At 64.9% G+C, this 46926-nt stretch carries 34 protein-coding genes and 1 tRNA gene (1 of these 35 cut by a window edge); 17 read left to right on the top strand and 18 right to left on the bottom strand.

Annotation, left to right across the window (positions count from 1 at the left end):
* Positions 1-27: 27 nt before the first annotated feature.
* The 6 genes from E8F12_RS17695 to thiI form a co-directional block, all read right to left on the bottom strand.
* Entirely contained in the window at positions 28-720 is a 693-nt protein-coding gene (locus E8F12_RS17695) for a transposase (RefSeq protein WP_280326512.1), read from the bottom strand.
* A gap of 467 nt (positions 721-1187) precedes the next feature.
* Positions 1188-1628 (bottom strand): hypothetical protein, encoded by a 441-nt coding sequence (locus tag E8F12_RS17690; protein ID WP_280326511.1) that lies wholly within the window; start codon positions 1626-1628, stop codon positions 1188-1190.
* A 4-nt stretch (positions 1629-1632) separates the two neighbouring features.
* Entirely contained in the window at positions 1633-13779 is a 12147-nt protein-coding gene (locus tag E8F12_RS17685) for a filamentous hemagglutinin N-terminal domain-containing protein (protein ID WP_280326510.1), read from the bottom strand.
* Positions 13780-13805: 26 nt separating this feature from the next.
* On the bottom strand, positions 13806-15467 hold the full coding sequence (locus E8F12_RS17680; protein ID WP_280326509.1) for a ShlB/FhaC/HecB family hemolysin secretion/activation protein: 1662 nt from the start codon (positions 15465-15467) through the stop codon (positions 13806-13808).
* 378 nt (positions 15468-15845) lie between these two features.
* A complete protein-coding gene (typA, locus tag E8F12_RS17675) occupies positions 15846-17663 on the bottom strand; it encodes a translational GTPase TypA (RefSeq protein ID WP_280326508.1) in 1818 nt (605 codons plus the stop codon).
* A 129-nt stretch (positions 17664-17792) separates the two neighbouring features.
* The gene (thiI, locus tag E8F12_RS17670) at positions 17793-19247 is read right to left on the bottom strand and encodes a tRNA uracil 4-sulfurtransferase ThiI (protein WP_280326507.1); all 1455 of its coding nucleotides are present in this window, start codon (positions 19245-19247) and stop codon (positions 17793-17795) included.
* Between the two features lie 331 nt (positions 19248-19578).
* Here thiI and glnA point away from each other — a divergent pair, with 331 nt between their 5' ends.
* Positions 19579-20982, top strand: coding sequence for a glutamate--ammonia ligase (gene glnA, locus E8F12_RS17665; RefSeq protein WP_280326506.1), 1404 nt, complete (start codon positions 19579-19581; stop codon positions 20980-20982).
* A 202-nt stretch (positions 20983-21184) separates the two neighbouring features.
* On the opposite strand, the gene E8F12_RS17660 is transcribed toward glnA, so the two are convergent.
* Positions 21185-23380, bottom strand: coding sequence for a mechanosensitive ion channel family protein (locus E8F12_RS17660; RefSeq protein WP_280326525.1), 2196 nt, complete (start codon positions 23378-23380; stop codon positions 21185-21187).
* Positions 23381-23633: 253 nt separating this feature from the next.
* Here E8F12_RS17660 and E8F12_RS17655 point away from each other — a divergent pair, with 253 nt between their 5' ends.
* From E8F12_RS17655 to ntrC, 4 genes are all read left to right on the top strand, one after another.
* Positions 23634-24188 (top strand): DUF4124 domain-containing protein, encoded by a 555-nt coding sequence (locus tag E8F12_RS17655; RefSeq protein WP_280326505.1) that lies wholly within the window; start codon positions 23634-23636, stop codon positions 24186-24188.
* A gap of 3 nt (positions 24189-24191) precedes the next feature.
* Entirely contained in the window at positions 24192-24812 is a 621-nt protein-coding gene (locus tag E8F12_RS17650; protein ID WP_280326504.1) for a DUF4124 domain-containing protein, read from the top strand.
* A gap of 273 nt (positions 24813-25085) precedes the next feature.
* A complete protein-coding gene (glnL, locus tag E8F12_RS17645; protein ID WP_280287228.1) occupies positions 25086-26171 on the top strand; it encodes a nitrogen regulation protein NR(II) in 1086 nt (361 codons plus the stop codon).
* Entirely contained in the window at positions 26168-27604 is a 1437-nt protein-coding gene (ntrC, locus tag E8F12_RS17640) for a nitrogen regulation protein NR(I) (protein WP_280326503.1), read from the top strand. Before glnL ends, ntrC begins: the two co-directional genes overlap by 4 nt.
* Before the next feature lie 707 nt (positions 27605-28311).
* Here the strand turns inward: ntrC and E8F12_RS17635 are convergent.
* Positions 28312-28752 (bottom strand): hypothetical protein, encoded by a 441-nt coding sequence (locus E8F12_RS17635; RefSeq protein WP_280326502.1) that lies wholly within the window; start codon positions 28750-28752, stop codon positions 28312-28314.
* Here E8F12_RS17635 and trmL point away from each other — a divergent pair.
* Positions 28751-29212 carry a tRNA (uridine(34)/cytosine(34)/5-carboxymethylaminomethyluridine(34)-2'-O)-methyltransferase TrmL gene (trmL, locus tag E8F12_RS17630; RefSeq protein ID WP_280326501.1) on the top strand — a complete coding sequence of 154 codons (462 nt, stop codon included), beginning with the start codon at positions 28751-28753 and terminating at the stop codon, positions 29210-29212. The genes E8F12_RS17635 and trmL overlap by 2 nt on opposite strands.
* A 182-nt stretch (positions 29213-29394) precedes the next feature.
* Here the strand turns inward: trmL and secB are convergent, their stop codons facing one another.
* From secB to E8F12_RS17615, 3 genes are read right to left on the bottom strand one after another with little or no spacing between them, the layout of a single operon-like run.
* Positions 29395-29865 (bottom strand): protein-export chaperone SecB, encoded by a 471-nt coding sequence (gene secB, locus E8F12_RS17625; protein ID WP_280287223.1) that lies wholly within the window; start codon positions 29863-29865, stop codon positions 29395-29397.
* 14 nt (positions 29866-29879) lie between these two features.
* Complete coding sequence (gene grxC / locus E8F12_RS17620) at positions 29880-30155, bottom strand: glutaredoxin 3 (RefSeq protein WP_280326500.1); 276 nt, start codon at positions 30153-30155, stop codon at positions 29880-29882.
* A gap of 1 nt (position 30156) precedes the next feature.
* The gene (locus E8F12_RS17615; RefSeq protein WP_280326499.1) at positions 30157-30570 is read right to left on the bottom strand and encodes a rhodanese-like domain-containing protein; all 414 of its coding nucleotides are present in this window, start codon (positions 30568-30570) and stop codon (positions 30157-30159) included.
* Between the two features lie 167 nt (positions 30571-30737).
* On the opposite strand from E8F12_RS17615, the gene gpmI reads away from it, so the two are divergent.
* From gpmI to E8F12_RS17595, 4 genes are all read left to right on the top strand, one after another.
* On the top strand, positions 30738-32273 hold the full coding sequence (gene gpmI / locus E8F12_RS17610) for a 2,3-bisphosphoglycerate-independent phosphoglycerate mutase (RefSeq protein WP_280326498.1): 1536 nt from the start codon (positions 30738-30740) through the stop codon (positions 32271-32273).
* Positions 32274-32423: 150 nt separating this feature from the next.
* Positions 32424-33689 carry a murein hydrolase activator EnvC gene (locus E8F12_RS17605; RefSeq protein ID WP_280326497.1) on the top strand — a complete coding sequence of 422 codons (1266 nt, stop codon included), beginning with the start codon at positions 32424-32426 and terminating at the stop codon, positions 33687-33689.
* A gap of 31 nt (positions 33690-33720) precedes the next feature.
* Entirely contained in the window at positions 33721-35037 is a 1317-nt protein-coding gene (locus tag E8F12_RS17600) for a S41 family peptidase (protein ID WP_280326496.1), read from the top strand.
* A 2-nt stretch (positions 35038-35039) separates the two neighbouring features.
* On the top strand, positions 35040-35804 hold the full coding sequence (locus E8F12_RS17595; protein WP_280326495.1) for a divergent polysaccharide deacetylase family protein: 765 nt from the start codon (positions 35040-35042) through the stop codon (positions 35802-35804).
* Positions 35805-35984: 180 nt separating this feature from the next.
* Here E8F12_RS17595 and E8F12_RS17590 read toward each other — a convergent pair whose 3' ends face one another.
* The 7 genes from E8F12_RS17590 to hisB form a co-directional block, all read right to left on the bottom strand.
* Positions 35985-36740: an ABC transporter substrate-binding protein gene (locus E8F12_RS17590; RefSeq protein ID WP_280326494.1), complete on the bottom strand. Its 756-nt coding sequence runs from the start codon at positions 36738-36740 to the stop codon at positions 35985-35987.
* 133 nt (positions 36741-36873) lie between these two features.
* Positions 36874-37629, bottom strand: coding sequence for an ABC transporter substrate-binding protein (locus E8F12_RS17585; protein ID WP_280326493.1), 756 nt, complete (start codon positions 37627-37629; stop codon positions 36874-36876).
* Positions 37630-37761: 132 nt separating this feature from the next.
* Positions 37762-38532: an imidazole glycerol phosphate synthase subunit HisF gene (gene hisF, locus E8F12_RS17580; RefSeq protein ID WP_280287214.1), complete on the bottom strand. Its 771-nt coding sequence runs from the start codon at positions 38530-38532 to the stop codon at positions 37762-37764.
* A 45-nt stretch (positions 38533-38577) separates the two neighbouring features.
* Positions 38578-39315, bottom strand: coding sequence for a 1-(5-phosphoribosyl)-5-[(5-phosphoribosylamino)methylideneamino]imidazole-4-carboxamide isomerase (gene hisA, locus E8F12_RS17575; protein ID WP_280326492.1), 738 nt, complete (start codon positions 39313-39315; stop codon positions 38578-38580).
* A gap of 40 nt (positions 39316-39355) precedes the next feature.
* A complete protein-coding gene (locus E8F12_RS17570; RefSeq protein WP_280326491.1) occupies positions 39356-39613 on the bottom strand; it encodes a DUF2164 domain-containing protein in 258 nt (85 codons plus the stop codon).
* Positions 39614-39617: 4 nt separating this feature from the next.
* The gene (gene hisH, locus E8F12_RS17565; protein ID WP_280326490.1) at positions 39618-40256 is read right to left on the bottom strand and encodes an imidazole glycerol phosphate synthase subunit HisH; all 639 of its coding nucleotides are present in this window, start codon (positions 40254-40256) and stop codon (positions 39618-39620) included.
* Entirely contained in the window at positions 40256-40849 is a 594-nt protein-coding gene (gene hisB, locus E8F12_RS17560; protein ID WP_280326489.1) for an imidazoleglycerol-phosphate dehydratase HisB, read from the bottom strand. The genes hisH and hisB overlap by 1 nt, the downstream gene beginning before the upstream one ends.
* Before the next feature lie 130 nt (positions 40850-40979).
* On the opposite strand from hisB, the gene panM reads away from it, so the two are divergent.
* From panM to E8F12_RS17525, 7 genes are all read left to right on the top strand, one after another.
* Entirely contained in the window at positions 40980-41378 is a 399-nt protein-coding gene (gene panM / locus E8F12_RS17555) for an aspartate 1-decarboxylase autocleavage activator PanM (RefSeq protein WP_280326488.1), read from the top strand.
* 206 nt (positions 41379-41584) lie between these two features.
* Positions 41585-43816: an AsmA family protein gene (locus E8F12_RS17550; protein ID WP_280326487.1), complete on the top strand. Its 2232-nt coding sequence runs from the start codon at positions 41585-41587 to the stop codon at positions 43814-43816.
* A complete protein-coding gene (gene mutY, locus E8F12_RS17545; protein WP_280326486.1) occupies positions 43813-44880 on the top strand; it encodes an A/G-specific adenine glycosylase in 1068 nt (355 codons plus the stop codon). The genes E8F12_RS17550 and mutY overlap by 4 nt, the downstream gene beginning before the upstream one ends.
* The gene (locus tag E8F12_RS17540) at positions 44877-45149 is read left to right on the top strand and encodes an oxidative damage protection protein (protein WP_280326485.1); all 273 of its coding nucleotides are present in this window, start codon (positions 44877-44879) and stop codon (positions 45147-45149) included. The genes mutY and E8F12_RS17540 overlap by 4 nt, the downstream gene beginning before the upstream one ends.
* A gap of 76 nt (positions 45150-45225) precedes the next feature.
* Positions 45226-45301, top strand: a tRNA-Phe gene (locus tag E8F12_RS17535).
* A gap of 203 nt (positions 45302-45504) precedes the next feature.
* Positions 45505-46056, top strand: a complete 552-nt coding sequence (locus E8F12_RS17530) for a heme NO-binding domain-containing protein (RefSeq protein WP_280326484.1) — start codon at positions 45505-45507, stop codon at positions 46054-46056.
* Between the two features lie 6 nt (positions 46057-46062).
* Positions 46063-46926, top strand: partial view of an EAL domain-containing protein gene (locus E8F12_RS17525; protein WP_280326483.1) — the 5' end (the start) only. It continues 1140 nt past the right edge of the window; the window shows 864 of its 2004 coding nt (coding positions 1-864); it begins with the start codon at positions 46063-46065; its stop codon lies beyond the right edge, outside the window.

The following is a 46926-nucleotide window of genomic DNA, read 5'->3' as shown; positions in this document are numbered from 1 at the left end:
CAATAAAAGGGGACAGATTTATTTTCCTTACTCTAATTTCGGTCGCCCCTGCTTGCGCCGTTCAATCCGTACGCCCGCAATACGCTCAACCTCATCCACGAAGCGATTGCTCCCCGTCAGTTGGCCGCGTTGAATGGCTTCCCGAATCAGGCTCAGTTCCTCGGCGGGCACTGCTTGCCTGACGAACTCGGCATACCGGCGGCGCCGTTCTTCATCCCTAACGCCGAGCGCTTTGAAACACGGGTCGTCGTCCAACCAGCTCTGCTCAGGTGCGGCCCCCATACGCAGGGCGTAGCTCGACCAGGGATAATCCCCTACCTCAGCCACCATGCACGCCCGCACCGGGTTCAGTTCGATGTAACGACTACAGGCCAACAAGTAGGCATCGGACTGCACGATGCTCGACTTGAAGCGGCTTTCCCACAGAGTGCCGGAGCGCCCTTCCAAGCGATTGCGGTAGCGCGTCGCGCGGGCCGCCAAGGTCTTCATCAACTGGCTGAGCCCTGCCAGCGAATCATCCGGGGCCAACAGCAGGTGCACATGGTTGGTCATCAGGCAGTACGCATAGACCTTGACCCCGAAGGCATCCTTCAACTCGCGCAAGTCGGCCAGGTAGCGCTCGAAATCAGCTTCCTCGGCAAACACGACCTGCCGGTTATGGCCACGTTGGACGATGTGATGTGGATAGTTCGGTAACAGGACTCGCCCCACCCTGGGCATGGTTTCTCCCTCCGTGGATAACTAGAGCCTGCTCTCTCCCCAAGGAATTAGAGTAGGAAAAATAAATCTGTCCCCTTTTCCGTCCGAAGGAATATCCTCTAACAAGCGCACGACTTCGTTAATTTCTAGATGCATAGAAGTCACTTCACAAAAATTGTTGTCAACTCTGGAGTATTTGAGCCTGGCTTATAAATCCACCCGCTTCTAACGACTCCGCTTCCATTTGGCCCTGTAACAGGAATGTCGACAGTAAAGCGAAAATAAAAGGGGACAGATCTATTTTCTATACTCTAATCTTGTAAATCTACCCGTTCCCCCTGGATTCGCCCGCGGAAAAATTAGAGTAGGAAAAATATATCTGTCCCCTTTTCCGCTTGAAGAAATGTCCGCAACCAGTGTCCGAAGCTGACGTGGAGTGATGGTCACCCGAAAATTAGAGTAAGAAAGATAAATCCTCCCCCTTTTGTTCAGTTGGAATCTACAACCATAACTGCATCTTCATACAGTTCCAAATCACTCGAAACCCAATCCTCGCCTTCTCGGACAAAATGGAATTTTATTACCGCCCCCAGTTCATCACCACAGATAATGACCCTAATATCGCCGTCTATCCCACTCACCTTCCAAATATCTATTAGCGCCCTAGAAAACGAAATAGCACGATGCAAAAATTCAGATTCAACGTAATCATCAATATGAATAGAGTTGACAAAGCTTTCGTAGCCAGTTTTATCAGGAAAGTCAGCTAGAGACACAGAGCCGCACATCTTCGCCAAAGCAGCCAAGACGACGCACTCGCCCTTAATAATAAAACCTTCTTTCAGAATCTCTACCAAAGCAGTAGGAATCGACATCTCCTCAAATCCAATGTCAGCCATCACCTCTGCCATTCTTTCATTGATCTTCATAAAGTCACTCACCAAGATACTTCTTAATACCCTTCTCAATTGCCATACTAAATTTTTTGTCATTCAGCAGCAAATTGACTGATTTAGGCGCATTGAGAAACGTTTTAGAGGCAGGATCATATAGATACTTATTACCTATATTATCTTGATAATGAATCTGACCAGGACGCTGTCCAGGATTGGGATTCTCAACATCAAGACGCTCTTTCCCTTGTCCTCTCCATATCGTTTTGCTGGCGGTCTGAACACCATGCTGTCCAAGCATTCCACCCTTCGCACTGGCTTTACCAGCAACGATTGACGCAAGCGTCTTAGCCGTCGCAATACCAGCGGCACTTTCCGGATTGAGCCCCAACGCCTCCACAAAGGCACTTGCCGATGGCGCCGCGATACCCGCTGTTGCTGTTGGGCTGGCGGCTAGATTGAGCTGATGGAACGCTTGCAGAATCTTGGCAGGCTGTCCTTCAAGACCCGCGTAGTAGCCCAATTGCTGCCACTTCAGTATTGCGTTGTAGATCTCCGCCGCTTTGGCCTGACAGGCTGTGGTGCTATTTCCGTCGCAGACACCCTGCAATGCTGCTTCGTTTGTCTCGTGCTTGTCGAAATAGCTTTGCGCGATTTGATCACAAGTCCCCGCAGCCTCACAGTTGCGCAGCTCGCGAGCCAAAGCCTGCATTTCGTGATCAGTCAGGTAGTTGTACTGCGTCGCGTTCTGCGCCACCCAGGCGCCCTTTTCCACGTCCCCATCCACCGCCGCTGCCGCGACCAGGCCCACCAACTGCGACGACATGGTCAGCAGGTTCGGATCACCCTTCACCAGCGCATCGAGTTGGGTGACCAGTGCCTCGTTGGCGCCGGCCGCGATGGCGCCGGTCTTGAAGTCGCCGCCGGTGGCTTCGCTGAGCAGGCCACCGACGATGGCGTGGATGGCGACCTTTTGCGGGGGGCCATCGACCCACTTGTTTTCGGTGAAGTCCCCCACGGCGTTGAAGGCCGCTGCGGCCAGGGTGTTGTAGAGCGCGGACTGCAGCGCGTCCTTGAAGGACGGGTCGCGCCCCATGAGTTTGTTGAGCGCGGCGGCGGTGCCGCTCTGGGCGAGTTGGTTGCCCGCGAAGCTGCCAACACCTTCCAGGGTGCTCAGGTCGACGTTGCTGACCTTGTCGGTGAGGGTGTTGGTCTGGGTCCCGAACAGTTTGTCGAAGAGGTCAGCGGTCAGACCTGCCGTGGCGCCGGCCACGACGTAATCCTTCAGGCTCTCCTTGGAGGTGACGTCCTTGAGCACGGCGCCCAGATCACCCTGATTGTTGACGAGGCTGACGCTGCCTTTGGTCGCGGCAGTGGCCGCGACCGCTCCGGCTATCGCACCGCTGGTGCCTCCTCCTACGGCCGCGCCGGCAGCCGGCCCCACGACCGCCGCCATGACGATGGCAATCGCCAGCTGCGCCCCGGCGCCGAGCCCGGAATGGCTGTACTTGAAGGAGTCATGCACCTCCTTCACCCGCCGCCAGTCCACATCGCCGCGCTGCTCCAGCGCCTTGATCCAGGCCAGGTTCGGATCGGCCTGCACCATGGCGTCGATGGTCTGACTGACGGTCTGCTGGTCGATGTGCTTGAGGTCGACCTTCAGGCCGTCCACGGCGTGGATGGCGAGTTCGCCCTGGGCGACGAGTTCGCTCTGGCGCACCGTCTCGTCGGTGGTGCCCTTGCCCTTGGCGCTGGTCCAGGCGAGGTCGCTTTTGCTCTTCTCGTGGCTCTCCTGGTGCAGGTCCTTGACCGCTTCGAAGGCGATCGCCCCGCCGCTGTCGAGGGTCAGGTCCTTGCCGCTTTGCAGCTTGGCGCCCTGGTAGCGCTGGTCGCCCTCGCTGACCAGGCTGAGGTCGCCGCCGGTGGTGATGCTGCTGCCGACTGTACGAATGTCGGTGACTTCATCGCGCTGGGTCTGCTTGCTGCCGAAGCTGCCCTTTTTCTTCTTGTCGTACAGCGAGTAATCGCTGTCCTCGGCCGCCAGCAGGCTGAGGTCGTTGCCGGCATACAGGTAGGCTTCGTCGCCCGCCTTCACCTGGCTGGCGGTCAGGGTGAGGTCGCGACCGCTGACGGCGGTGAAGTCGCCGCCGGCATCGATCAGGCTGCCTTGCTGGCGTACGCGGTCGCGCTCGATGTCGAGCTGCTTGCCCTTGCGTTTGGAATGGGAAGCGAAGTGGCTTTCGTTGGCGGCGGAGGCGATGTCGAGGTCGCGCCCGGCGGCCAGGTCGATATCGCGCCCGGCACTCACCTGACTGGCAATTACCGCCAGGTCCCGTCCCGCCTCGACCTTGAGGTCGCCGCCGACTTTTACCTCGCTGCCGTGCTGGGTGACGGTGGTTTCACTGACCTGCCAGCGTTTGCCTTGCCCTTCGCGGTGGTCCACTTCGGTGGCGGCGCCGAGGGTGAGGTCGCGGCCGGCGCTGAGGCTGGCATTGCCGCCGGCGCTGAGCACGCCGCCGAGGTTGCTGAGATCGCGTCCCGCCGAGAGGCTGAGGTCGTTGGCAGCTTCGATGCGCGCGGCATTGTCGGCGACGCTGGTCTGCCAGCTGAAGCCTCCGCCGCTACCGCGCTGCTCAGTGACGGTCCGCTCGTTGACGATGTCGCCAGTGAGGGCGATGGCGCTGACGTCGCGGCCGGCGATGAGGCCGCCCTGGGCGTTGCGGATGCTGTCGGTGGCCAGCAGCGAGACGCGGTCACCGGCTTCAATGAGGCCGGCGTTGTTGAGGTTCTGGCCGCTGGCGCTGAGGTTGTTGCTGGCGCGCAGGGTGCCCTGGTTGCTCAGCTCGCCGCCGGCGATCAGGGTCACGTCCTGACCCTGGATCAGTGCACCGTTGGGCGCGAGACGGTTGTTGGCATGGGCCAGGTAGAGCACCGGCACCAGGACCTTTTCGCCGTTCACCACGTGCTCTTCCATCCAGACGATGTCGTGGGTCAGCGCCGCTACCTGGGCGGCGGAGAGGCTGACACCGACACTGAGGCCGAGCTGCTGCTTACTGGCGATGGCGTTGTCCATCAGGTGACGGAACATCGCTTCGTCGCTGTTGAGGCCGGAAAGGAAGCGCTGGCCGGTGCGGTTGGCAATGGCTTCACGCACCAGGCGCTGCTCGTAGAGGCCGTCGCCGAGGCGCTTCTGCGCCCGATCGGGGTCGTAGCCAAGCTGGCCGAGCAGGTAGTCGGAGCTGAGGAACTGCTTGAGGCTGGTCAGCTCCGGGTTGGTTTCGACCAGGTACTTGTGCGGCTTGGGCGGCACCTGGTTACCGGGCAAGCCCTGGACGCGGTCGACCGTCAGATGGCCCGCCGATGTTGGTTTGTCGCCCGGTTGCGGGGCAACGCCGGGGCCCTGGCTCATGCTGCCCTCAACCTGGGTGCGGCCTGGCAGGTTGCCCATCTCCGCTGGCCCGCCGACCTGCACCTGAACCTGGCTGGCGCTGGCTCCGGTGACGAGTTGCCGGTCACCCAGGCCAAGCTGACCGGTGCTGGTTTGACCGGAGCCATTGACCTGCACTTCGCGGGCCTGCGTGTTGGGGAGCTGCTGCTCGCGCTGGGCAAGACCGATGCTGGCGCCGCCCATGGTCCACTGCTGCGGACCACCATCAGTGGTGTTGGCCTCAGCGGCGCTGCCGCCCTGGCCGCTCAGGCGGAACAGGCCGTTCTCGCCACTGGGCAGCTTGAAGCCCGGCAGCGCGAGAGGGTTGACCTGTTGCTGGGCGAGGTCGGGGGGCAGCTGGGAGTTGATCTGCACGGTTCCGCCGGTGTTGGCGTCTACGGCAGTGTTCGACACCCTGTTGGTGCCGCCGGCATACGCGACATTGCTGTGGCTGACGCCGTTGCCCAGGCTGCTGGAAGCCTGGATGGAGACGTTGCCGCCGGCCTGGATGATGGCGTTGGCCGCTACGCCGCTATTGGTGCTGGTCTCCGATGAGTTGACCAAGGTGTAGCCGAGGATTCGGTCAGGTACGCCGTAATGGGCAGTGGGATTGAAATCCGGGTTGGCCTGATCGGTAATCTGCTTGTCAGGTCCGTAGTAGGAGTAGATCTGGCCGTTATTCTCGGTAGGTCGCTGCTTAAACCCATATTGATGCACATATAGGGAGTTGTATTTGTTGTAGGTGGCCAACCCTCCGTGGACGAGTTCGGAGAAGACTTCGGGGCCCTCTCTTGGGCTAAGGAAGGTTCGTGAGCGCACGACGCTTTCGGTGGAAGCTCCCTCGTTAAGGAAGGAGGAGCTGTCGATCTTGATATCGCCTGCCGCTGAAACCAGGCTGTGCTGATTGTGGAAGCTCTCGCTGATAACGCCGAGGTTGCCGCCACTGGTGATGACAGAGGCGGCGGAGTCGGCGGTGACCGTGCGTTCTATCCGTTCATCGACGTAGTAGTACGCCGACGAGTATTTGTTGTTGTAGCAGCCGATGCACTGGAACTTGATGGTGCCCGACTGCAGTTGTTCCGAGACGCTGAAGAAATCCTTGCGGTTGACAATTGACGCCGCCGCCAGGTGCATGTCCCCAGCACTTTCCAGCGTGGCGGAAATGTTTTCCAGCGCCGCACTGCGCGTCCCCGCATCGTTGGCGGCGAGATCCAGCGCACCCAGGCTGTACACATCCGCATAGCGGTTGGTGAAGCTGCCCACGCGTAGGGCCATGTCCGCACCGCTGAAGATCAGGCCGTTCTCGTTGAGCAGGGTCGGCGTCACCAGGCGGAGCTGGCTGGCGCTGCCGAGGGTGCCGAAGTTGCTCAAGGCTCCGGAATTGACTGTGAGGTCGCTGGCGGAGGTGATGCGGCCATGGTTGGTGAGTGGCCCGTCGATGTTGAGCGTGGTGGTTCCGCCTCCAGTAATGCGGCCGGCCGTAGGCAGGAGCAGCTGGTTGGCGGTGAGGCCCAGGTCGCCAAGGCTGCTGAGGCGGCCGTTGCCGCTGTAAGTGCCGCTGAGGTTGAGGCTGAAGACGCCATCACTGGCGATCAGGCCGTCGTTGGCCCAGTTACCGCCGCGACCGGTGAAGGCGTTGCTGGCCAGGAGCTGGCCGCTGGCGGTCTGGGTGAACTGGCCGACGTTGACGGTGAGCGAGCCGGCCTGCAGCACGCTGCTGTTGGTCCAACTGTCAGCGGTGAGAGTCAGGGCGCCACGGGTGACCAGGCTGCCGCCGGCATTGGTGACGTGAGCCATGGCCACATCGAAGGCGCCGCTGCCGACGTGGAGCACTTTGCCGCTGGTATTGAGGAAGCTCGCCGCGACCAGGCCGAATTCAGTGTTGGCGCTTTCCAGCACGCCGCCGCGGTTGTCGAACAGGCCTTGCACGTTCAACTCGGTACGCCCGCTGGTGCCGAGGGCGCGCAGTTGGCCGCTGCGGTTATCCAGCGTGGCGGCGGCAAGCGCCAGGGTGCTTGCGCTTTCGATCAGGCCGTTCTGGTTGTCCAGTGCGCCGGCTAGGCTGAAGTCAACGCGCCCACCCGCGATCTGCCCGCCATTGGCGAGGCTGGTGCCGGTGACCTTGAGCGCCTGTTTGGCAAACAGCCCGCCCTGACCGTTGTCGACGTGCCCGACATTGAGCAGAGCGGCGCCGGAGAGGGCCGAGACATGCCCGCCACGGTTGTCGAGGCTGGCGGCGGCGAGGTCCAGCGATTGCGCTTGGAGGATGCCGCCCTTGCCTGAGAGCGTGCCGTTGTTGAGCCAGCCGTCAAGGCGTGCCTTGACCCAGCCTTGCAGGCTGGCGAGGGTGCCGCCGCGGTTGTCGAGGGTGTTGCCGCTGAGGTCGACATTGCCCGCCCGGCTGATGAGCTGGCCCCCGAGGTTGCTGACGGCGCCAGTGGCAGTGAGCTTGAGGTCGCCCTGGCTTTGCAGGGTGCCGCCGTCGTTATCGAGGCTCGCGGCGCTTAGGGTGACAGCGGCGTCGCGGCTGTAGATGAGGCCATCGCCGCTGTTCTGCACGGCGCCACTGGCGCTCAGCAGCAGGGCGCCGTTGGCGGCCAGGGTGCCGCCGTTACGGTTGTCCAGGCCGCCCGTCAGCAGGGTCAGCAGGCCCTGGCTGGCGATCTGGCCACCCTGGTTGTTCACCTGGGCGGCGCGTTGCAGCGTCAGCGGCCCCCGGCTGGCCAGGGTACCGCCGGTGTTGGTCAGGACGCCGAGCAGGCTGAGCGTGGCGCTGCCGTTGGTGGCGATGCTGCCGGCGCTGTTGTCGAGGTCGGTGGCGGTGGCGGTGAGGTTGAGGTTGCCTTCGGCGGCGAGACGGCCGCCGGCGTTGGCAAGGGTCGCGGCGCTCAGGTCGAGGTCGCTTGCACTGTCGACCAGCCCGCCATTGCGGTTGTCCAGCAGGCCGGTGACCGCCAGTTTCTGCGCCCCGCCGCTGGAGAGAATGCCCTTGTCGTGGTTGTCCAGGCTGGCCGCCTGCACATCGAGCTTGCCCTGGCTGACCAGGGCGCCTTCGCCGCTGTTCTGCAGCGCGCCTTGCAGCTTGACGGTGACATCGCCGCTGCGGCTGGAGAGGGTGCCGCGCGCGCTGTTGTCCAGGCTCTGGCCGGTCAACTGCAGCCCCTGCCAGCCGGAGAGCAGGCCGCCCTGGTTGTTAGCCGTGGCGACTGTGAGACCGAGCTGGTCGTTGCTGATCAGCTTGCCGCCACGATTGTCGAGGTGGCGCAGGTTGAGGGCGAAGCCCTGGACGCTGCTGATTTCGCCGCCCTGGTTGGTCAGATCGCGCAGGTGCTCGAGGCGCAGCGGCCCCCGGGCGAGGATCAGGCCGCCCTGGTTGTCCAGGTCGCCGCCCTTGAGGTCAAGGGTCAGGCCCGATTCGCCGATGAGGCGGCCCTGGCGCTGGGTGAACTGGCCGGTGCTGAGGGCGAGCTCTCCCTTGGCGGAGATTTCGCCTCCGTTGTTGGTGAGCTGTTGGGTGCTGGCCAGCGTCAGGCGGCCCTGGCTGTTGATCAGGCCCTGGTCGCTGTTGTCGAGGCTGTCAGCGGTGACGTCGAGCGATGTGCCCGCCAGCACGCTGCCGCCCCGGTTGTCGAGGTTGCTGGCGGTCAGGCGTAGCGCCTGGGCGGCGTTGATCAGGCCTTGCTGGCCGTTGAGCAGCGCCTGCGCCCGGAGGTCGAGGTCACCTCGGCTGCTGAGAGTGCCGCCGCCGTTATCCAGGCGAGTGGCGCGGGCGTCGAGGCTGGCGCCGGCAATCAGGCCCTTGAGGTTGCTCAGCGCCTGCTCGATGCGCAGAGTCAGCGCCTGGGCGCTAAGCAGTTTGCCGCGGCTGTTGTCCAGGCTGCGGGCCGCCAGGGTGAACGCCTGCTGGCTGGAGATTTCCCCGCCCTGGTTGGCGACGTGGCCGAGGTTGTTCAGCAGCAACTGGCCGGGCGCGTTGATCAGCCCGCCGTTGCCGTTGTCGAGGTCGCCGCCTTGCAGGTCAAGGCTGAGGTCGGCTTGGCTGAACAACTGGCCGCCGTCGTGCTGGTCGAGGCCGGTCACGCGGGCGTCGAGGGCCTTGGCGCTGCCGATCCGGCCCTGGGCGCTGTTGTCCACCTCGCCCGCAATCAGGCTGAAGGTGTCTCCACCGATCAGTCGGCCGCCCTGGCGGTTGTCCAAGGTGCCGGTCTGTACCTCCATGGTGCCCTGGGCTGAGAACAGGCCCTGGCGGTTGTCGAGGCTGGCGCTGCGCAGGTCGAGACTACCGTCGGTCACCACCTGGCCGCCCTGGTTCGTCAAGGCGCCGAGGCTTTCCAGGCTCAGCGGGCCGGCGCTGGAGAGCACGCCGTGGCTGTTGTCGAGGGTGCCGGCCTGGATGCCCAGGGCACCTTCGCTGTTCACCAGGCCCCACTGGTTGGAGAAGCGCTCGCTCAGGTTCAGCGTGACGCCTTGCAGGCTGCTCAAGGTGCCGCCGTCGTTGGTCAACTGGGCACCGGTCAGGCTAAGGCCGGCCTTACCGGAGACCAGGCCTTTGGCCTGGTTGATCACCTGATCGATGGCCAAGGCCAGGCTGCCGTCGGCCAGTAGCTTGCCGCCGCTGTTGTCGAGGCGCTGGCCGCTGAGGGTCGCGCCGGCCCGGCTGGAAATCTCGCCGTCTCGGTTGTCGAGGTCGTCCACGGCGAGGCTGAGGCCTTTCACCGCACCCACCAGGCCGTTCTGACGGTTGTCCAGGCTGGCGGCTTCGAGGTCGAGGCGCTCCAGGGCGACCAGCTCGCCGTCCTGGTTGTTCAACAGGCCGGCGACCTTCAGGTCGAAGTTGCCGGTGCTGCTGACCCGACCGCCACTGTTGTCCAGGTGGCCGGCGTCGAGTTGGAGCCGGGCGGCGGAGATGCTGCCCTTGACGTTGTCCAGGGCTTGGGCGATGCGCAGGACCAGCGGCTGGTTGCTGAGCAGCTTGCCGCCGTTGTTGTCGAGTTGATGCGCCACCAGGGTGAAGCCCTGCTGGCTGGAGATTTCACCGCCCTGGTTGAAGACCATGCCGAGGTTTTTCAGCAGCAGTTGGCCCGGAGCGTTGATCAGGCCGCCGTTGCTGTTGTCCAGCAGACCCTGCTGCAGGTCGAGGCTGAGGCTTGCCTTGCTGAACAGCTCACCGCCGTCCTGCTGGTTCAGGCTAGCGACTACGGCATTGAGGTCGCCACCGCTGGCAATGCGGCCCTTGCCGCTGTTGCTCACTCGCTCGGCCTTGAGTTCGAGGTCGCCCGCGCTGGTCAGGCTGCCGCCCTGGCTGTTGTCCAGGACACTCGTACTGACCTGGGCATTGCCCTTGGCGCTTAGCCGGCCTTGCAGGCTGTTGTCGAGGCGGTTGCTGGTGAGGACGAGGGCCGCATCGGTGACGATGGCGCCGGCCCGGTTATCCAGCAGGCCGGTGCTGCTGACCTTGAGGTCGCCGGCACTGGAGAGTGTGCCGGCCTGGTTGCCGAGCTGGCTCACGTCGACGGTCAGCGTGCCTTCACTGCTGATCAGCCCTTGCTGGTTGGTCAGCGCACCGTCCAGGCGCGGGTCATGGGCCGAGCGATCGCTGAGGGCAATGGCCAGCGCTTGCTGGCTGGCGAGAGTGCCGCCGCTGTTGTCCAGGTGGTTGGCGTCGATGCGGCTTCCACCGTGGCCGAAGATCAGGCCCTTGGCGTGGTTGAGGATGCGCTCGACGGTGAGCCGGAAGGCCTCGCCGGCGAGGATCTTGCCACCGTCGCTGTTGTCCAGGCCCTGGCCGGCGAGGGTGATGCCAGCCTGGCTGGAGATTTCCCCGCCGCGGTTGTCCAGCTCACCCACCTTGAGATCCAGTGCGTCGGTAGCGCCCACCAGGCCGCCCCGGCGGTTGTCCAGGGTGTCCGCCGTGACGCCGAGCTTGCCCAGGGCCACCAGTTCACCGCCTTGCTGGTTGAGGTTGCCGACCTTGGCACTGAGGTTGTTTTGGCTGGCGATACGGCCTTGGGCGTTCTGTACGCCGCGGGCCTTGAGCGCCAGCGGGCCGGCAGCGCTGATCAGGCCGGCCTGGTTGTCCAACTGGTCGAGGTCGAGGTCCATGCCGCCCTTGCTGCTGACCAGGCCTTGCCGGCTGTTGTCGAGCGCTTGGGTATCCAGGCTCAGGCCGGCTGCGGACTGGATGGCGCCTGCGCGGTTATCGATCTGCTGGCCGCTCACGGCCACCGAGCGCTGGCCGGAGACTCGGCCACCCCGGTTGTCCAGGCTGCCGACCCGGACGTCGATATCACCCTTGGCGGCGATGGTGCCTTGGGCCTGGTTGTCCAGCCGGTCGCTGACGCGAAGGGTGAGGCTGCCATCACTGACCAGGCTGCCTTGCTGGCTGTTGTCCAGGCTGCCGGCACTGAGTTCGAGCGCCCCGCCCGTGCCGAGGGTGCCGCCCTGGTTGGCCACGGCGCCTGCGACGTCCACGGCCAGCCCGGTATCACCGAGGATGTCACCGGCCCGGTTGTCCAGGCTGGCGGCATCGATGCGCGTCGCGCCGCTGCTGGAGAGTTCGCCGCCCAGGTTGATGAGCGCTCCGGCGACGCCCAGTTGCAGGTCGCCGCTACTGGTCAGCAGGCCCTGGCCGTTGTTCAGGGCGCCGGCGCGTGCATCCACACCGGCGGCGGAGATCAGGCCCTTGAGGTTGTCGAGGGCGCGATCGATGCGCAGTGTCAGGGCTTGGTTGCTGAGGAGCTTGCCGCCTGTATTATCGAGGCTCTCCGCTGCCAGTATGAAGCCCTTTTGGCTGGAGATTTCACCGCCCCGGTTGGCGACACCGGCAAGGTTTCTCAGCAGCAACTGGCCGGGGGCGTTGATCAGGCCGCCGCTGTTATCCAACTGGCCATGGTTGAGGTCGAGACTGAGGTCGCTGCCACTGTACAGCTGGCCACCGTCGCGCTGGTCCAGGCCGGTGACGTTGGCGTTCAGTGCGCCATTGCTGGCGATGCGGCCGCCCGTGCGGTTTTCCACCTGACCGGCGTCGAGCTGCAGCTTCTGGTTGCTGGTCAGCTGACCGCTCTGGCTGTTATCCAGGGCGCCGGTGCTGACTGAGGCATTGCCGCGTGCACCGATCTGGCCACCGGCCTGGTTGTGCAGGGTGCCTGCCACCTTCAAGTCCAGGCCGCCCTGGCTGCTGATGCGGCCCTGCTGGCTGTTATCCAGCGTGCCGGCCTTGATCTTCACCTGCTGGTTAGCACCGAGCGTGCCGCCCTGGTTATTCACGGAGCCGCTGGCCGCTAGGTCGAGCGCCTGTTCGCCGATGATACGGCCTCCCCGGTTGTCGAGGCTGTCCACCGTGAGGGTGGCGATCTGCTGACTGGACACTTCGCCGCCGCGGTTATCCAGGTGTCCCACGCGGGCATCGAGGTTGCTGTTGCTGGTCACCACACCGCCCTGGCCGTTCTGCAACTGGCCGGCAGCCAAGTCCACGCTGCCCTTGGCGAGCACGCGGCCCTTCTGACTGTTGTCCAGCTTGTCAGCGCTGACCTTGGCCTGACCCTGGGCGCTGAGGGTGCCGCCGCGGTTGTCGAGAGTGCCGCTGGCAGTGGCCTGCAGGTTGCGGCTGGCGACCAGACTGCCGCTGTTGCGCAGGTCGCGGGCGGTGACTTGAATATCGCCGTGGGGGTTGCGGCTGTGGTCCGGGTTGACGCCGGCTTCGACGATGCCGGCGTTGGTCAGTTGACCGCCGCTGGAGAGTTGCAGGGCACCGCCCGTGGCGAGGCTCTGATGGTTGGTCAGGGCGCCACGGGTTTGCACGCTGGCGTTGCCGCCGGCGTAGGCCTTGCCGGTCAGCTCGGCACTTTGCGCGTTGACCCGCAGGTCGCCGCTGGCAGCGGTCTGGGCCAGGGTGAGCTGGCCGTTGGCATCGATCTGGATATCGCCGGCGCTGGCGGCCATGTTGCCGGCCAGCTTCACGCCGACTCCGGCCTCGGTACCCACCAGGCGGATGGCGCCGGCGTACATGCCACCCAGGACGGAGCTGTCGATGGCCAGTTGAGGCTTATCGGCCTCGCCACCCGCGCGCGGCGTGGCGGCCAGGCTGTCGGCCTGCACATCATTGCGCCCGGCGATGACGTTCAATTGCTGGGCGTGCAGCTCGGCGTTGAGCTTGGCGCTGCGGGTGATCAGGTCGAACTGCTCGACGTTGCCGGCATTGAGGCCGGCACCCTCGATGGCGATGTCACCACCGTCGACCTGGAAGCGCTCAAGGCGGCCGGACTCGATGATCGGTTTGCCGGTGGTCATGGAGGCGCGCGGGATGTTGATGAAGCCGCAGCCGTTGCAGGTGAGGCCGTGCGGGTTGGCGACGATGACCCGCGCCGACTGACCCGCCACTTCGGTGTAGCCACCGAGGTGACTGCGGTTGCCGCCAGTGACTTCGTTGAGGATGGTGCTGGCGGCCTGCCCCTTGAGGTTGGGGTTGCCGATGATGAGGCCACCAAGCTGGGTGGCCTGGGTCTTGGACGTGGCGTTGTTGAGGATCAGGCCCTGCTGGCCGACGTTGTACTCGCTGAACTTGTTGTGCGACAGGCCGCTGCCGTTGGGGGTGGCGATGTTGACCACCGGCACGCCGTTGCCCGCCTGGCCCAGTTGGGTATTGCCGCCAGCCGCCTGATCCACCGCCAGCTGCGCGGCGGTGGCGACGATCGGGTCGAGGAAGAGGATGCCGATCAGGACCAGGGCGATGTTCTGGAAGAAGGGGCTGCGGGTATCCATGCTCTGGGACTCCTGTTCTGGCCGACTCAGAAGAAGAGGTCGAAGCGGAAGTAAACGGGGCGCTCCCGGCGCTCGATGGCGTCCGGCCGCTCCAGCGAATGGGCGAAGGTGAGTGCGGCGGCTAAGTGCTGGCCACCGGCGCTGAGTTCCAGCGCGTGGCTGCTCAGGCGGCCACTCTGGCCAGGGTTATGGGCATTGCCGTGGATCACACCGAGGTCGTAGGCCAGCGCCGCGCCGTACTCCTGCAGCCAGGGCCGCAGCGGCTCCCAGGTGACCGCACGGCGCCAGCGCAGCTGGTTGCGCCAGTAACCGCCGGTGTCGCCGGATAGGGTCTGGTCCTTGAAGCCGCGCACCGAGCTGAGGCCGCCCAGGCTGATGCGCTGTGGACTGAACAGCACGTCCTCGCTGCGCTGGCCGTAGGCGAGGCTGTCGAAGCTGAAGCTTTCTTCCCAGAGCTGGAACGGCTGCAGGTAGCTGAGGGTGAGGCTGTACTTGTTGTAGCGGGTCACCGGCTCGCTGCCATGGGGGTGCCCGGCGCCCTGCGCATCCAGGGCGCCAATGCCGCGCTGCCAGCCGAGGTCCAGGTTGGCAAACGCCGAACCGATGCGCCGGCCGTGGTTGAAGCCGAACTGGGCTTCGCTCAGGCGGGTGCTGGAGACGTCCACCAGGTTGTTGTCGATGTAGTTGCGGGTTCGCAGGTGGGCCAGGCCGAAGCTGGCGGCGGTCTTGCCGGTGCTGTCGCGGTGCAGCACGCGCTCGGCGCGCAGCTGGTGGTTTTTACTCTCGCCATCAAGGGCGAAGGCGAAGCCGGAGCTGTCATTGCGGGTGCGGTAGTAGCTCTGGCTGTAGCTGTAGCCGAGGCTCCACCAGCCGTAGGGAAGGCTGTAGGAGAAGCCCTGGTTGGCCGAATGGCGCCAGCGGTCGCTGACAGCATCGCCCCCGCCACGGATGTTGAGCTGGTCGGCGAGCCCCAGGGGGCTATCCCAGTCGAAGCTGAGACCCCATTGCTGCTCGCCGGTGCTGCGCTGGCCGTCGTTGTCGCGGCTGAGGCCGACGCGCCAGGGCTTGGCGGCCTCGCCCTGGAGGCGCACGCGGCTGCCGCCGACCTGTTCGCCGGGCACCAGCTCCAGTTGGACCGGGCGCGATGGCAGGCGGCCGAGTTGGTCGACCAGTTGTTCCAGTTCCCGCAGGTCGAGCAGGTCGCCAACGCGGCCGGGGAAGGTCATGGCCAGTTCGCGGTCACTGGCCACGGATGAGCTGTCGAGCCCTTCGAGGCGCCCCTCGATCACTATCACCTCGAGTTCGCCGTCGGCCAGGTCCTGTTGCGGCAGGTAGGCGCGCGAGGTGACGTACCCCTTGTCGATATAGAACCCGGTGATGGCCTTTAGCAGTTCGTTCAGGCCGGCGCTGCCCAGGCAACGCCCCTCGAAGGGGGCCAGCAGCTCACGCTGGCGCGGGGCGGGAATGTGGTCGGCACCTTGCAGGTGGATGCTGCGGATGTGGAAGCACTGGGCTCCGTCGGCGGGCGCCAGAGGCTCGGTCGGCGTGGTTTTCCCGGGCAGTTGCTGCAGTTCATCGAGACGCCGGCGTTGTTCGTCGAGGATGCGTTCCTGGCGTTCGCGGATCAGCTCGCGGTCACCCGGCGAGACGTCGGCGCCAGCCCATTGCGCGATACCAAGGGTAAGCATGAGTAGTGGGAGGAGATGGCGTTTCAATGAACGCGAACTGGGCAGTTCCATTGCGTTGGGCCTGGTGCGAAAGCGGGCGCCAATGAAAGCAACTGAGCGCAAGGAGGTATGCCGGTGCGCTCTGAAAAGTCAGATAGAAATTTCCTGATCGGGTGTATGAAGGGCTTCTGGTGGGCTGAAGCCACCCTACGCAGCAGACGCCTGACGCCGAGTGAGCCGCAAGCAAGGCCTGGTGCGCACAGCGCACCGTACGGACGGCGGACCTGTGTGGCCCGGTGTTGGCCGGAAGCCGCTCGCCCCCGCCGCGGAGGGAGAGCGGACCAAAGAAAAAGCCCCGCCGGATCGCTCCGGCGGGGCCTTTTTCACTGCGGTGCCGAGTTACACCTTGGTGCGCTCGTAGCGCTTGCGGTCGTTCTCGTTCAGCATCTTCTTGCGCAGGCGGATGGACTTCGGCGTCACTTCCACCAGTTCGTCGTCGGCGATGAATTCCAGCGCCTGCTCCAGGGTGAAGCGGATCGGCGGAACCAGGGCGATGACTTCATCCTTGCCGGAGGCGCGCATGTTGTCGAGCTTCTTGCCCTTGGTGGGGTTGATCACCAGGTCGTTGTCACGGCTGTTGATGCCGGCCAGTTGGCCTTCGTAGATCTCGTCGCCTGGGCCGAGGAACAGCTTGCCACGGCTCTGGAGGGTTTCCAGCGAGTAGGTCAGCGCGGTGCCGGTGGCCATGGAGACCAGTACGCCGTTCTGACGGTTGCTGACTTCGCCGGCCTTGATCGGGCCATAGTGGCTGAAGGTCGAGGTCAGGATGCCGGTACCCGAGGTCAGGGTCAGGAAGTTGTTACGGAAGCCGATCAGGCCACGCGCCGGGATGGTGTATTCCAGGCGCACGCGGCCCTTGCCGTCGGGGATCATGTTGGTCAGATCGCCCTTGCGCAGGCCCATCTGCTCCATCACCGAGCCCTGGTGCTGCTCTTCGATGTCGATGGTGACGTTCTCGTAGGGCTCCTGCTTCTCGCCATCCTTCTCGATGATCACCACTTCCGGACGGCCGACGGCCATCTCGAAGCCTTCGCGGCGCATGGTTTCGATCAGTACGGAGAGGTGCAGCTCGCCACGGCCGGAGACCTTGAACTTCTCGGCGGACTCGCCCGCTTCGACGCGCAGGGCAACGTTGTGCAGCAGTTCCTTGTCCAGACGGTCCTTGATGTTGCGGCTGGTGACGAACTTGCCTTCCTTGCCGGCGAAGGGCGAGTCGTTGACCTGGAAGGTCATGCTCACGGTCGGCTGGTCAACGGTCAGCGGCGGGCGCGCCTCGACGTTCTGCGGGTCGCACAGGGTGTCGGAGATGAACAGCTCTTCCATGCCGCTGACGCAGACGATGTCGCCGGCTTCGGCTTCAGCCACTTCCACGCGCTGCAGACCGGAGTGACCCATGATCTTGAGGATACGGCCGTTGCGGCGGGAGCCGTCGTCGCTCACGGCAACGACCTGGGTGTTGGACTTGACGCGGCCACGGGCGATGCGGCCGATGCCGATCACGCCGAGGAAGCTGTTGTAGTCCAGCTGGGAGATCTGCATCTGGAACGGACCGTCGACGTCTACGTCCGGCACCGGCACGTGGTCGATGATGGCCTGGAACAGGGCGTCCATGTTGTCGTCCATCTTCTCGTGGTCCAGACCGGCGATGCCGTTCAGGGCACTGGCGTAGACGATCGGGAAGTCCAACTGCTCGTCGGTGGCGCCGAGGTTGTCGAACAGGTCGAAGATCTGGTCGATGACCCAGTCAGGGCGCGCGCCCGGACGGTCGATCTTGTTCACCACGACGATCGGACGCAGGCCGGCCTTGAAGGCCTTCTGGGTCACGAAGCGGGTCTGCGGCATGGGGCCGTCCTGGGCGTCCACTACCAGCAGAACGGAGTCCACCATCGACATTACGCGCTCAACTTCGCCACCGAAGTCGGCGTGGCCGGGGGTGTCGACGATGTTGATGTTGTAGCCGTTCCACTTGATGGCGGTGTTCTTCGCCAGGATGGTGATGCCGCGCTCTTTTTCCTGCTCGTTGGAGTCCATCACGCGCTCGCTTTCCGCTTCTTTGCGGTCGAGGGTGCCGGAGAGCTTCAGGAGCTTGTCCACCAGGGTGGTCTTGCCATGGTCGACGTGGGCGATGATGGCGATGTTGCGGAGTTTTTCGATCACGTTTGTATCTCGATCAGAGGATTCGGTGTGCCGCGCAGTCTAGGCCGCGCATATGAATGAAGTACGTATCAAGCGGCCCGATGGTCGGGAGGGCGATGGCGGATGCTGCCGCCGAACAGCCCGGGCTGCTTAGGCCGGACGATAAACGCGCACATTGGCATGTCCCTCGCTGAGCAGGTGATGGGCATGCAGGCGGCTCATCACGCCCTTGTCGCAATACAGGAGGTACTGGCGGTTGGCGTCCAGTTCCTTGAAGCGGTTGTTGACCGCATAGAAAGGCAGAGCCTGGACTTCGATACCCGGCAGCTCCAGGGGTTCATCTTCCTGGGCGTCGGGGTGGCGGATGTCGAGGACGATCTGCCCCGGCAGGGCTTCACGCACTTCTTCCACGGCCACGTCCTGGCCCAGCTCGTCGATCACCCGGTCGATGGGCACCAGGCGCGCGCGTTCCAGGGCGCGCTCGAGGATGGCCATATCGAACTGCTCTTCCTCATGCTCGATGCGACCGATCTTGGCGCGGGTGGTCGGGTTCACCGAGATCACGCCGCAGTACTCGGGCATGTGCTTGGCGAACTCTGCGGTGCCGATGCGGTTGGCGGTGTCGATGATGTCCTGCTTGTGGCTGGCGATCAGCGGGCGCAGCACCAGCATGTCGGTGGCCGAATCGATCACCGAGAGGTTGGGCAGGGTCTGGCTGGAGACCTGGGAAATGGCTTCGCCGGTGACCAGCGCATCGATGTTCAGCTGCCGTGCCATGCGGGTGGAGGCGCGCAGCATCATGCGCTTGAGCACCACGCCCATCTGACTGTTGTCGACTTTGCTGAGAATCTCGCCGACCACCTCCTCGAAGGGCACGCTGATGAACAGCACGCGCTGGGAACGGCCGAATTTCTCCCACAGGTAGTGGGCGACTTCCATCACGCCCAATTCGTGTGCACGGCCGCCGAGGTTGAAGAAGCAAAAGTGGGTCATCAGGCCGCGGCGCATCATCTGGTAGGCGGCGACGGTGGAGTCGAAGCCACCGGACATGAGCACCAGGGTCTGCTCCAGGGAGCCCAGCGGGTAGCCGCCGATGCCGTCGTGCTGGTGGTGGATGACGAACAGGCGCTGGTCGCGCACTTCCATCCGCACTTCCACTTCCGGGTTCTTCAGCGAGATGCCGGCGGCATTGCACTCCTGGCGCAGGCGGCTGCCGACATGGCGCTCCAGCTCCATGGAAGTGAACTCATGCTTGCCGGCACGCTTGCAGCGCACGGCGAAGATCTTCCCGGGGATCTGGTCGGCGTAGTGCAGCTTGCACTTTTCCAGCACATCGTCGAAATCGCCCAGGGGGTACTCGTGCACCTCGAGGAAATGGGCGATGCCGGGGGTGCAGGTCAGCCGCTCGATCATCTCGCGCAGCAGCTTCGGCTCGGTCTGCCGGGTCTCGACTTCGAGGTTGTCCCATACGCCCGTCACCTCGAGCCCCGGGTCCAGGTCTTTGAGGACCGCGCGGATGTTCTTCGAGAGCTGGCGGATGAAATGCTTGCGCACCGGCCGGCTCTTGATGGTGATTTCCGGGAAGACTTTGACGATGAGTTTCATGAAAACAGCGCTTGCGACAGCGGCCGAAAAAGAGGGGCGCGGATTATAGCGGAAATTGTTCAAGCTTTGACCAAAATCATTCAGGGCAGCTTGCGACGCACCAAAATGGATCACGTGCACCACGACAGGCACGAAAACGGTGCGCAAAACTGCGCACAATCAGCGCGAAGCCCCCGCCAGGCGCGAGTTTTGGGGCCCTCGTCCATTCCGGGGCACTGGCACGCAATTTGCTCCCTTGTGAGGCAGGTCGCCCTGGCGGACTATCCCGCTCCGGCTTCAGCCCGAATTTCTGGGAGGCAAGGTTTCTGCCCCCAACCACCTGGAGGACAACATGTCGAAGTCGCTTCAACTGATTAAAGAACACGACGTGAAGTGGATTGATCTGCGCTTCACCGACACCAAAGGCAAGCAGCAGCACGTGACCATGCCGGCCCGTGACGCCGATGACGAATTCTTCGAACACGGCAAGATGTTCGACGGTTCCTCCATCGAAGGCTGGAAAGGCATCGAAGCCTCCGACATGATCCTGCTGCCGGACGACAGCACTGCCGTGCTCGACCCGTTCACCGAAGAGCCGACCCTGATCCTGGTCTGCGACATCATCGAGCCGAGCACCATGCAAGGCTACGACCGCGACCCGCGCGCCATCGCCCGTCGCGCCGAGGAATTCCTCAAGACCACCGGCATCGGTGACACCGTATTCGTAGGCCCGGAGCCGGAGTTCTTCATCTTCGACGAAGTGAAGTTCAAGTCCGACATCTCCGGCTCCATGTTCAAGATCTTCTCCGAGCAGGCTTCCTGGAACACCGACGCTGACATCGAAGGCGGCAACAAGGGCCACCGTCCGGGCGTGAAGGGCGGCTACTTCCCGGTACCGCCGGTCGACCACGACCACGAAATCCGTACCGCCATGTGCAACGCCCTGGAAGAAATGGGCCTGGTCGTGGAAGTTCACCACCACGAAGTGGCGACTGCCGGCCAGAACGAGATCGGTGTGAAGTTCAACACCCTGGTCGCCAAGGCTGACGAAGTCCAGACCCTGAAGTACTGCGTGCACAACGTGGCTGACGCCTACGGCAAGACCGTGACCTTCATGCCCAAGCCCCTGTATGGCGACAACGGCTCGGGCATGCACGTGCACATGTCCATCTCCAAGGATGGCAAGAACACCTTCGCTGGCGAAGGCTATGCCGGCCTGTCCGATACCGCCCTGTACTTCATCGGCGGCATCATCAAGCACGGTAAGGCCCTGAACGGCTTCACCAACCCGTCGACCAACTCCTACAAGCGTCTGGTCCCGGGCTTCGAAGCCCCGGTAATGCTGGCCTACTCCGCCCGCAACCGTTCCGCCTCGATCCGTATCCCGTACGTGAACAGCCCGAAAGCCCGCCGTATCGAAGCGCGCTTCCCGGACCCGGCTGCCAACCCCTACCTGTGCTTCGCAGCTCTGCTGATGGCCGGTCTGGACGGCATCCAGAACAAGATCCACCCCGGCGATGCCGCCGACAAGAACCTGTACGACCTGCCGCCGGAAGAGGCGAAAGAGATCCCGCAGGTTTGCGGCAGCCTGAAAGAGGCGCTGGAAGAACTGGACAAGGGCCGCGCGTTCCTGACCAAGGGCGGCGTGTTCAGCGACGACTTCATCGATGCCTACATCGAGCTGAAGAGCGAAGAAGAAATCAAGGTGCGCACCTTCGTGCACCCGCTGGAATACGACCTGTACTACAGCGTCTGATCCACGAATACCTATAAACAGCGTCAACATTAAGGCCTCCTTCGGGAGGCCTTTTTTATGGCCCGTCAGATTTGGGCAGGGCATCTATCTGTAGGGGCGATTTCAATCGCCAAGCAGACCGCAGGTCTGCCCCCCGATATTGCGGGGCTGCTGCGCAGCCCATAGCGAATGAATTCGCCGCTACAATGATCGGCCCGAGCCGTCAGATCCCCCCATCTGCCGGCACGCCCTGCACTTCCGGCGGTTCGGCCCGTGGCTGGCGCATCCGGCTGAGTTGGACGTTCAGGCGCGGCATCGCCAGCTCCAGCCCGGTCTGGTCGAGACGCCGGCGCAGGCGCAGGTTGAACGCCCGCTGCACTTCCCATTGCTTGATCGGCGCGGTCTTGAAGCGGAAGCGCAGGATCGCCTGGCCGCTGTCGAAGCTCTCCACCCCCTGCATTTCCAGCGGCGACCACAGGTTGCGGTAGATGGAGGGATCGCTGCGCAGCTCCTTCGCCACCTCCTGGACCAGCGCCAGGGCGTCGTCGATCGGCATGCTCGCCGGCACCGGCCAACGGAACATGGCGTAGCCGAACTGCCGCGAGTAGTTCTTGATGCTCTTGATCTCGCTGAAGGGAATGGTGTGCACCACGCCGTCCAGGTCGCGCAGGCGCACGGTGCGGATGGTCAGTCCCTCCACCGTGCCCAGGTGGCCGCCGACGTCCACGTAGTCGTCGATCGACAGCGAGTCCTCGATGATGATGAACAGGCCGGTGATCAGGTCTGCCACCAGCGACTGGGCGCCGAAGCCGATGGCCAGGCCGATGACGCCGGCGCCGGCGAGCAGTGGCGTGACATTCATGCCCATATTGGCCAGGGCGACGATCAAGGCGATCACCGCGATGGTCACGAACAGCACGTTGCGGATCAGCGGCAGCATGGTGAGGGCGCGGGTGTTGGCACGGTTCCGGCCACTGACGCCCAAGCTGTGCTGCACCGCCGTGTCGCTGAGGATCCAGACCAGCCAGGCCACCAGCAGGGTGGTGCCGAAGCTCACCACTTTCATGCTGATCTGCTCGCCATCCCCCTCGGCATAGCGGATCAGCGACATGCCCCAGACCCGCAGCCCCACTTCGACAAAGAACAGCACCACGAACAAGTGCACCAGGGTGAGGCCGAAGCTGTGCAATTGTTCGACATAGGGTGCGCTACGCCTTGCCCCCTCGCCGATCCGGCCGGAGCGGCGGCGGATCAGGCCGATCACGGTCATCGCCACCACCGCCAGCACCGCCGAAAGCAGGGCGCGGCGCAGAGCCGAGTTGCTGTCGCCGGCGGAGACGAAGGTGGCGAACAGGGAGGTGCCCACCAGCAGCAGTACCGGCACGTACCATAGGGAACCGACCAGTTGCACCAGGTCATGCAGGCTGCGCCGCTTGAGGCGCCGGTCCAGCGGCTGGTTGCGGATCAGGTGGGCGATGGGGCGGCGGAAACGCAGCACGAACAGTGCCGTGAACAGGGCCGCGCTGGCATTGGCCAGGGTGCTCAGGCAGATCGCGGTGTGCTCGCCCAAGCCGGCGATCAGGCGCGGGTCATGGGCCGACTCCCCCAGGGCGGCCAGGCTGCCGATCAGCCAGAGCGGGCGGAACGCCTCGCGCCGCAGGATATCCAGCGCCCGCTGACGGTGCGGCCCGCCCAGGAGCGACAGGCAGATCACGCAGAGCGCGGAGAACAGCGTGCCGGATACCAGCACGTAGGCCATCACCATCGCCAGGGTCTTGCTCAGGGAGCTGGGCAGCACCAGCGAAAGGTAGAGGGTGATGAGGAAAGCGATCAGCCAGGGCCCCAGCTTGCGCAGGGCAAACAGCACCAGGTCGCGGGTCTTGGGGTCATGCGGCAGTTCCGCCGACAGGCCGAAACGCTCGCGCATGCGTCGCCCCAGCCAGAGCAGCAGCGACGCGAGGCAGGCCCAGAGCAGGATGACGACGGAAAAATCGAAGACGATCGCCGGCAGCTCGCGCCAGGCCGGCATACGTTCCTCCAGCTCGGCATGGGCCAGCTGGAGCTGCTTGCCCCACAGCCGCAGCGGGCTGTTGTCGCCCTGGAAACGCTTTTCCAGGTCGCCCAGGGTATCGCCGATCAGCGCCAGCACGCCGCTGTCCTCCTCCTTGCCCTTCCCGGTCACGTCGCGCAACTGCTTCAGTTTCTTCAGCAGGTCGGCGCGCTGCTTGTCGTTCTCCAGGGTCTGAATCACCTGGTCGAGCGACTGTTCGAGCTGGGCAGTGCTGATCTGCTCCCCGGACGAGGAGCTCCCCGCCAGCGGATTGGGCAGCGCGGCCTGGCCCTGCGGGGCGCAAAACAGGCCGAGGAGCAGGCAGAGCAGCAGCGGGACAATGAAACGAAGGGTAGGCAAGGGCAGCATCGGCACGAGAGGGACATTCCCTGAAAACAAGACGGACCGCAGCATCATACAAAAGCCGGCGGCCCGAGCCGCCACTCGGGGCAATCGCCCGCAGAGGTTGCGGCATGATCGGAAGGATTTGTTCATGTCGGTTCGATCTTTCCTGTAGGAGCGGCACCATTGTTGCTCAGCCGCACAACCAGGCCATGCCACTCTTGCCAGCCAACCCCACTGGTGCAAGGCTTAGCGACACTGCATGAACGGAGATCGCGCCATGCGTCCCCTGCTCGCCGGCCTGCTGCTGGCACTGGCCCTGCCAGCCACCGCACAGATCTACAAATACACCGATGCCAACGGCAACACGGTGTTCACCAACCAGCCACCGGACGGTGCCGCCAGCGAGAAGGTGGAGCTGCCCCCGACCAATGCGATCCAGGCGCAGCCGCCCAGCGCCCCGGCCAGCGATCCGGCCAGCACCGAACTCGAGGCCATCTACCAGGTGCTGGAACTGATCGATATCCCCGACGCGGAAGCCCTGCGCGCCAACAATGGCACTTTCAGCGTCAGCGTGCGCCTGGAGCCGCGCCTGCAGCCCAGCCACAGCCTGCGCCTGCGCCTGGACGGCCAACCCTATGGTCAGGCCGTCAACGTGCCACGCCTGCAAGTGGTGAATGTCGACCGCGGCGAGCACAGCCTGGCGGTGGACGTGCTCGCAGGCACCAAAGTGGTGCAGCGCAGTGCCCCCGTCAGCTTCACCGTCCAGCGGGTCAACACCAGCAGCCCTGCGCTGCGCCCGCCGCCCGCCCCAACACCCCGCCCCAGCAACTGACCGATGACCCGATTCCTGCTCCTCGCCCTGCTCTTCCTGGGCCAGCCCGTGCTGGCCGAGGTCTATACCTACATCGACGACGAGGGCAACCGCGTCTTCACCGACCGCCCCAAGCCCGGGAATGCCAAGCGCCTGGAGCTGGTGCCCTCCAACGCCATGGCCAGGCCGGCGCCGATCCAGCCACCGCCCCTCTACCAGGCGCCCATCCCCCGCGAACAGGGCTACCAGGTGCTGCGTATCCTGGTGCCCGAGCCCGATGCCACCGTCCGCGACGGCGAAGGCAACCTGATCGTCAGCGCCATGAGCGAGCCGGGCCTGCGCGCCAACCACAGCTATCGCCTGCTGCTGGACGGCCAGCCCGTGGCCGAGCCGGGCCGCAGCCCGGTGTTCCCGCTGCAGAACCTGGACCGTGGCACCCACCAGTTGGCGGTGGAAGTCATCGACGAGCAGGGCCGCGTGGTGGAGCGTACCCCCAGCCAGCCCGTGCATATCATGCGCGTATCCCTTTCGCAGAAGCGCCTGGCCCGTCCCTGCAAGAAGGACGACTATGGCGTGCGCCCGGAATGCCCGTTGAAGGACAAGCCCAAGGAAGAGAAAGACATCCCTTACGTGCCGTTCATGTGAACGGCGGGATGGCAAGACCCGGCGATGTCCGCATGGACATCGCTGCGCTCGCGCAACGCCACCCGCCCCATCCTGCGAAGTCGCCTTTCTGCGCACCACTTCGGTGCATATGCCTGCACCGCTTTCTATACTCTCCCCATTTTGGTTCGTCCGCGACCGGACGATCTGCTCTGAAAAGCGGCCCGAGCCGGCAGAAACCCTGTTTTCCCGCGTCTTTTCAGGGCTTTGGTTTGCTTCTTGCATTTTCCAGTCATCGCCCCGAGCGCCGAAGCCATGACCATAAACGACGCGATCCACCGACTGCTGCTGGATAACCTGACCACTGCGGTGATCCTGCTCAACGCCGACCTGCGCCTCGAGTACATGAACCCGGCGGCGGAGATGCTCCTCGCCGTCAGCGGCCAGCGCAGCCACGGCCAGTTCATCAGCGAGCTGTTCACCGAATCGCCCGAAGCGCTGGCCTCCCTGCGCCAGGCGGTGGAACAGGCGCATCCTTTCACCAAGCGCGAAGCCATGGTCACCTCGCTGTCCGGCCAGACCCTGACCGTCGACTACGCCGTGACCCCCGTGCTGCACCGCGGCGAAACCCTGCTCCTGCTGGAAGTGCACCCGCGTGACCGGCTGCTGCGGATCACCAAGGAAGAGGCCCAACTTTCCAAGCAGGAAACCACCAAATTGCTGGTGCGCGGCCTGGCCCACGAGATCAAGAATCCCCTCGGCGGCATCCGCGGCGCCGCCCAGCTGCTCTCCCGCGAGCTGCCGGAAGAGCACCTGAAGGACTACACCAACGTCATCATCGAAGAGGCCGACCGCCTTCGGAACCTGGTGGATCGCATGCTCGGCTCGAACAAGCTGCCGTCGCTCGCCATGACCAACATCCACGAGGTGCTGGAGCGCGTCTGCAGCCTGGTGGACGCCGAAAGCCAGGGCTGCATCAATCTGGTGCGCGACTACGACCCGAGCATCCCCGATGTCTTCATCGACAAGGAGCAGATGATCCAGGCCGTGCTCAACATAGTGCGCAACGCCATGCAGGCCATCTCCGCGCAAAACGAGCTGCGCCTTGGCCGCATCACCCTGCGCTCACGCACCCTGCGCCAGTTCACCATCGGCCATACCCGCCATCGCCTGGTGACCAAGGTGGAAATCATCGACAACGGCCCGGGCATTCCGGCCGAGCTCCAGGAAACCATCTTCTATCCCATGGTCAGCGGTCGTCCGGACGGTACCGGGCTGGGGCTGGCCATCGCCCAGAACATCATCAGTCAGCACCAGGGCCTGATCGAGTGTGAAAGCCATCCCGGGCACACCGTCTTCTCGATCTTCCTGCCGCTGGAACAAGGAGCTTCCTCGTCATGAGCCGTAGTGAAACCGTCTGGATCGTCGACGACGACCGTTCCATCCGCTGGGTCCTGGAAAAAGCCCTGCAACAGGAAGGCATGAACACCCAGAGCTTCGAGAGTGCCGACAGCCTGCTCGGCCGCCTCACCCGGCAGCAGCCGGACGTGATCATCTCCGACATCCGCATGCCAGGCGCCAGCGGCCTGGACCTGCTGGCACGGATCCGCGAGCTGCACCCGCGCCTCCCAGTCATCATCATGACCGCCCATTCCGACCTGGACAGCGCGGTGGCCTCCTACCAGGGCGGCGCCTTCGAGTACCTGCCCAAGCCCTTCGACGTGGACGAAGCCGTGTCGCTGGTCAAGCGCGCCTTCCAGCACGCCCAGGAACAGCAAGGCCTGGAAGCGCCGGCAGCCCAGACCCGCACCCCGGAGATCATCGGCGAAGCGCCGGCCATGCAGGAGGTGTTCCGCGCCATCGGCCGCCTCAGCCACTCCAATATCACGGTGCTGATCAACGGCGAATCCGGCACCGGCAAGGAGTTGGTGGCCCACGCCCTGCACCGCCACAGCCCGCGCGCCGCCTCGCCCTTCATCGCGCTGAACATGGCGGCGATCCCCAAGGACCTGATGGAGTCAGAGCTGTTCGGCCATGAGAAGGGCGCCTTCACCGGCGCCGCCAACCAGCGCCGCGGCCGCTTCGAGCAGGCCGACGGCGGCACCCTGTTCCTCGACGAGATCGGCGACATGCCGGCCGACACCCAGACCCGCCTATTGCGCGTACTGGCCGACGGCGAGTTCTACCGGGTCGGCGGCCACACCCCGGTGAAGGTGGACGTGCGCATCATCGCCGCCACCCACCAGAACCTGGAAAACCTGGTGCAGGCCGGCAAGTTCCGCGAAGACCTGTTCCACCGCCTGAACGTCATCCGCATCCACATCCCGCGCCTGGCCGACCGCCGCGAGGACATCCCGGCGCTGGCCCGGCACTTCCTCGCCCGCGCCGCCCAGGAGCTGGCAGTCGAACCCAAGCTGCTGAAGAACGAAACCGAGGACTACCTCAGGAACCTGCCCTGGCCGGGCAACGTGCGCCAGATGGAGAACACCTGCCGCTGGATCACCGTAATGGCCTCGGGCCGCGAGGTGCACGTCGACGATCTGCCACCGGAACTGCTCACCCAGCCCCAGGACACCGCTCCGGTGACCAACTGGGAGCAGGCACTGCGCCAATGGGCCGACCAGGCCCTGGCGCGCGGCCAGTCCAGCCTGCTGGACAGCGCCGTGCCCTCCTTCGAGCGGATCATGATCGAGACCGCCCTCAAGCACACCGCCGGCCGCCGCCGGGACGCCGCCGTGCTCCTGGGCTGGGGCCGCAACACCCTGACCCGCAAGATCAAGGAGCTGGGCATGAAAGTGGAAGGTGGCGACGACGACGACAACGACGTGGGCTGATTGCAGCCCAGGCGGGGCGCACTAGAGCGTCCCGCCCCCTTCCCCGCGCTGGCGGGCAAATCGCCAGTCAGGGCGGCTGCCTGCTGTCAGCACCGAATCCCCCCTCCATCACCGACCTCGCCCTTACCCCCCACGCCCGCTCCGAACGGTGTCTGCGCTTCCCGTGCGCAACTTATTCGACAGGGGAATTGGACCCGCGCTGGTGCCTGAGCAGCCGAGTTGCCTCAAAAAAGTGCCTCACGCAGCAGCGTACTCGGCCCTCAATGCCGAACGGAGAATCCCCCTACGAGCCTGGCCTGCATCCGCCAACGCCAGTAACCACGGGGCTTCCAGACATACAGGAAAGCGATGGGAATGGTGTTTCCAAGGAACTGGCACGCCCCCTGCATTACACCAGACAACAACAGTTTCGGGGGCCCTGGTACAGGCAGGCCAGGGAATCCCCGCTCTTATGACAGGTGGGCTGACGGCGTTCAGCCCCCACGGCCCGGAAAGGCCGCATGCAGGACAGCGTCGCCCTGGAGGCGACCAGGTTTCAGGGGGCCTTGGTACAGGCAGGCCGGGGATTCCCCTCTTTTATCCACAGGCGTGCTGGCTTCCAGCCGCCAGGGTTCCAGCGGAACCCAGCGCAGGACAGCGTCGCCGGCCAGAGCGGGCGACCACCCTTCAGGGGGCCTTGGTACAGGCAGGCCGAGGATTCCCCTCTCTTATTCGGCGCGCAGGCTGATCTCCAGCCGCCAGTGCCCATCCGCTGCGGCCCCCTTCCATTCACCGTGCAAGGGCCGCGCTGCGACGAAACGCAGCATCACACCCTCGGCCGCCCGCTGCACCCGCCAGCTCACCGGCGCCGAGTCCAATGCCAGCTGCCCCCGCGCCGCCGGACCAAAGGCGCCCAGTACCAGCGCATAGGCTCCTTCCAATTCTTCGACGCGCACCTCCGGCTCACGGTCGAACCAGAGCGCCAGGCCACCCTGGCGCACCTCGATGCGTTGCAGGTGCACCGGCTCGGGCTCCGTCAGGCGGCCGATCATCAACCCCAACAACAGGCCCAGCAGCGCCAGGGAGAACAAAAAGCGCGGCCACAGGCTCGGTCGTGGATCATCATCGGGAGTAGAATGCCGCCCGTCTTCGGGCTCGGGACCAGCCATGTTTCACGTCATCCTGTTTCAACCGGAAATTCCGCCGAATACCGGCAACATTATCAGGCTGTGCGCCAACTCTGGCTGCCATCTGCACCTGATCGAACCGCTCGGGTTCGAACTGGACGACAAGCGCCTGCGCCGCGCCGGACTGGACTACCACGAGTACGCCACCCTGCAGCGCTACGCAGACCTGGCCAGCTGCCTGGAAAGCCTAGGCCAGCCGCGGGTCTTCGCCTTCACCACCAAGGGCACCCGGCTGTTCCACGAAGTGGCCTACCAGAAGGGCGACGCCTTCCTCTTCGGCCCGGAAAGCCGCGGCCTGCCCCAGGAGGTCCGGGAAAGCCTGCCTCCCGAACAGCGCCTGCGCCTGCCGATGCGGCCCAACTGCCGCAGCCTGAACTTGTCCAATACCGTGGCCGTGGCGGTGTACGAGGCCTGGCGGCAGCATGATTTCAGTCTGGATTGAGCCAGCTCTTCTGTGGGGGCGAATTCATTCGCTGTGCAGCCCGCAGGGCTGCCCTCGAGCCCCTCAGGGACCGCTTCGCGGTCCTTAGCGAATGAATTCGCCCCCACAAGGTTTTCCCCGCCTACGATTTCCCGCCCAAAGAAAAAGCGCCCCGAAGGGCGCTTTTCATGAGGCCGGATGACTCAGGCCTGGGCTTCGCCGGCGGCCTGCAGGCGCGCCAGTTCCTGCGCGTAGAGCGCATCGAAGTTCACCGGGGAGAGCATCAGCGCCGGGAAGGAGCCGCGGACAACCAGGCTGTCCAGGGTTTCACGGGCGTAGGGGAAGAGGATGTTCGGGCAGAAAGCGCCCAGGGTGTGGCTCATGGAAGCCGCATCCAGGCCCTTGATCAGGAATATGCCGGCCTGCTGCACTTCGGCGATGAAGGCGGTTTCCTCGCCATTCTTCACGGTCACGGAGAGGGTCAGCACCACTTCGTGGAAGTCGCCGTCCAGCTGCTTCTGACGGGTGTTCAGGTCCAGGGCGACGCTCGGCGACCACTCCTGGCGGAAGATCTCGGGGCTCTTCGGCGCTTCGAAGGACAGGTCACGCACGTAGATGCGCTGCAGGGAGAACTGCGGGTTCTGGTTGTCGCCGTTGCTTGCTTGTTCAGTCATGGGTCTGCCTTGTTCTAGTGCGTTTCCGTTTGCGGGCGAGCCTGGAGCAGGGCGTCGAGCTTGCCGGCGCGCTCCAGGGCGTACAGGTCGTCACAGCCGCCCACGTGGGTCTGGCCGATCCAGATCTGCGGCACCGAGGTGCGCCCGGCCTTGCGGGTCATCTCGGCGCGAACTGCGGGATTGCCGTCGACGTTGATCTCTTCATACCTGACGCCCTTCTTGTCCAGCAATTGCTTGGCACGGACGCAGTAGGGGCACCAGGCGCTCGAGTAAACGACTATCTCTGCCATCTCACTTCACCAGGGGCAGGTTGTCGCCACGCCAGCTGCCGATCCCGCCGGACAGTTTAAGGGCGTTGAAACCGGCCTTCTTCAGGTCGCGGCAGACGGCGCCGGCATGCTGGCCCATGGTGTCGACGACGATGATGGCCTTGTCCTTGTGCTTGTCCAGCTCGGTGATGCGGCTGGGCAGCTTTTCAACGGGGATGTTCAGGGCGTCGACGATGTGGCCGCCGGAGAATTCCTTGTTGGCGCGCACGTCCAGCACCACGGCCTGGCCGCCGTTGACCATGGAGGTCAGCTCGCGGGTGGAGATGGCGCGGCCGCTGCGGCGCAGTTCGTGGGCCAGCAGCAGTGCCAACAGCACGACGAACGATCCACTCAGTACATAGTGGGTAGTGGCAAATTCAATCAGATGGGCGAGCATCGTCGGGTTCCGGGACGGTAAAATGCCGGCCAGTATACACAGCCCCACAGGTCGGCCAAACCCCGCCTGGCGGTGACGCCAACGGAACCAGAACGTAGAATGCCGCGTCTTTTTCCGGGGCCCGTGCCCGCTACTTTCCACCCTTTGCAGCAGAAGAGTCGGACTTTATGACAGCCACGCCCAAACCCCTGGTCCTGATCATCCTGGACGGTTTCGGTCACAGTGACAGCCCCGAGTACAACGCCATTCACGCCGCAAAGACCCCGGTCTACGACCGCCTGCGCGCCACCCTGCCCAACGGCCTGATTTCAGGCAGCGGCATGGATGTCGGCCTGCCGGACGGCCAGATGGGCAACTCCGAAGTCGGCCACATGAACCTCGGCGCCGGCCGCGTGGTGTACCAGGACTTCACCCGCGTGACCAAGGCGATCCGCGATGGCGACTTCTTCAGCAACCCGGAAATCACCGCTGCCGTGGACAAGGCCGTGGCCGCCGGCAAGGCCGTGCACTTCATGGGCCTGCTCTCCGAAGGCGGCGTGCACAGCCACCAGGACCACCTGGTCGCCATGGCCGAGCTGGCCGCCCAGCGCGGCGCCGAGAAGCTCTACCTGCACGCCTTCCTCGATGGCCGCGACACCCCGCCGAAGAGCGCCGAGCCGTCCATCAAGCTGCTGGACGAGGCCTTCGCCCGCCTCGGCAAGGGCCGCATCGCCAGCCTGATTGGCCGCTACTTCGCCATGGACCGCGACAACCGCTGGGACCGCGTCGAAGCCGCCTACAACCTGATCACCGAAGGCCAGGCCGAGTTCTCCGCCGCCACTGCCAGCGAAGGCCTGGCCGCCGCCTACGAGCGCGGCGAGAGCGACGAGTTCGTCAAGGCCACCCGCATCGGCGAGCCGGTGAAGGTCGAAGACGGCGACGCCGTGATCTTCATGAACTTCCGAGCCGACCGCGCCCGCGAGCTGTCCCGCGCGTTCGTCGAGCCGGGCTTCAAGGAGTTCACCCGCCAGCGCGAGCTGAAACTGGCCGACTACGTGATGCTCACCCAGTACGCTGCCAGCATCCCCGCCCCCAGCGCGTTCAAGCCGGAATCCCTGGACAACGTGCTGGGCGAGTACCTGGCGAAGAACGGCAAGACCCAGCTGCGCATCGCCGAGACCGAGAAGTACGCCCACGTGACCTTCTTCTTCTCCGGCGGCCGCGAAGAGCCTTTCGAGGGCGAAGAGCGCATCCTGATTCCATCGCCCAAGGTCGCCACCTATGACCTGCAGCCGGAAATGAGCGCCCCCGAGGTGACCGACAGGATCGTCGACGCCATCGAGAACCAGCGCTACGACGTGATAGTGGTCAACTACGCCAACGGCGACATGGTCGGCCACACCGGCGTGTTCGAGGCCGCGGTCAAGGCCGTGGAGTGCCTGGACAGCTGTGTCGGCCGCATCGTCGCGGCGCTGGACAAGGTCGGCGGCGAAGCCCTGATCACCGCCGACCACGGCAACGTCGAGCAGATGGAAGACGTGATGACCGGTCAGGCCCACACTGCCCACACCTGTGAGCCGGTGCCCTTCATCTATGTCGGCAAGCGCCCGGCGAAGGTCCGCGAAGGCGGTGTGCTGGCCGATGTGGCGCCGACCCTGCTGACCCTGATGGGCCTGCCGGTTCCGGCCGAGATGTCCGGCAAGACCATAGTCGAGCTGCAATGATCGACGCGGGCCGTCGCCTGAGCGCGGCCCGCACGCAGAAAATCTGCGCGCCTCATCAGGAAACGCCCCGAACCCCAGGTCCGGGGCGTTTTTTTTGCCCGGCACCACGGGCATACTAGACCGACCCTCCCCCCTGGTGCCCCACCCCCCATGTTTCGCGCCCTTGCCTTCGTAATCCTCGCCAGCCTGATCACCCCGGTCATGGCCGACCAGCGCGCCGAAACCCAGCAACAGCTGGACAAGGCCGCCAAGGACGTCGCCGAGCTGAAAAAGCTCCTGCAGCAACTGCAGCAGGAAAAGTCCGGCGTCCAGACCGACCTGAAAAAGACCGAAACCGAGATGGGCGGCCTGGAACAGCAGGTCAAGGACCTGCAGCAGGAGCTCGAGAAGAGCGAGGGCGAGATCCAGCGCCTGGATGGGGAGAAAAAAAAACTCCAGGACGCGCGCGCTGAGCAGCAGCGGCTGATCGGCATCCAGGCCCGCGCGGCCTACCAGAGCGGCCAGCAGGAATACGTCAAGCTGCTGCTCAACCAGCAGCATCCCGAGAAATTCGCCCGCACCCTCACCTACTACGATTACTTGAGCAAGGCCCGCCTGGAGCAGCTAGACACCTTCAACGAGACGCTGCGCCAGCTGGCCAATGTCGAACAGGAAATCACCGCCCAGCAGAACCAGCTCAACGAGCAGAAAGCCGCCCTCGACGGCCGCCGCGAACAGCTGGCCGCCGCGCGCAAGGAGCGCCAACTGGCCCTGGCCAAGCTGAACCAGGACGTCAGTGACCGCGACAAGAAGCTCAAGGCCCGCGAACAGGAACAGGCTGAACTGGGCAAGGTCCTCAAGACCATCGAAGAAACCCTGGCCCGCCAGGAGCGCGAAGCCCGCGCGGCCGAGGAAGCGCGCAAGCGCGCCCTCGCCGAACAGCAGCGCCAGCTGCGCGAACAACCGGTCGGCACGCCGGCCCGGGCCAGCAGCGGCCCGCTGGTATCGAGTACTGGCGGCAATTTCGGCGGCCCCTTCGCCAAGTCCCGCGGCCAGCTGCCCTGGCCGGTGGACGGCCGCCTGGTGGCGAGCTTCGGCTCGGCCCGTGGCGGCGACTCGCGGGCCAAATGGGACGGCGTGCTGATTGGCGCCCCGGCTGGCAGCAACGTGCGCGCAGTGCACGGCGGCCGCGTCGTGTTCGCCGACTGGTTGCGTGGCGCCGGGCTTCTGGTCATCCTCGACCATGGCAACGGCTACCTGAGCCTCTACGGTCACAACCAGCGTCTACTGAAAAATGCCGGTGATATCGTGAAAGCGGGCGAATCCATCGCCACAGTCGGCACCAGCGGCGGGCAGGACACTCCCGCCCTGTACTTCGCAATTCGCCAGCAGGGCCGACCGACCGACCCGGCACAGTGGTGCCGCGCGCAAGGATAGGCGCCACCTCATCTAGCAGGAGTTAGTTCGCATGTCGCATCAGTCCCGCCTCACTTCCCTGGCCATGGCACTGGCGCTGCTCGGCGGCGCCCCGCAGCTTCTGGCCGCCGAGGAGCCGGCAAATCTTCCCGCCACGGCGGTGAACGGCAAGGCGCCGCTGCCGCTGGACGAGCTGCGGACCTTCGCCGAGGTGCTGGACCGCATCAAATCCGCCTACGTCGAACCCGTGGATGACAAGACCCTGCTGGAAAACGCCATCAAAGGCATGCTCAGCAACCTCGACCCGCACTCGGCCTACCTGGAGCCGGAAGATTTCCAGGAGCTGCAGGAGAGCACCAGCGGTGAATTCGGCGGCCTGGGCATCGAGGTCGGCACCGAGGACGGCTTCGTCAAGGTGGTCTCGCCCATCGACGACACTCCGGCGTCCAAGGCCGGCATCCAGCCCGGCGACCTGATCGTGAAGATCGACGGCCAGCCGACCAAGGGCATCTCGCTGATAGAAGCGGTGGACAAGATGCGCGGCAAGGCCGGCAGCAAGATTGTCCTGACCCTGGTGCGCGACGGCGGCCAGCCCTTCGACGTCGAGCTGACCCGCGCGGCGATCAAGGTCAAGAGCGTGAAGAGCCAGATCCTCGAGAAAGGCTACGGCTACCTGCGCATCACCCAGTTCCAGGTCAACACCGGCGAAGAAGTCGGCAAGGCCCTGGCCAAGCTGCGCAAAGAAAACGACGGCCGCCTCAGCGGGCTCGTCCTCGACCTGCGCAACAACCCCGGCGGCGTGCTGCAGTCGGCCGTGGAAGTCTCCGACCACTTCCTGAGGAAGGGCCTGATCGTCTACACCAAGGGCCGCATCGCCAATTCCGAGCTGCGCTTCTCCGCCGACCCGGCCGACGCCAGCGAAGGCGTGCCGCTGGTGGTGCTGATCAATGGTGGCAGCGCCTCGGCCGCCGAGATCGTCGCCGGCGCCCTGCAGGACCACAAGCGCGGCGTGTTGATGGGCACCGACAGCTTCGGCAAGGGCTCGGTGCAGACCGTGCTGCCGCTGAACAACGACCGCGCGCTGAAACTGACCACCGCCCTCTACTACACCCCCAACGGCCGCTCGATCCAGGCCCAGGGCATAGTCCCGGACATCGAGGTGGCGCGCGCCAAGGTCACCCGCGAGCAGGACAGCGAAACCTTCAAGGAAGCCGACCTCGCCGGCCACCTGGGCAACGGTAATGGCGGCGCCGACAAGCCTAGCTCGGGCAAGGCCAAGTCGAACCAGCCGCGCCCGCAGGATGACGACTTCCAGCTGAGCCAGGCCCTCAACCTGCTGAAAGGCCTGAACGTCACCCGCGGGAAATGACGGTGCGCTGGGGTATCTGGTTGTTGGCGCTGTGGTTGGGCGCGACGGCAACCGGTGCCTGGGCCGCTCCGACAGCGCGTTTGGCCCTGGTGATCGACGACCTGGGCCAGAGCCCGGCCCGCGACCGCCGCGTCCTCGCCCTCCCCGGCCCGGTGGCGCTGTCCATCCTCCCGGATACCCCCCACTCCCGCGAACTGGCCGAAGCCGCCCACGCCGCCGGCAAGACGGTAATGTTGCACCTGCCCATGGACCCGGCCACCGGTCCCTATGCCTGGCATCCGGGGTTATCCACGGACGAGCTGGAGAAACGCCTCGATGCCGCCCTGCGCCAGGTTCCCTACGCGCGCGGCCTGAACAACCACATGGGCAGCCGCATGACCGCCCAGCGTCCGGCCATGGCCTTGTTGATGCAACGGCTGCAGCGGGATCACCGGTTCTTCATCGACAGCCGCACCAGCGCCGCCACGGTGGCCGCGGCCGAGGCGCAGAAGGTGGGCCTGGCCAGCCTCTCGCGGGACATTTTCCTCGATGACGACCAGAGCCCGGCGGCGGTGGCGGCGCAGTTCGACGCTGCACTGAAGCTGGCGCGCAAGCAGGGCTCGGCCCTGATGATCGGCCATCCCCATCCGGCCACCCTGGCGCTGCTGGAGCGTGAGCTGCCACGCCTGAAGGAGCAGGGCTTCGAGCTGATCGATGTGGAGATGCTGATCGCCCTGCGCGGCAACCAGGCCATGGTGGGCCATGGCAAGGCGGGGGTTTACAGGTAGGCGGCCGATCTTGGCGTTGGATCAATTGTGGGGGCGAATTCATTCGCCAAGCAGGCCGCAGGTCTGCCCTGCAATCTCCCAGGGGACCGCTGCGCGGTCCTTGGCGATTGAAATCGCCCCCACAAGAAAAAGCATCGCGAATGAATTCGCGAAGCAGGCCGCAGGCCTGCTCCGGCGGAATCACAGGTAGTTCTGGGTGATCTCGTCGACGAAGCCGTCGTTGCGCATTTCGTCCAGGGCCTTCTGCAGGCGCTCGATCACCTCCTCCGGGGTGTCCTTGTTGAAGGCCAGGTAGAGGTCGGCGCTGTTGAAGCGCAGCACAGTCTGCAGCCCGGTCACACCTTCCTGCTTGGCCAGGTAGCGGCCCACCGGATCGGTAGTGGCCCAGAGGTCGATCTGGCCCTTGAGCAGTTTCTTGACGTTCTCCTGGTCGCGCAGGGCGTTCTGCGGCGCCATGCCCTGGCTTTCCAGGTGCTGGCTCACGGCATCGTTCTTGTAGGCACCGATGCGGTACTGCGCGGCGCTCTTCAGGTCCTTGACGGCGAGGTTGTTGCCCGGCGCGGCGAGCAGCACCCACTCGGTCTTGGCGATCGGGCCGACCCACTTGAACAGCGGCTGGCGCTCGGGGGTGAAGGTGGTGGAGAACAGGCCGTAGTTGGACTTGTCCAGGGTCAGGCGATAGAGGCGGTCCCAGGGGAAGCGCAGGGTCAGGCTATAGCTGATGCCGGCACGCTTGAACATCTCGCGGACGATATCGGCGCTGATGCCGTCGATGCCGTCGTCGCGGGCGAAGTTCTTGTCGTCCACCGCCATGTTGAAGGGCGGGAAGTTCTCGGTGAGCAACACCACCTTGTAGTCCGCCGGCAACTCGGCGCGCGCCGTGAAGGCGATGAACATCAGGCCCAGGGTCAGGGCGCGTTGGATCAGCTTCTGCATGGTAATACCGCTCGCTTGGATTTGTGGTTGTGGCTAAGCGACTTCCTTGCGTGGGCTCCCCACCCACGGACATCTGTCCTGCCTTCCATGGCAATGGCAAACGACCGGCTCATGGCCGGTCGTTCGTGTCTTTCTACAGGTAGCTGTTGAGGATCTCGTCGACGAAGCCCTCGGCGCGCATCTGATCCAGTGCGGCCTGGAGTTTGTGCACCACTTCGTCGGGGACGTCCTTGTTCAGCGCCAGGAAGAGTTCGGCCTGGTTGAAGCGCAGAACGGTCTTCAGGCCGCTCACGCCTTCCTGCTTGGCCAGGTAGCGGCCGGCCGGATCACCGGTGGCCCAAAGGTCGATCTGGCCTTTTTCGAGTTTCTTGGCGTTTTCCTGGTCGCGCAGGGCGGTGATGGGTTCGAGCTTCTGCTGGGTCAGGTATTCGGCGATGGCGTCGCCCTTGTAGGCACCCACCTTGTACTTGCGCGCGTCATCCAGGCTGGCCAGGGCAACCTGGCTATCGGCGCGGGCCAGCATGATCCAGTCGTCCGGGCCGATCGGCCCGACCCACTTGAAGGACTGCTCGCGCTCGGGGAGCCGCGCGGTGACGAAAACGCCGTAGCCCGGTTTCTCCAGCGCCAGCTTGTAGATGCGATCCCAGGGAAAGCGCAGGGTCAGGCTGTACTTGACCCCGGCGCGCTTGAACATCTCGCGCACGATGTCGACGGCGATGCCGTCGATGTTGTCTTCCTGGGCGAAGTTCTTGCCGTTGATCGACATGTTGTAGGGCGGGAAGTTTTCCGTCAGGAGAACCACGCTGTAGTTCTCGTCCACTTCGGCGCGAGCTGCACCGGCCAATACCATCAGGGTACCGGCCAGCGCCAGCAGCAGGCGTTTCGACATATGCGGCTACCTTGCAGGAGAGAAGGGGAATGCGCTGAGCTTAACCTTGCGGTAACAAGGCTCGGGCATCAGCAGCCCAGGCTGCGAACTCCGTCACACGGAGCAGCCTGGGCGAAGGTCAAAGAATCGTGCTCAGCGCACCAGAATGCCGCGGCTGGCCAGGTAGGCCTTGGCCTCGGGCACGGTGTACTCGCCGAAGTGGAAGATGCTCGCCGCCAGAACGGCGTCCGCCTTGCCTTCGAGGATGCCGGCCGCCAGGTGCTCGAGATTGCCGACGCCGCCCGAGGCGATCACCGGAATCCCGACGCTCTCGCTGATGGCGCGGGTAACGCCCAGGTCGTAACCGCTCTTCACGCCATCCTGGTCCATGCTGGTGAGCAGGATCTCACCGGCGCCCAGGTCTTCCATTTTCTTCGCCCAGGCCACGGCATCCAGGCCGGTGGGCTTGCGCCCGCCATGGGTGAAGATTTCCCAGCGCGGCGTTTCTCCGGGGCCCGACACTTTCTTGGCGTCGATGGCGACCACGATGCACTGGGAGCCGAAACGTGAAGCAGCCTCACCGACGAATTCCGGGGTGAAGACCGCTGCGGTGTTGATCGACACCTTGTCGGCGCCGGCATTGAGCAGGTTGCGGATGTCCTGCACGGTACGCACGCCACCGCCCACGGTCAGCGGGATGAACACCTGGCTGGCCATGCGCTCCACGGTGTGCAGGGTGGTGTCGCGGCCGTCGACACTGGCGGTGATGTCGAGGAAGGTGATCTCGTCGGCGCCCTGCTCATCGTAGCGACGGGCGATTTCCACCGGGTCGCCGGCGTCGCGGATATTCTCGAACTTGACGCCCTTGACCACTCGGCCGTTGTCGACGTCGAGGCAAGGGATAATGCGTTTTGCCAAAGCCATAACAGTGTTCCCGTTGGGTGCGCCGCGCGCACCGGTAGCCTTCGATTAGCCCTTGTAGCTGTCGCAGAAGGCCTGGGCTTCAGCCACGTCCAGGGTGCCTTCGTAGATAGCGCGGCCGGTGATCGCGCCGATGATGCCGGGTGCCTTGGCGGCCAGCAGCTTCTCGATGTCGCCGAGGTTGTGGATACCGCCGGATGCGATCACCGGGATCTTGCTGGCGGCGGCCAGGGCGGCGGTCGCTTCGACGTTGCAGCCCTGCATCATCCCGTCCTTGGCGATGTCGGTGTAGACGATGGCGGATACGCCGTCGGCCTCGAAACGCTTCGCCAGGTCGACCGCCTGCACGCTGCTGACTTCAGCCCAGCCATCGGTGGCGACGAATCCGTCCTTGGCGTCCAGGCCGACGATGACCTTGCCCGGGAAGGCCTTGCAGGCCTCGGTGACGAATTCCGGCTGCTTCACCGCCTTGGTGCCGATGATCACGTAGCTCACGCCAGCCTTGACGTAGTGCTCGATGGTTTCCAGGGAGCGGATGCCGCCACCGATCTGGATCGGCAGTTGCGGGTAGCGCCTGGCGATGGCGGTGACGACCTCGCCATTGACCGGCTGACCTTCGAAGGCGCCGTTCAGGTCCACCAGGTGCAGGCGGCGGCAACCACCGTCCACCCACTTGGCGGCCATGCTCACCGGGTCGTCGGAGAACACGGTGGAGTCTTCCATACGGCCCTGGCGCAGACGCACGCAGGCGCCGTCCTTCAGATCGATAGCGGGGATAATCAGCATCGGTTCAACCTGTTCGAAGTCAGTGGAATCGGCGTGACGCTCAGTCTTTCTCGAGCGCCCACAAGTCACTCTCGATGCTTTCGAACCTGTCTTTCAGGTGCGCCTGCACATCGAAGATCGCCTTGTTGTAGAAATGCGGTGCGAACTCCCGGGCGAAGAAATCCAGCACTTCCTCGGCCTCGAAGGAGCCCAGCTCCAGCTCGAAGCGATCAGCCATGAAACGCTTGATCGCCAACACCGCGCCCTGGGTCTGGGCGGCGTCGAGTTGCAGGCTGGGGACCTTCTTCGCGCGGCTCATCGGCTTACCAGCGCCCGTCCCAGGCGGCGAAGTTCTGCAGCAGCTGCAGGCCGTGGGTGTGGCTCTTCTCCGGGTGGAACTGCACGGCGAAGCGCGAACCATCGGCCAGGGCGGCGGCGAAATCCTTGCCGTAGTGGCCGCGGCCTACCACCTGAGTGGGATTGCCGGCCTCGATGTAATAGCTGTGCACGAAGTAGAAGCGCGCCCGGTCGGGAATGCTGTGCCAGAGCGGATGAGCGACGCTCTGCGCCACTTCGTTCCAGCCCATGTGCGGCACCTTGAGCTGCTCGCCATCTTCCACCAGGCCCTTGCCGAAGAAACGCACCTGGCCCGGGAACAGGCCGATGCAGTCGACTCCGTCGTTCTCCTCGCTGTGCTCCAGCAACGCCTGCATGCCGACGCAGATGCCGAGGAAAGGGCGGTCCTTGCTGACTTCCTGCACCAGGCTGTCGAAGCCGAGGCGACGGATCTCTGCCATGCAATCGCGGATGGCGCCGACGCCGGGGAAGACCACCCGGTCGGCTTCGCGGATCACATTGGAGTCACTGGTGACCAGCACGCGGCCGGCACCGACGTGCTCCAGGGCCTTGGCGACCGAGTGCAGGTTGCCCATGCCATAGTCGATGACTGCGACCGTCTGCATCAGAGCACGCCCTTGGTGGATGGCATCTGCCCGGCCATGCGCGGGTCGCGCTCGACGGCCATGCGCAGGGCGCGGCCGAAGGCCTTGAATACGGTTTCGATCTGGTGGTGGGTGTTGTGGCCACGCAGGTTGTCGATGTGCAGGCTCACCAGGGCGTGGTTGACGAAGCCCTGGAAGAACTCCTGGAACAGGTCCACATCGAAGCCGCCGACCACCGCGCGGGTGAAGGGCACGTGCATCTGCAGGCCGGGGCGGCCGGAGAAATCGATGACCACCCGCGACAGGGCCTCGTCCAGCGGCACATAGGAATGGCCGTAGCGGACTATGCCCTTCTTGTCGCCGAGGGCACGGGTAAAGGCCTGGCCGAGGGTGATGCCGACGTCTTCCACCGTGTGGTGATCGTCGATATGCAGATCGCCCTTGCACTCGATGTCCAGGTCGATCAGGCCGTGGCGGGCGATCTGGTCGAGCATGTGCTCGAGGAAGGGCACGCCGATATCGAAGCGGGCCTTGCCAGTGCCGTCCAGGTTGATCGAGACCTTGATCTGGGTTTCCAGGGTATTGCGTTCGACGGATGCCGTACGTTCGGCCATCACCAGCTCCACAAAAAGGCTCACGAAAAAGAGCGCCATTATAGGCCGCCGCGCCTTGGCGCCGCTACCGACGGCGGTCGGCGGGGTTTACACTGCTGGGCCGCGCCAGCGATGCCCTCCAGGAGCCACCATGCCCGTAGTAGTCGAGACCCTGAACAACCCGTCCGAGCAGGATCGCGGCGACCTGGCGAAGATCTACGCCGACGCCCCCGAGTGGTTGCTGGCGCCCTACGCCAACGCCGCCGAACTGGTGCAGCGTGGCCTGGACGAGGGCCTGCTGGTTGCCGGGCGCTTCAACGACCGGTTACTGGGCGCGGCCCTAGTGGTGCGCGGCGAAAGCTACTGGCGGCTGTCCCACCTCTGCGTACGCCAGGTGACCCGCCACCGCGGCGTCGGCCGCCGCCTGGTGGAAGAAGCCGCGCGCCTCGCCCGGGAGGCCGGCAAGCCGCTGCACCTGGCGGCCCCGGGAGGCCACCTGGAAAGCCAGGCCCTGGCCGCGCGCCTGCACCTGCCGCTGGAAAGCCTCTGAGACGGATGCGTCAACATGACGCACGGGAGGAAAGCCGCCGAGCGGATTTCCATCCCGGACACCTCGAACGCTGAACCGTCGGCGGCTTTCGCCATCCAAAGTCCGAAACCCGCTGTTCGAGGCCGGCGTCGGCGCAATCCATGGTTGATGGCCCGGCGCTATACTCGGCACCTTCAATTCACGCGATCCATCACAAGGACTGGTCAATGAAAGCCTTCGGCAAAATCCTGGGCCTCATCTTTCTCGGGCTGTTGCTGATCATAGTGGCACTGGGCTTTGCCCTGACCCACCTGTTCGACCCGAACGACTACAAGGACGAAATCCAGCAACTGGCCCGGGACAAGGCCAACCTGGAGCTGACCCTCAACGGCGATATCGGCTGGAGCCTCTTCCCCTGGCTCGGCCTCGAGCTGCACCAGGCCACCCTGGCCAGCGCCACCACCCCGGCCAAACCCTTCGCCAACCTCGACATGATCGGCCTCTCGGTGCGCGTGCTGCCGCTGCTGCGCCGTGAAGTGCAGATGAGCGATATCCGCGTCGAAGGCCTCAACCTCGACCTGCAACGCGACGACAAGGGCCAGGGTAACTGGGAAGGCATCGGCCGCCCGGCCAAGGCCCCGGCACCCGCCCAGGCCGGCACCCCCACCACCCCGGCACCGGCTGGCGAAACGCCCCCGGCGCCCGCCGAGCAAAAGCCGGCGCGCCCGGTCAAGCTGGATATCGACAGCCTCACCGTGCACAACGCCCGCGTCGACTACAGCGATGCCAAGAGCGGCAAGCAATTCAGCGCCGAAGGCATCGAGCTGACCACCGGTGCAATCCGCGAAGGCGCCAGCATCCCGGTCAAGCTCAGCGCCTTCTTCGGCACCAACCAGCCGGTCCTGCGGGCCAAGACCGAGCTCACCACCAACCTGCGCTTCGAGCGCGCCCTCAAGCGCTACCAGCTGGAAGACCTCAAGCTCAGCGGCGAAGCCTCAGGTGAACCGCTGAAGGGCAAGACCCTGGCCTTCAATGCCCAGGGCCAGGTGCTGGCCGACCTTGCCGCCAACATCGCCGAATGGAACAGCCTGAAGTTCTCCGGCAACCAGCTGCGCGCCCTTGGCGATATAAAGGTGCATAGCCTGGACAAGGGCCCACGCCTGGAAGGTGGCCTCTCCATCGCGCCGTTCAACCTGCGCGAGTTCCTCACCGGCGTCGGCGTCGAGCTGCCGCCCATGAGCGACGCCAACGCCCTGCAGAAGTTCGAGCTGGTGACCAAGCTCAACGGCAGCACCAACAGCCTGGCCTTTGAGGGCCTCAGCCTCAAACTCGACGACAGCAGCTTCAGCGGCCGCGTGGCGGTGGCCGACTTCGCGCAGAAGGCCGTGCGCCTCCAACTCAAGGGCGACAAGTTCGACCTGGACCGCTATCTGCCGCCCAAGACCAAGGCCAAGCAGGAAGCCAAGAGCGCCCGCCAGGCCGAAGTGAAGACCACTGTGGCCGCCGCCAGTCAGGGCAACACCCCGCTGCCCAACGCGCCCACCCAGGCGGCCTGGAGCGAAGCCCCCGTGCTGCCGGTGGACCAACTGCGCAAGGTGGACCTGGAAGCCGCCCTGAACATTGGCCAGCTCACCGTCGACAAGCTGCCGATGACCGATTTCAGCCTCAAGGCCAACGGCAAGGGCGGCCTGCTGACCCTGGAGGACCTGCGCGGCGGCCTTTTCGGCGGCAGCTACCAAGCCAGCGCACAGATCGACGCCCGCCCGGCGGTACCGCTGCTGAAGGCGCAGAAGCGTGTCAGCAAGGTGCCGGCGGAGCAGCTGCTCAAGGCCCTGGAGCAGAAGCCCCCGGTCCGCGGCCTGCTGGACATGAATGCCGACATCACCACCAGCGGCAACAGCCAGAAGGCCTGGGTCGACGGCCTCAATGGCACCTCGAGCTTCGTCCTGAACGACGGCGCGCTGCTTGACGCCAACCTCGAGCAGCAGCTCTGCCAGGGCATCGCCACCCTCAACCGCAAGGAGCTGAGCAGCACCCGCGACGGCAAGGAAACCCCCTTCGAGGAACTCAAGGGCTCACTCAACTTCGTCAATGGTGTGGCCAGCAACCCCGACCTGCGCGCCAGCATCCCCGGCCTCAAGGTCAAGGGCGACGGCGCCGTGGATCTGCGCGTACTGGGCCTGGACTACCGCGTGGGCGTGATCATCGAAGGCGACAAGAGCGAAATGCCGGACCCGGCCTGCCAGGTCAACGAGCGCTATGTGGGCATCGAGTGGCCGCTGCGCTGCCGCGGCCCGCTGGAACTGGGCGCCAAGGCCTGCCGCCTGGACAAGGACGGCATGGGCAAGGTGGCCGCCAAGCTGGCGGGCGAGAAGCTCTCCGAGAAGCTCGAGGAAAAGCTCGGCGACAAGGTCAGCCCGGAACTGAAGGACGCGCTCAAGGGGCTGTTCAAGCAATGACTCCCGAGCAGTTCTCCGGCGCCGTTCTCGATTGGTACGACCGCCACGGGCGCAAGGACCTGCCCTGGCAACAGGGCATCACCCCCTACCGCGTCTGGGTTTCCGAAATCATGCTGCAGCAGACCCAGGTCAGCACCGTGCTCGGCTACTTCGACCGCTTCATGGAGGCGCTGCCCACGGTTCAGGCCCTGGCGGCGGCCCCGGAAGATGAAGTGCTGCACCTCTGGACCGGCCTCGGCTACTACACCCGCGCCCGCAACCTGCAGAAGACCGCGAAGAAGATCGTTGCCGAGCACGGCGGCGAATTCCCTTGCGACGTCGACCAGTTGGCCGAGCTGCCGGGTATCGGCCGCTCCACCGCCGGCGCCATCGCCAGCCTGTCCATGGGCCTGCGTGCGCCGATCCTCGACGGCAACGTCAAGCGCGTCCTGGCCCGCTACGTCGCCCAGGACGGCTATCCGGGCGAGCCCAAGGTGGCGAAGCAGCTCTGGGAAGTGGCCGAACGCTTCACCCCGTATGCCCGGGTCAACAACTACACCCAGGCGATGATGGACCTCGGCGCCACCCTCTGCACCCGCAGCAAGCCCAGCTGCCTGCTCTGCCCGCTGCAAAGCGGCTGCCGAGCACACCAGTTGGGCCGGGAGAGCGCCTACCCCGTCGCGAAACCGCGCAAGGCCCTGCCGCAGAAGCGCACGCTGATGCCGCTGCTGGCCAGCCGCGATGGAGCCATCCTGCTCTATCGCCGCCCCTCGAGTGGGCTCTGGGGCGGGCTCTGGAGCCTGCCGGAGCTGGACGACCTCGACGCCCTTCCCCCATTGGCCAGCCAGCACGCGCTGCACCTTGGCGAGCGCCGTGAACTGCCTGGCCTGACCCACACGTTCAGCCATTTCCAGCTGGCCATCGAACCCTGGCTAGTGCAGGTGGAAGGCAGCGCCCCCGCCGTGGCCGAGGGCGACTGGCTCTGGTATAACCTCGCCACCCCGCCGCGCCTAGGGCTAGCCGCTCCGGTGAAGAAGCTGCTCAAGCGCGCGGCCGATGTATTGAATGCAGGAGAGATGAGATGACCCGCACCGTGATGTGCCGCAAATTCAAAGAGGAACTGCCGGGCCTGGAGCGTCCGCCGTACCCCGGCGCCAAGGGCGATGACATCTTCAACAACGTGTCGAAGAAGGCCTGGGACGAGTGGCAGGCCCACCAGACCATGCTGATCAACGAGCGTCGCCTGAACATGATGAACGCCGATGACCGCAAGTTCCTCCAGGCCGAAATGGACAAGTTCCTCTCGGGCGAAGACTACGCCCAAGCCGAGGGTTATGTGCCCCCGAGCGCGTAAGCACCCGTAATAACTAAAATTTTTTTCAGAAGGGTGTTGACGAGGGGCCGGCAAATCCGTTTAATAGCGCCCCGTTGCCCAGGTAGCTCAGTCGGTAGAGCAGGGGATTGAAAATCCCCGTGTCGGCGGTTCGATTCCGTCCCTGGGCACCACTAATACCGTCAAAAAGCCTCAGCCATGCGCTGGGGCTTTTTGCTTTCCGGCCCCCGCACTTTATTCCCCCTGCCCTCCCCATCACGAAGTGGAGGCCCCCGGACAGCGCTGCTAACCTCACAGCGTACCGCTGCACCCTGCTGTGAGCCCCAGGCCGGCTTTGGCCCGGAGAGGGCCAGTCCTGAGGGAAATGGGGGATCGCATGAAGGGAATAGTCTTCAACCTGCTGGAAGAAGTGGTCACCCGGCACCGAGGCGCGGATGCCTGGGACGCCCTGCTGGAAGGAGCGGACCTCGACGGCGTGTACACCTCCCTCGGCAGTTACCCGGACGAGCATATCTACCGGCTGGTGGGGGCCGCCTCGGAGGCGCTGGGCATGCCGCCCTTCGACGTGCTGCGCTGGTTCGGCCGGGAAGCCATGCCGGCGTTGGCCAGCCGCTACCCGGCCTACTTCACTCCCCACGCTTCGACCCGCCCCTTCATCCTCAGCGTCAACGCCATCATTCATCCCGAAGTCCGCAAGATCTATCCGGGAGCCGACGTGCCCACCTTCGGCTTTCACGACGACGCGGACGGCACGCTGCTGATGACCTACCGCTCCCCGCGTCGCCTCTGTGCGCTGGCCCACGGCTTCATCGAAGGTGCCGCGGCGCACTTCGGCGAATCCCTGGACGTCGACCACCTCGACTGCATGCATCGAGGGGATCCCGAGTGCCGCTGCCGCATCACCTTCCACGGCAAACGTCCGGATTGAGCGGCCATGGACCACTCACCCGAGCAAGACACTGAAGCGGACAAGCTGCGGCGCCGCCTGCAGCGTGAGCGCCAGGCACGCCTGGAGGCGGAGCTGATCGCCGAGCGCGGCTTGCGCGAGCTCTATGAAAAGCAGCAGCAGCTGCAGTTGCTGGAGTCCATCGCCGACGCCGCCAACGGCGCCGCCTCGGTCGCCGACGGGCTCAGCTTCACCGTGCGCAGCATCTGTCAGTTCACCGGTTGGCGGATCGGCCACGCCTACCTGACGGTCAATGTCGAAGGCGAACCGCGCCTGCGTTCGACTGCCATCTGGCACAGTGCCGACGAGGCACGTTTCACGGACTTCTGCCAGGTGACCGAAGCCATGGAGTTCCGCCCCGGCATAGGGCTGCCCGGCCGCGTGCTCGCCAGCGCCGCTCCGGCCTGGATCACCGATATCGCCCAGACCCCCGAGTTCTGCCGCATCGCCGCCGCGGAACGGGCCGGCCTCAAGGCTGCGGCGGCTTTCCCCGTGCTGGTGGGCAGCGAAGTGGTCGGTGTTTTGGAGTTCTTCGCCAACAGCGTACTGGCGCCGGACGATACGTTGCTGCACCTGATGGCGCAGATCGGCGTGCAGATGGGTCGGGTGGTGGAACGCAAGCGCGCCGAAGAGCAACTGATCGACGCCTTCCACGACCCGCTCACCGGCCTGCCCAACCGCGCGCTTTTCGCCGATCGCCTGTCGCGCGCCGTGGCCCGTTGCAGCCGCCATCGGGAGGCGGCCTTCGCGGTGCTGTTCATCGATCTAGACCGCTTCAAGCTGGTCAACGACAGCCTGGGCCACCTGGCCGGCGACCTGCTCATCATCCAGGTCGCCGCGCGCCTCGGCGGC

Source organism: Pseudomonas sp. BN102, from assembly GCF_029871245.1.
Taxonomy (GTDB): Bacteria; Pseudomonadota; Gammaproteobacteria; order Pseudomonadales; family Pseudomonadaceae; genus Metapseudomonas.
The sequence above is the reverse complement of the archived record's forward strand: the minus strand, read 5'-3'. Positions and strand labels throughout refer to the sequence as shown.

What these genes read in the sequence shown, in the direction of transcription:
- E8F12_RS17695 (WP_280326512.1), bottom strand. Translation starts at nt 720, where the DNA reads ATGCCCAGGGTGGGGCGAGTCCTGTTACCGAACTATCCACATCACATC.
- E8F12_RS17690 (WP_280326511.1), bottom strand. Translation starts at nt 1,628, where the DNA reads ATGAAGATCAATGAAAGAATGGCAGAGGTGATGGCTGACATTGGATTT.
- E8F12_RS17685 (WP_280326510.1), bottom strand. Translation starts at nt 13,779, where the DNA reads ATGGATACCCGCAGCCCCTTCTTCCAGAACATCGCCCTGGTCCTGATC.
- E8F12_RS17680 (WP_280326509.1), bottom strand. Translation starts at nt 15,467, where the DNA reads ATGCTTACCCTTGGTATCGCGCAATGGGCTGGCGCCGACGTCTCGCCG.
- thiI (WP_280326507.1), bottom strand. Translation starts at nt 19,247, where the DNA reads ATGAAACTCATCGTCAAAGTCTTCCCGGAAATCACCATCAAGAGCCGG.
- glnA (WP_280326506.1), top strand. Translation starts at nt 19,579, where the DNA reads ATGTCGAAGTCGCTTCAACTGATTAAAGAACACGACGTGAAGTGGATT.
- E8F12_RS17660 (WP_280326525.1), bottom strand. Translation starts at nt 23,380, where the DNA reads ATGCTGCCCTTGCCTACCCTTCGTTTCATTGTCCCGCTGCTGCTCTGC.
- E8F12_RS17655 (WP_280326505.1), top strand. Translation starts at nt 23,634, where the DNA reads ATGCGTCCCCTGCTCGCCGGCCTGCTGCTGGCACTGGCCCTGCCAGCC.
- E8F12_RS17650 (WP_280326504.1), top strand. Translation starts at nt 24,192, where the DNA reads ATGACCCGATTCCTGCTCCTCGCCCTGCTCTTCCTGGGCCAGCCCGTG.
- glnL (WP_280287228.1), top strand. Translation starts at nt 25,086, where the DNA reads ATGACCATAAACGACGCGATCCACCGACTGCTGCTGGATAACCTGACC.
- ntrC (WP_280326503.1), top strand. Translation starts at nt 26,168, where the DNA reads ATGAGCCGTAGTGAAACCGTCTGGATCGTCGACGACGACCGTTCCATC.
- trmL (WP_280326501.1), top strand. Translation starts at nt 28,751, where the DNA reads ATGTTTCACGTCATCCTGTTTCAACCGGAAATTCCGCCGAATACCGGC.
- E8F12_RS17635 (WP_280326502.1), bottom strand. Translation starts at nt 28,752, where the DNA reads ATGGCTGGTCCCGAGCCCGAAGACGGGCGGCATTCTACTCCCGATGAT.
- secB (WP_280287223.1), bottom strand. Translation starts at nt 29,865, where the DNA reads ATGACTGAACAAGCAAGCAACGGCGACAACCAGAACCCGCAGTTCTCC.
- grxC (WP_280326500.1), bottom strand. Translation starts at nt 30,155, where the DNA reads ATGGCAGAGATAGTCGTTTACTCGAGCGCCTGGTGCCCCTACTGCGTC.
- E8F12_RS17615 (WP_280326499.1), bottom strand. Translation starts at nt 30,570, where the DNA reads ATGCTCGCCCATCTGATTGAATTTGCCACTACCCACTATGTACTGAGT.
- gpmI (WP_280326498.1), top strand. Translation starts at nt 30,738, where the DNA reads ATGACAGCCACGCCCAAACCCCTGGTCCTGATCATCCTGGACGGTTTC.
- E8F12_RS17605 (WP_280326497.1), top strand. Translation starts at nt 32,424, where the DNA reads ATGTTTCGCGCCCTTGCCTTCGTAATCCTCGCCAGCCTGATCACCCCG.
- E8F12_RS17600 (WP_280326496.1), top strand. Translation starts at nt 33,721, where the DNA reads ATGTCGCATCAGTCCCGCCTCACTTCCCTGGCCATGGCACTGGCGCTG.
- E8F12_RS17590 (WP_280326494.1), bottom strand. Translation starts at nt 36,740, where the DNA reads ATGCAGAAGCTGATCCAACGCGCCCTGACCCTGGGCCTGATGTTCATC.
- E8F12_RS17585 (WP_280326493.1), bottom strand. Translation starts at nt 37,629, where the DNA reads ATGTCGAAACGCCTGCTGCTGGCGCTGGCCGGTACCCTGATGGTATTG.
- hisF (WP_280287214.1), bottom strand. Translation starts at nt 38,532, where the DNA reads ATGGCTTTGGCAAAACGCATTATCCCTTGCCTCGACGTCGACAACGGC.
- hisA (WP_280326492.1), bottom strand. Translation starts at nt 39,315, where the DNA reads ATGCTGATTATCCCCGCTATCGATCTGAAGGACGGCGCCTGCGTGCGT.
- E8F12_RS17570 (WP_280326491.1), bottom strand. Translation starts at nt 39,613, where the DNA reads ATGAGCCGCGCGAAGAAGGTCCCCAGCCTGCAACTCGACGCCGCCCAG.
- hisH (WP_280326490.1), bottom strand. Translation starts at nt 40,256, where the DNA reads ATGCAGACGGTCGCAGTCATCGACTATGGCATGGGCAACCTGCACTCG.
- hisB (WP_280326489.1), bottom strand. Translation starts at nt 40,849, where the DNA reads ATGGCCGAACGTACGGCATCCGTCGAACGCAATACCCTGGAAACCCAG.
- panM (WP_280326488.1), top strand. Translation starts at nt 40,980, where the DNA reads ATGCCCGTAGTAGTCGAGACCCTGAACAACCCGTCCGAGCAGGATCGC.
- E8F12_RS17550 (WP_280326487.1), top strand. Translation starts at nt 41,585, where the DNA reads ATGAAAGCCTTCGGCAAAATCCTGGGCCTCATCTTTCTCGGGCTGTTG.
- mutY (WP_280326486.1), top strand. Translation starts at nt 43,813, where the DNA reads ATGACTCCCGAGCAGTTCTCCGGCGCCGTTCTCGATTGGTACGACCGC.
- E8F12_RS17540 (WP_280326485.1), top strand. Translation starts at nt 44,877, where the DNA reads ATGACCCGCACCGTGATGTGCCGCAAATTCAAAGAGGAACTGCCGGGC.
- E8F12_RS17530 (WP_280326484.1), top strand. Translation starts at nt 45,505, where the DNA reads ATGAAGGGAATAGTCTTCAACCTGCTGGAAGAAGTGGTCACCCGGCAC.